Below are 57671 nucleotides of genomic sequence, written 5' to 3'. Positions count from 1 at the left end.
CGCGCCCAGGACCTCAACCGCTGGGGCGTGGTCGCCAATTTCCTGATTTCCGCAGCGGTCGTGCTGACCTTTTCCACCCGCCTGGCACTGGCGCTGCGCCAGCGCGAACTGGAACTGTCGGCCCTGCGCGAACGCTTCGCCCGCAACGAGGGCATCGTCGCCCTGGCCACCCATGCCGCCTCGGTGGCGCATGAACTGAACACGCCGCTGGCGACCATGACGCTGCTCGCCGATGACGTCGCCGAGCGCAGCGAAGAGCCCGAAGTACGCGAAGACATGGAAACCCTGCGCGAGCTGCTGGTGCAGTGCCGCGAGCGCGTGCTGGCGCTGGCCGCACCGGCCTCGGCCGATGCACCGGGTCGCAGCCACTCCAGCGCCCAGCAGGTACTGGAACAGTGGCGCCTGGTGCGGCCGACCATCGACCTGCATCGCAATGACGATGCGCCGCTGCGGCTGCCACTCGACCCGGGCGTGGGCCATCTGCTGATGGTCCTGCTCAACAATGCCGCCGATGCCGGCGAACAGGCCGGCCGGCCGCGCGTGGACCTGGACCTGCGCATCGAAGGCGACGACTTGATCGGCGAAGTCCGCGACTACGGCCACGGCTTCGACGCCCGTGCCGCGGTGCTGCCGGGCAAGCTGTTCGGCAGCAGCAAAAGCGAGGGCATGGGCGTCGGCCTGGCCCTGTCCCATGCCACCATCGAACGCCTCGACGGCGAGATGTGGATGCGCCCGGCCCAGGGGGCCGGCAGCCGCGTCGGCTTCCGCCTGCCGCTGACCCCACGTGAGGACACCCCATGAGCCTTCATCACTCCACCCTGGGCCTGCTGGTCGACGACGACGAGCTGTACCTGCGCACCCTGCAGCGCAGCCTGGCCCGCAAGGGGCTTGAAACGCAGACCGCACAGGATGCCGCCAGTGCGCTGGCGCTGGCCCGCCAGCATCCGCCGGCGTTCGCGCTGATCGACCTGAAGCTGGGCAGCGATTCCGGCCTGGCACTGATCCAGCCGCTGCGTGCCCTGCGCGCGGACATGCGCATCCTGCTGGTGACCGGCTACGCGAGCATCGCCACCGCCGTGGAGGCGATCAAGCTCGGTGCCGACGACTACCTGCCGAAGCCGGCCACGGTGCCGATGATCCTGCGCGCGCTCGGCGAGGAAGACGACGGCCCGGCCGACGATGGTGAAATGGAAGTGCCTGATGCGATGACGCCGATCAGCCGCCTGCAGTGGGAACACATCCAGCAGGCGATGCACGAGACCGGCGGCAACGTGTCCGCAGCCGCCCGCCTGCTCGGCATGCACCGGCGTTCGCTGCAGCGCAAGCTGGCCAAGCGGCCGAGCCCGGAACGCGATCCCAGCCGTTGATCGCCGGACCCGTCCGGCTCAGACCTCGGCCAGCACTGCTCGGTCCTGCGCGGCGCTGGAGCGCGACGCCGACGCATCGACCCGCGCCGCTACCGTCTCCTGCAGCAGCGGCGACGGCAGCGTGCAGGCCGGATGCATGCGCAGGAAGCCATAGATCGTACCTGCCAGACCGATCATCAGGCCCGGAGTAAAGGCCGCGCGGGTCAGCCCGCCGACCATGCCCCGGTGCTCCTCAATCGAAGAAACGATCTCGATGGCGGCCTCGTCCTGCGGATAGGGACACCCCTCCGGATCCAACGCAGCCGCCAGCACCAGCAACTCCCGGGTGGACACATCGCCATGGCACAGGGTGTGGCTGAACCCCCATTTGCCGCGCGCGTCGGCCACAGCCCGCCGCATGTCACGCAACTGCGCGGGATCGCCGGTGCGGGCGTACAGATCCGCCGCCGCCAGACCGATGCCAACACTGCCATGGCACCAGGTCGGGAAATTCTTCTGCCCGTCCTCCAGGTGGATATCGCGCCAGCGCCCGGTATGCGACTCGAACAGCGCCGCCTGGAACGCAAAGGCTCCTTCGGCCAGCTGCCGCCAGGCGGCCCGCTCAGGCACGCTGCCGGCATCCGAACGCGCCAGCCGTGCCAGCGCCCAGCCCATGCCCATCGCGCCGTGGCCAAAGCCACCGATCGGCTCGCGGAACTGTGGCGTCGGCCAGCGTGCGCCGTCGGCATCGACGATCGCTGCTTCCTGCATGCGGCGCCCGGCTGCAGCCGCCAACTCCAGCCAGCGCGATCTGCCGGTGGCCTCGGCCAGCGCCAGCAACGGCAGGATCATGCCGGACACGCCATCAATCAGTTCGAATTTCACCGGCCCCTGGAAACCACGACGTTCCACTCCTTCCGCACAGCGCTCGGCCAGCGCGAGCAGTGCGGGGCGCTGCAGCAGATCATGCAATGCCAGCAGGGTCCAGATCTGCGAGCCCGAGCCGACGAAACCACCATCGATCCCGGCGGGATGGCGCTCGCACATGGTCTGGAACACCGCAATGGCGCCTTCGATGGCCGGATCCAACCCAGCCACCGGATCGGCACGTCCCTGCTCCACTTCCCGGCGGTAGGCCGCCAGCGCGAACGCAATGCCTCCCAGCCCGAAATACAGGTCGGGCTGCACCGGCTGGACGGTCCATCCTGTGCGGGTCACCTCGGGCGTGATCCAGGTCATCGAACCGTCTTCACCGTGCACGGCAAGCCGCAGAAGATTCTTCACCGCGTGTGCCGCAAGCGTTCGTCGGCGCAGGTCCAGATCGTCCGCGCGAGGCTGCTGCGCGGCGTAGCTATAGCCGGCCCGAGCCTCGGCGCGGGCCAGCGCGTGCTGGTTCAGGTCGGTGGCCACCAACGTGCTGCGGATGGTCACGTCTTCGAGGTCGATGCGCATCGCACGCCAGTTGTCGGCGATGGAGCGGATGCGGGTCGCGTCAAGCTGTGAAGTGAAGATCGGAATGTCACCGTGGCGCAGGTCGTCCACTTCTCCACGTACGGTTTCCAGGTCCGATGGCGCAGCCGGTGACACCGCTGCATTGCGCACCAGCAGATCGATCGCGCGTTCAACCGCCTGGGCTTCCTTGTGCAGCGATGCCGGATGCCAGAGCATCCGCCCGAGCTCGGCGTAGGCCATGGTCGGCCGCCGCACATCGCGCACCTGGCAGCCTTCGAAACCGGCCAGCAACGGCATCAGTTCGCCCCTGGCATCCAGCGCACGCAGGCGCCCGCTGGCATCGACGAAACCCTCGCTGATGTGATCCCAGTACAACGACACATCGGGCTGCGGGCTCGGATGGTTCTGTGCGATGGCGACCTCTGCCTCGACCAGGCCCAGCCGCGCCGGCGCCGTCCCGTCTTCGATGATCACCGGCACCTGCACACGCGGCTGCTCGCCCGGCAGTGCGCCGGCGGCGGACAGGTCCACGCCTTCCATGCCGAGGCCGGTGGTGCGGAACGGCACGATACCGGTGCGCAGCACCGAATTGCGCATCAGCTTGACTGCCGTGTCATAGGCATCGCCCAGACCGGATGGTTCGACGTCGATGACCTGCGAGAACACGCTTTCGGCGTCGACCACCACCGGCACCGGCCCGACCGCGATCAGGTTCTCCAGATGGATGTCGGTCCCGCCCACCAGGCGCAGGATGGCCAGCCAGTGACCGAGACCGCGGTAGTAGGCGCGCAGCTCTTCGTCACCGGAACAATAACGGTGCTCGGCAAATGCAGCCCAGCCGTGGCTGCCACGATCCACCACGCGCGGCACGCGTACCCGGCCAGGGCCCTCGCCGAAGACGGCTTCAAGCAGGCCATCAAGCGTGGCATCGATGCGCAGCGAGCGCGGCTTGTACATCAGCGTACCGCCGTCGAACTGCAACCGCGCCACGGTCCGGCCGCCACCGTGCAGGTCACCGCGCCCCAGCGACACCGCACGCAGCGATCCTGCCGGACTGCCGAGCAGGTCCGTCAGCAGCGCACGATCACGGCCGATGCGCGCGGCCAGCTCCACCACAGCCGCACATTGTCCTTCGAGCATGCGCGACAGTCGCGGCAGCAGCACCGGGTAGCGTCGCTGCAGATGCTCATGGAAGCCCTCGCCGGTGGCGAGGGCCACGAATTCGTCCAGCGCACCGGCGCCCTCAAGCGGGCCGATGTCACCACCGCGCGCGGCCGCATGCAGTTCCAGCAGCAGTACGCGGTTGAGCTTGAGCTGGGCATGTTCACGAAGCGCCGCATCGCCCTGCTCATGCAGGAGTGCGCGCTCGTCTGGCCGCAGATCGATGGCGGGGTCATGCAGGCCAGCCGCCAACACTGTGCGCGCGTCGACAAGAAAATGTTCGGTGATGCGCGCAAACGCGGCCGCAGCCGGAGAAGCGGTCATTACGCCCCCTGCAAAGTGTCCAGAGTCTGTTCCAGTCGCCGGCACGCAGCGCAAGCCGCTGCGTGCCGGCTCGGGCTACATCAACAGCACAGGCAGTGATTGACCACCGACATCGTGGTGGTGCACTCGGTACCGCCACCGGTGATCAGGGTGTCGGAGGCCGACGTGAGCGCGGACTCGGTGGCCCCAGCGCCATAGATGAACAGCGAACCCGCAGGGTTGGCACACCCATCCACATCGTCCGAGCCATTGAGCCAGCCGGACACAACATCGTCGTTCAGATCCATTCGCAATCTCCTGTCATTCACAACATGAGGCGTTGAGGACATGGATCGATTCCACGTCCCTTCGGATACGGCCAGTCCCTGGCATCAACATCATGCTGCGAGCGATACTGGATGACAGGTACAGCCGCCCGTGCACACTGCATCCGCGTGCGAAGTGCGTCAAGCTGCGCTGCGGCAGGGCGCACGAATACGCTGCACGTGCGGTACGGAAGTGACGTGGAATGAGTGGCCGCGCCGCCATTCCTGCGCGACCGGATCGAAGGCAACCCCAGAGGCATCGGATGGCCGGCCGGCGCCGGCACATCCGCAGGCCGGGTCAGCCCTTCAGCTGCGCCAGGATCTCGCGGGTCATCGGATCGGCAATCGCCACATCCTCACCCTGCAGCGCCGGCAACAGGCCACTGGCCAACTGCTTGCCAAGCTCGACACCGAACTGGTCGAAGGCATTGATGTTCCAGATCACCGACTGCACGTACACGGCGTGTTCGTACATGGCGATCAGCGCACCCAGCGCCTGCGGGGTCAGCGCGTCGAGCAGGATCAGCGTGCTCGGGCGACCGCCCGGGTAATCACGGTGCGGATCATCGCTGCTCTGGCCATTGGCCAGTGCCTCGGTCTGTGCGAGCAGGTTGGCCAGCAGGGCCTGGTGATTGATCGTGTAGGGATCATCGTTGTGCACGCAGCCGATGAAATCTGCCGGAACGATGCTGGTGCCCTGATGCAGTGCCTGGAAGAAGCTGTGCTGCACATCGGTGCCCGCGCCGCCCCACCACACCGGCACGGTGTCGGTGGTGACCGGCTGGCCGTCACGCTGCACGCGCTTGCCCAGGCTTTCCATCACCAGCTGCTGCAGGTAGGCCGGCAGCAGCGCCAGGCGCTGGTCGTAAGTCATTACCGCATGCGTGGCATGGCCCAGCACGTTGCGGTTCCAGATGTCGGTCAGGCCGTGCAGCACCGGCAGGTTGCGCTCCAGCGGTGCATCCAGCGCGTGCGCATCCATCTGCGCGGCGCCGTCCAGCAGCTGCTCGAAGCGCTCGAAGCCGATCGCAAGCGCGATCGGGAAACCAACGGCCGACCACAGCGAATAACGGCCACCGACCCAGTCCCACATCGGCAGTACGCGATCGGCAGCGATCGCGAAGGCCTTGGCGGCACGTTCCGGATTGGCACTGACCGCGTACAGGCGCTCGCTGCCACCCAGCCAGTCGTGCAGGATCTGGCCGTTGAGCAGGGTTTCCTGGGTACCGAAGGTCTTGGAGATGAGGATGCCGGCGGTCTTCGCCGGATCCAGCGTGGCCAGTGTGCGCTGCATGGCGGCGCCGTCCACGTTCGATACGAAATGCACGCGCAGGCGCGCGCCGGTGACCGGGCGCAACGCATCGGCGACCAGGCGCGGACCGAGATCGGAACCACCGATGCCGACGCTGACCACGTCAGTGACGCCGCTGTCTTCCAGCGCACGCACCAGCACGCCCATGCGCTGGCGGATGTCGCGCGCGGTGGCATAGGCCTCGGCCGCCACCGGCGCATCGACCACGTCGCCGCGCAGCGCGGTATGCAGCGCGGCGCGACCTTCGGTCAGGTTGACCTGCTCGCCACGGAACAAGCGGGTGATGGCACCACCGACATCACGGTCGGCGGCCAACGTGAGCAGGGCCTGCAACGCCGCGGCATCGTATTTCTGCCGCGCGAAGTTGACGTACAACGGACCGACCCGCAGCGCCAGGTCCTGCACGCGGCCGGGTTCGGCGGCGAGCAGGCTGGGAATGCTTGCGCCCTTCAGGCGCTGGGCGTGGGAATGCAGCGAGTCGAATCCGTTGTTCGTTGTCATGCGGCCTGGGTCGGGATCGTGTCGTTGGTGTGGGAGATCTGGTTCTTGCCATCAACGTACACCAGCTTCGGCTTGAAGCTGTCAGCTTCCTGCTCGGTCATGCTGGCGAACGCGGCGATGATGATGATGTCACCGACCTGCACGTGGCGCGCAGCACCACCGTTGAGCGAGACAACGCCGCTGCCGGCTTCGGCGCGGATGGCGTAGGTCGAGAAGCGCGCACCGTTGGTCACGTCCCAGATGTGCACCTGCTCGAACTCGCGGATGCCGGTGGCAGCCAGCAGGTTGTCATCGATGGCGATCGAGCCTTCGTAGTTCAGCTCGGAATGGGTGACGGTGGCGCGGTGGATCTTGGTCTTGAGCAGGGACAGGTGCATGGGGGCGCTGCAACGGCAAAGGAAAGAGCGGATTCTAGCACCCGCTTGGCCATCGTCAGGGGGCCGCAGCAGGACGCTGAAGGCTGTTCAGGCGCCCTCCCCCGGCGGCGGCGGCGCGGCATGCCCGGAACGGCCCTCCAGAGACAGCCGGAACACCGTATGGAAGGCCAGCCCGGCGACCAGGCCGAAGCCACCTGCGGCCAGCACCTGCAAGGCATAGCTGATCACGTCGAAGGTGTCGACATAGCGCAGGCGCTGCAGCAGCGGACCATTGTCCGCGCCCGGCCAGGTGCAGGTGGCCATGGCCAGCGCGCCCAGTCCGAAACCGACCAGCACGAATCCAGTCCGGCGCAGCCGCTGTTGAGACTGCAGGATCAGCGCCATCGGCAGCAACACCGCGATCGCATTGCACACGGCCAACACGAACATCAGCCCACCGCCGGTGAGCGCAGGCATCGGCGTGCGCCTGAATTCAAGCGCGAACAACAGGCCGCCAAACAACTGGGCCGGCAGCATGCCGGCGGCCAGCACCGCCAGGATCGAGGCCTGGGCAAGACGGCCGGTATCAGTGCTGGGGGTCTTCATTTCCGGTCTCCCGTCCGTGGGAAGTCGAGAGGCGCCCGTTGCGGGCGCCCCGGAGCCGCATGCGGCTCAGAACTCCAGGTTGTCGATCAAGCGCGTGCTGCCCAGGCGTGCGGCGATCAGCGCCACGCGGCCACCGCCGTCGAAGGTCGGCTCGGCCAGTTCCGGCGTGCGCAACACGGCGTAGTCGACCTGGAAACCATCCGCCTGCAGCGCGGCCGTTGCGTCGGCCTCGATCTGCGGCGCGACTGGCCAGCCACGTAACCCTCGCGCATGCCCAGCAGGGTGCGGTGGATGCTGGTCGCGACCGGGCGCTGTTCGGCGCTCAGGTACTGGTTGCGCGAACTCTTGGCCAGGCCATCCTCGTCGCGCACGATGTCCGCACCGACGATCTGGATCGGGAACGACAGCTCGGCCACCATCTGGCGGATGACCGCCAGCTGCTGGTAATCCTTGCGGCCGAACACGGCCACATCCGGCTGCACCTGCAGGAACAGGCGCGCCACCACCGTGCACACGCCATCGAAGTGCCCCGGACGGCTGGCGCCTTCCAGCACTTCACTCACGCCCGGCGCGTGCATGCGCGTGGTCTTGTCCACCCCCAGCGGGTACATCACCTCGACGCTGGGCAGCCACACCGCATCGCAGCCGGCCTGCTCCAGCCCGGCCACATCGGCCTCGGGCGTGCGCGGGTAGCGGCTGAAATCCTCGTTCGGCCCGAACTGGGTCGGGTTGACGAAGATGCTCGCCACCACCTTGTCGGCGTACTGACGGGCCAGGGTCACCAGCGAATGGTGACCTCCATGCAGGTTGCCCATGGTCGGCACCAGCGCCACCCGCAGGCCCTCGCGCTTCCACTGGGCGATCTGCCCGCGCAGTGCGCCGAGCTCGTTGAAGGTCTGGATCATTGGGCGTAGGCGTGCTGTTCGTCGGGGAAGCTGCCGTCGCGCACGGCGTCGGCATAGGCGCGGGTGGCACCGGCCACCGAACCGCCTTCTGCAAGGAAATCCTTGACGAACTTGGGACGGCGATGACCACTGTCCAGGCCGAGGAAATCATGCAGCACCAGCACCTGGCCATCGCACTGCGGGCCTGCGCCAATGCCGATGGTCGGCACATCCACCGCAGCGGTCACTTCGGCGGCGACCGGAGTCGGCACGCATTCGAGCACCATGATGCTGGCGCCGGCAGCGGCCACAGCCTTGGCATCTTCCACCAGCTGGCGCGCGGCATCGCCACGACCCTGGATCTTGAAGCCGCCCAGTCGCAGCACCGACTGCGGGGTCAGGCCCAGATGCGCGCAGACCGGAATCTCGCGCTCCACCAGGTAGCGGATGATGTCGACCTTGAAGCCGGCACCTTCGATCTTGACCATCTCGGCGCCGGCCTGCAGCAGCTGCAACGAGGCATCCAGCGCTCCGGGGTGGCATCGGCGCCAAACGGCAGGTCGGCCACCAGCAACGCACGCTGCAGCACGCGGGCCACGGCGCGGGTGTGGTAGACCATGTCGGCCACGGTCACCGGCAAGGTCGAATCATGGCCCTGCACGACCATGCCCAGCGAATCGCCGATCAGGATCAGGTCGACGCCGTTGGCATCGAAAGTGCGGGCGAAGCCGGCGTCGTAGGCGGTCAACATGACCAGCTTCTGGCCATTGCGCTTGGCCTCGGCCAGGGCGGGAACGGTCCAGGGCTTGCTGTCTGCGTGGGTGCTCATGTGCTGATAACCGGGGGAGATAACCCGGGCATTATCACCCTATCGGCGCAATCCCGCAGGCATCCACCCGCATCACTGCATCCCGCACGCGGCCATGGCCGGGAATGGCCAGATCCGGCGCGATTTCGGCCAGCGGCACCAACACGAAGGCACGCTCGTGCAGGTAAGGATGCGGCACTTGCAGACCAGGCTGGTCGAGCACCTGCGCGCCATACAGCAGCAGGTCCAGGTCCAGCGCGCGCGGGCCCCAGTGCACCGCCGGATCGCGTACGCGACCAAAACGCTGCTCCAGCGCCAGCATCGCCTGCAGCAGCGTATCGGCGGGCAGCGTGGTCTCGACCGCAGCCACCGCGTTGACGAACGGCGGCTGGTCTTCATTGCCCCAGGCCGGCGTGGCGTACAGCCTTGAGGCTTGGCGCAGGCGTGTAGCAGGCAGGCCGTCGAGCGCGGCAATCGCCGCGCCGACGGTGACGGCCGCGTCGCCAAGGTTGGCGCCGAGGCCGATCCAGGCAAGGGTCATCGTTTACTCGCCAGCCGCACCGGCCGGGGCACCCGGACGACGGCGGCGACGGCGGCGCTTGCGCGGTGCCCCGCTCTCGTCATCCCCCTCTTCGCTGTGCATCACGTCCAGCGACGATTCCAGCTCGCGACCGGACTGCGCCTGCGCCTCACGCCAGAACTCGACATCGGCGGCGTGCTCGGCCGAGGCCACCTGGCGCAGGCTGAGGAAGTCGAACGCAGCGCGGAAGCGCGGATGGGTCAGGGTACGGAACACGCGCTTGCGCTGGCGCGAGCTGAAGCGCGACTGCAGCAGCCAGATTTCCTGCATCGGCAGCGAGAAGCGGCGCGGCAGCGCGATGGTGCTCAGCTGCTGCACCGTGACGCGGTCGGCCGCACGGCGCTGCGCCTCTTCCGGTGCCACGCCCTGCTTGAGCAGGGTTGCCTGGGCGCGGCAGAACGCCGGCCACAGCAGCAGCGCAAACAGGAACGCGGGCGAGACTGGTTCATCGTTGGCCACGCGTGCATCGGTGTTGGCCAGGCCCTCCACCAGCATGCGGCGCAGCGCCGGTGCGGTTGGACTTCAGCGCCTTGGCGCTCTCCGGGAACAGCACGTCCAGCAGGCCGTAACGTTCGAGGCCTTCGAAGCTGGCCACGCCGTGCCCGGACAGGAACAGCTTGAGCACTTCTTCGAACAGGCGCGCCGGTGCGGCTTCGTTGAGCAGGCCCGCCAGGTGCGGGATCGGCGCGGCGGTGCCCTCCTCGATCTGGAAGCCGAGTTTGGCCGCCAGGCGCACCGCACGCAGCATGCGCACCGGATCTTCGCGATAACGCTGCTCGGGGTCGCCGATCAGCTTCATCAGGCGCGCCTGGACATCCTCGAAGCCGCCGGTGTAATCACGCACCGAGAAGTCCTCGATGGCGTAGTACAGGGCGTTGCAGGTGAAGTCGCGGCGGATGGCGTCGTCTTCGATGGTGCCGTACACGTTGTCGCGCACGAGCATGCCGTTTTCCATCTCGCGGTCGCCGCTGCCGTCATCGCTGTTGGCACGGAAGGTGGCGACTTCGATGATCTCGCGGCCGAACACGACGTGGGCGAGGCGGAACCGGCGACCGATCAGGCGGCAGTTGCGGAACAGCTGCTTGACCTGTTCGGGCGTGGCGTCGGTGGCCACGTCGAAATCCTTGGGTTGGCCATTGACCAGCAGATCGCGCACCGCGCCGCCGACAAGGTAGGCGCCGAAGCCGGCATCGCGCAGGCGATAAAGCACGCGCAGGGCGTTCGGGCTGATGTCCTTGCGGGAGATCGTGTGCTGGTCGCGCGGGATGACGCGCAGGCTGAACGGTGATGTAGCAGAGGAAATGATGTTGGCGCTTCCGGTTGAAGTTTCGGGATTGCCCAATGGCATCGAGGTGCATATACTAGCGCTCCTGCCTCGGCAGCGACACAGTTACGCTCCCTTCGTCTAGTGGTTAGGACGTGGCCCTCTCAAGGCTAAAACAGGGGTTCGAGTCCCCTAGGGAGCGCCAGTCGCCGCAGCAGGAACCGAAAAAGCCCGCCTTTGTGCGGGCTTTTCTGTTTTCCGGGGTTGTGATGGCGTCGGTCGACTTGGTCGCATTGGCGTCTCCCTGCAATCGGCTTGAGCCGGTGGGGTCACCCAGGGCAGGACACGCCGTGAACCCATCCATGGGGGCTCGATGGCGCCTTGCTCGCGTGCGCTGTCCTGCGCACACGGCAAGACCGGGGTTGGGCTCCTGCCCAACCCGTCGGGTGCATGCGCCCAACCCATGGCGCCAACGGTCCGGCCCTGGGTGACCCCACCGGCTCTGGACGGTTTCCCGCGACCCCCGGCAACAACCGACCAGCGCTTCACCGCGTCCGCACGCACCATGAAACTGTCAGGAGGGGGCAGGCCGCCCTCTCCAGGACCGTTGGCGCCATGGATGGCGCCATCGAGCACCATGGATGGGCTTTTGCGTGTCCTGGAGAGGGCGGCCTGCCCCCTCAAACTCGGGACAACCAGGCGCCAACAGGATGCAACCGAAGCCGGGTAGCGTCAGCCTTCCATCTGCTCCAGCTCCTTGCCCTTGGTCTCGCGTACGTAGCGGACCACGAAAACGATCGAGAGGATCGCGGCGACCGCGTAGATGCCATAGGCGCCGGCCAGGCCGATGCCGGCCAGCAGCATCGGGAAGGTCACGGTGATCGCGAAATTCGACGTCCACTGCGCCGCACCGGCAACGGCCAACGCCGGGCCGCGGATCTGGTTGGGGAACATCTCGCCCAGCATCACCCACATCACCGGGCCCCAGGACATGTTGAAGAACACCACATAGACGTTGGCCGCAACCAGCGCCAGCCGGCCCATGCCATCGGACAGCTGCAGGCGACCATCGACCAGGCTGCCGCTGGCAAATGCCACCACCATCAGCACCAGCGCCACCGACATGCCAACCGAGCCGATCCACAGCAGCGGCTTGCGCCCGATGCGGTCGATCAACAGCACCGTCAGCAGGCAGGCGCCGATGCTCAGCGCGCCGGACAGCACGTTGATCAGCAGCGCGTCGCTTTCCGAGAAGCCCACCGCCTGCCACAGCACCGCGCCGTAATAGAACACCACGTTGATGCCGACCAGCTGCTGGAACATGGCCAGGCCAATGCCTACCCAGAGGATCGGGCGCAGCTTGCCGGTGACCGTATCGCGCAGGTCGCTGAAGCGCGGCTTGTGCTGATCCTGGGCCAGGCTGGCTTCGATCTCGGCCTGCTTGGTCGCCGCGGCCGCCTCGCCGTACAGCCGCGACAGTACCGCCCTCGCCTGCTGCTGACGCCCCTTCAGGACCAGAAAGCGCGGGCTTTCCGGGATCACCAGCAACAACAGCAGGAACAGCCCCGACGGCAGTGCCTGCATCCAGAACATCCAGCGCCAGGCCTCCTGGCCCAGCCATAGCGGCTCGGTGGACGCACCGGCGGCACGTGCCAGCAGGTAGTTGCTGAGGAAGGCAGCGAACAGGCCACAGATGATGGCCATCTGCTGCACCGTGGCCAGCCGTCCCCGATAGCGTGACGAGGCGACTTCGGCAATGTAGGCCGGCGACATCACGCTGGCCGCACCCACCGCAAAGCCACCCAGCACGCGCGCGACGATGAACAACCAGGAGGCATGGGCGGCGCCGGCACCCAGCGCCGACACCAGGAACAGCAGTGCCGACACGATCAGCACGCCACGGCGGCCCAGCCGGTCACCCAGCCAACCGGCCAGGAACGCGCCGATCGCACAGCCCAGCAGCATCGAGGCGACTTCGAAACCGAGCGCCGCTTCGCTGGAATTGAAGGCCTGGCGCAGGCCGTCGACCGTACCGTTGATGACACCACTATCGAAACCGAACAGGAATCCACCGAGGGTGGCCACACAGCTGATGAGGACGATGAACGCAGTGTTCTCGCCGCCCTGGGAGGCGGTGCCGGGCTGGGCTTGGGTCATGGACGATCCTGCTGGGAAGGGAAAGCGGCCACCTGCGGCGACCGGGCGCCCGCAGCGTCGCACAGGCCCCGCCCTGTCGCCAACGGGGGCGCAGCCGAGCCTGCCAGACGCCCGTTTTCCGCCCCGCGCCGACACCGGGGCCCAACCTGTTCTAGAATTGGCGGGTTCAGGAATCGATCCACCCCCAGCCCATGCCCTTTGTCGTCACCGAAAACTGCATCAAGTGCAAACACACCGATTGCGTGGAAGTATGCCCCGTGGATTGCTTCCACGAAGGCCCGAACTTCCTGGTGATCGACCCGGATGAGTGCATCGACTGCACCCTCTGCGAACCGGAATGCCCGGTCAACGCGATCTTCCCGGAAGACGATGTTCCTGCCGGCCAGGAAAGCTTCGTCGCCCTCAACGCCGAGCTGGCGAAGGAGTGGCCGGTGCTGACCGTGCGCAAGGACCCGCCCGCCGACGCCGGCGAATGGGACGGCAAGCCGGACAAGCTGAAGCTGCTGGAGCGCTGAGAAGCGCCCCTTGCGGCAACGAAAAGGGCGCCTATGGCGCCCTTTTTCGTTGCTCGTCGGCAGATAGCATCCGCGCGATCCGATAGGTGCCAACCGCAAGATCCGGTAGCTGCCAACCGCAGGATCCGGTAGGTGCCAACCTTGGTTGGCACAGAAGCGCCGACCAAGGTCGGCCTCTACCCGGGCACGTGCGGACCTGGGCCCGCACCCACCCGACCGGCCCTTACTGGGCCAGCTTTGCCTTGAGCGCGGCGATCAGCTTCACCGGCGCTTCTGCAGTGGCCGGCAGGCCACGCGGGTCGACCGCGGAGATGTAGGCGCCGGCATCGACGGCGACCACGCGGACGAGGAAGTTGCTCCCTTCGTAGGCCACGTCATACGAGCCCAGCAGCTGCGCGCGGCTGGCGATGGTCACGCCTTCCACGCCTTCCAGCGCGGTGCCGACCTTGGCGAAAGCCTCGTCCTTGCCACCGGCGATGGTGAAACCGGTGTTGCCCACGGCCGGGGCCGCAGCCACCGGGGCCGCCGGCTTGGTCGCCGATGCCAGCGTCGGCACCTTGTTGTCACCGGTGGTGGTCGGCAGGTTCAGGTCCGGCGGCACTTCCAGCGGACGCATTTCCGGGGCCAGGGCGTAGTCGCCCTTGACGCCACGCTTGAAGCAGCCGGTGGTGCCGGCGGCAACGGCCACCGCAAGCAGGGCGTAGGACAGAACGCGGACGGTGGATACGGATTGACGCATGTGAATCTCCTGGGTCAGACCAAGACGGAAGGTCAGTGGCTGGAAAGGGCTTCGAGGGCGGCGATGTCGCCGGCAAGATGATCGGCCGCCGGATGGTGCGCCACCGACAGCGGCAGCAGCGGCAGGCGCAGGTCGTGACCGATGCCGATACGGCGCAGCAGCGCCTTGACCGGAATCGGGTTCGGCTCAACGCCGCAGAAATCATGGAACGGCTGCAGGCGCGCATCCCAGGACCCGGTGGCTTCGTGGTCGTGGGCGGCAGCCAGCTCGCACATCCGGCGGTAGGCGCCGGGCAGCACGTTGGAGCCGACCGAGATCAGGCCATCGATACCGGCCTGGATCGAGCGCGCGGCCGTACCGTCGTCGCCACTGAACACGGCAAACTGCGGGCTGCGCAGGGCGAGCAGCGCCTGCACCCGGCCGGTGTCACCCACCGCCTCCTTGATGCCGACGATGTTGGGATGGCTGGCCAGTTCGGCCACGGTCTCCGGCTGCATGTCGCACCCGGTACGGCCGGGCACGTTGTACAACACGACCGGTAGCCCGCCCTGGTCGGCAACCGCGCGGTAGTGGGCGATCAGGCCAGCCTGGGTCGGCCGCACGTACGGCGGGGTGACCACCAGCGCGTGGCTGGCGCCAAGCGCGGCGGCACGGCGGGTCTGTTCGATGGTCTTGGCGGTGCCCGACAGGCCGGTACCGGCCATGACCGGGATGCGGCCGCCGATGCGTTCGACCGCGCTGGCCAGCAGCAGGTCGTACTCGGCATCGGTGAGGGTCGCTGCTTCACCGGTCGAGCCGGCTACGACAACGCCATGGACGCCACCTTCCAGTTGCAGGTGCAGCAGGCGCTGCCAACCGTCGGGATCGAGGGCGCCGTCGGCCCGGAACGGGGTCGCCAGCGCGGTGATGAGGCCGGAAAGGGACAATGACGTGCTGCTCTTGGCTGGAAAGGGAAAACGCCCGCCACGAAAGGCCGGGGGCGACCTGAATGTTACTTGCGGCGCGAAAGCACGGGCAAGTATGCTGGACACCGGTGGATCCCCGCCTCTGGCGGGCATTCAGACTAACGCATGCATTACCCGGAATCGCCTTGACCGACACCACCCCGCGCCCCGCGCCGAGCGAAAACCACCTCCTGATCAACGCCTACACGACGCATCCGGAGTCCCCCCTGCTGTCCGTCACCCGCCGCATTGCCGACAGCGGCTGCAATCTGGTGGACGCACGCCTGGCCACGGTCGGCCGCGATGTCTCGGTCACCGCCCTGGCCACCGGCTCCTGGGACTCGGTGGCCAAGCTGGAAGCGATGCTGACCCGGCTGGAGCGCGAAGAGGGCCTGAAGCTGGTCTGGTACCGCACTGCCGCCAAGCAGGCGCAGTCCAACCTGCTGCCGTACATCGTCGAAGTGATCGCCGCCGACAAGCCGGGCATCCTGTTCCAGCTGGCCGATTTCTTCGACCGCCAGGGCATCACCATCGAGAACCTGCAGAGCACGCGCTACCGCGCCATGCAGACCGGTGCGGAGATGTTCAGCGCGCAGGTCACCATCGGCGTGCCGGCCAACATGCACATCGCCGCGCTGCGCGACGATTTCCTTGAATTCTGCGACCACCTGAACCTGGACGCGATCATGGACCCGATGAAATTCTGATTCTTCGCGCGCCTCTCACGGGCGCGTGGCGTTTCATGCAATTGTCGTAGAAAGAACCCAGGCTCGACAGAAGGACCTCATGAACAACGGCGATACCCTGGACAGCACCACCCTCTCCCTACCGCTGGCGCTGTCCGGTGGCGAACAGGCCACTCTCGGCGACTACGCCGGCCACTGGCTGGTGCTGTACTTCTATCCCAAGGACAGCACCCCCGGCTGCACCACCGAAGGCATCGACTTCAACGCACTGCTGCCGAAATTCAAGAAGGCAGGCGCGGAGGTACTCGGTGTCTCGCGCGACTCGGTGAAGTCGCACGACAACTTCTGTGCCAAGCAGGGCTTCAACTTCCCGTTGGTCAGCGATGGCGACGAAGCGCTGTGCAGCGCCTTCGACGTGATCAAGATGAAGAACATGTACGGCAAGCAGGTACGTGGCATCGAACGCAGCACCTTCCTGATTTCCCCCGACAGCCGCATCGTGCAGTCCTGGCGCAAGGTCAAGGTTGCCGGCCATGCCGATGCCGTTCTCGCCGAACTGAAGGCCTCCCAGTCCAAGTGAGTCCCACTGCCTACTGTGTCTGCCATCACCCTGCCCCGCAGCAGGCCGTGGTGGTTTTTCCCTGTCCGTAACCAGGAATCGACGATGACCCGAGGCAAGCGCATCTACGTGCTGGATACCAACGTGCTGATGCACGATCCGACCGCGCTGTTCAAATTCGAGGAGCACGACGTCTACCTGCCCATGCAGGTGATCGAGGAGCTGGACAACGGCAAGAAGGGCACCTCCGAAGCGAGCCGCAACGCCCGCCAGGTGAGCCGCTTCCTCAACGAGCTGGTGCAGGAATCCGGCCTGGACAACCTGGCCGACGGCATTCCACTGCAGCGTCCCAATGGCCTGCAGCTGCGCGGCAAGCAGAGCGCCGGCAAGCTGCGCTTCCAGACCAGCCATTTCGACGCCGGCAAGAGCTTCGGCAAGGTCATCCCGGACAACGCCATCCTCGGCGCGATCCTGGCACTGAAGGAAGAAACCCCGGACCTGCCGGTGGTGTTCGTCTCCAAGGACATCAACCTGCGGATCAAGGCCGCGATCGCCGGCATCGTGTCCGAGGACTACGAGAACGACCGCGCGCTGGACGATTTCAGCCTGCTCTACACCGGCGCCACCGAGCTGCCGGAAGACTTCTGGAAGCGCCACGGGGATGACCTGCGCAGCTGGAGCGACAAGGGCCGCACGCATTACGAAATCCTGGCGCAGGATGGCGAGGAGTGGTACCCGAACCAGTACGTCTACCTGCCTGGCGAAGATGAAGTCGAGCTGCGCGTCAGCCGCGTGGTCGGCGACGGCAAGGTGGTGCTGTCACTGGTCGATGATTTCCGCCACGGCAGCCACGCCGTGTGGGGCATCAGCGCACGCAACCGCGAGCAGAACTTCGCGCTCAACGCACTGATGGATCCGGAGATCGACTTCGTCACGCTGCTGGGTACCGCCGGCACCGGCAAGACCCTGCTGGCGCTGGCCGCCGGCCTGGCGCAGACGATGGACCAGCAGCGCTACCGCGAGATCATCATGACCCGCGCCACGGTCAGCGTCGGCGAGGACATCGGCTTCCTGCCCGGCACCGAGGAAGAGAAGATGACGCCGTGGATGGGTGCACTGACCGACAACCTGGAAGTGCTCACGCACAACCAGGAAGGCGGCACCTGGGGACGCCAGGCGACCAACGACCTGCTCGCCAGCCGCATCAAGATCCGCTCGATGAACTTCATGCGCGGCCGCACCTTCCTGTCGCGCTACCTGATCCTGGACGAGGCGCAGAACCTCACCCCCAAGCAGATGAAGACGCTGATCACCCGCGCCGGCCCCGGTACCAAGATCGTCTGCCTGGGCAACGTCGAGCAGATCGACACCCCGTACCTGACCGAGACCACCTCGGGCCTGACCTACGCGGTGGATCGCTTCAAAAACTGGCCGCATAGTGCGCACATCACCCTGCGCCGAGGCGAACGCTCACGCCTGGCCGATTACGCTTCGGAGGTGTTGTGAACCGCTGCACCCGCCTGCTGCTGCCCACGGCTGCGATCGCCCTCGCAGCCGTCCTGGGTGCCTGCACCACCACGCGCGGCCCGGCCAGCGTGCCGACCGCCGAGCGTACCGGCCAATCCTGGGTGGTCACCCGCCCGATCATCGCCGCGCAGGTGCTCGATACCTGCTCGCGCCCCAGTCCCGGCCGCGAGGCCGAGCGGGTCAGTGGTTACTGGGCGCCCAGCCGGCAGCAGATCGACCAGCTGGAAGCGCAGCTGTCGTCGCTGGAATCACAGGTACCGAAGGTGCTGGACTTCGACCGCCAGTACGTCGGCATCGAAAGCGCCGGCAAGCGTCTGATCTACATCAACGCCTTCCATCTGCCCGACGACAGCGGCATCAACCCGGCACGGGAAGCGATCCGCGTCTGTGACGGCGGCACGCAGTTCTGGGGCGCGGTATTCGACCCGGCCAGTAACACCTTCAGCGAGCTGCAGTTCAACGGCGGCTTCGGCGGGCCCTGAGGGGCCCCGCCGATGGGAATACGCCTGCCCACCTGGGTCTGGATCGGCGCGGTCGCGCTCTCGTGCGTGGCCGGGATGGTCAACGTGGTCGGCTTCCTCGGTTTCGAGCACCAGGCGGTCAGCCACATGACCGGCAGCACCAGCCAGCTCGGCATGGCGCTGGCCCAGGGCGACTGGCGCGCAGTCGGCCATCTATGGGGACTGTTGATCGCGTTCTCGCTGGGCGCGATGCTCAGCGGCCTGCTGATCCAGGACAGCGCATTGCAGCTGGGCCGCCGCTACGGTGTCGCGCTGGCGCTGGAATCGGCACTGCTGCTGGTGGCCATTCCGCTGTTCGAACAGCATCAGATCTGGGGTGCACTGGCCGCCGCCATGGCCTGCGGCCTGCAGAACGCGATGGCCACCACCTTCAGTGGCGCGGTGGTGCGCACCACCCACCTCAGCGGCATGTTCACCGACCTCGGCATCGGCCTGGGCCACCTGCTGCGTGGACTGCCGCTGCAGGTTCGACGGCTGACCCTCAGCGGCCTGATCATCAGCGGCTTCCTCGGCGGCGGCATCATCGGCGCCTGGTTGTTCATGCGCTGGCAATACGACGCCCTGCTCGCCCCCGCCCTGCTGACCGGCCTGACCGGGCTGGGTTATGTGGTGTACCAGCAGTGGGCGAGTTGGCGGCATTGAATCAAGGACATCCACGCATGGCGTGGATCTACCTTCCCCAGCTGGACCACGGCACAATCAACTGATGAGCCCGACCACTCCCGTTTCCGCCCTCACCATCGCCGGCTCCGACTCCGGCGGTGGCGCCGGTGTCCCTGCCGATCTCAAGGCCTTCGCCGCGCACCGCGTGCATGGCCTGGCCGTGTTCGCCGCGCTGACTGCACAGAACACCCGTGGCGTCACCGCCGTGCATGTGCCACCGATCGCATTCCTGCAGGCGCAGATCGAGGCCTGCTTCGATGACTTCGACATCCATGCCGTGAAACTCGGCATGCTGGCCAACGCCGAGGTGATCCATGCCGTCGCCGACGCACTGGAAAAGCATCACCCGCCGCACGTGGTGCTGGACCCGGTGATGGTCGCCACCAGCGGCGCGCCTGCTGGAGGAAAGTGCGCTCAAGGCCATGCGCGAACGCCTGCTGCCGTTGGCGACGCTGGTTACGCCCAATACCCCGGAAGCAGAACTCCTGATCGGCCGGAAGATCGGCAACGGCGATGACGCCGAACAGGCTGCCTCTGCCCTGCTCGAGCTCGGTGCCGGTGCGGTGCTGCTGAAAGGCGGCCACCTGCAGGAAGGCAACCGCGTGATCGATCGCTACTTCGACGGCGTCAGCAGCGAAGAATTCATCCACGCCCGCCTGCCGCTGGACGCACATGGCACAGGCTGCACGCTGGCCTCGGCCATCGCCGCGCAGCTGTGCAATGGCCTGAGCCTGGCCAATGCCTGCGAAGCCGGCATCGACTACGTTGCGCGCGGCCTGCAGCAGGGCTACGCGCCTGGTCGCAGCGAGGTGCTGGTACTCGATCACTTCGGCGCGGCACCGCACGCATGAGCCTGACGTCGAGCGTCCTCGCCGTGCAGTGCGACGACGGCCATCGCTACGAAGTGATCGCCTGCGTGCCTGCACAGCCCATCGCGCGCCTGCTGTGGCTGCCAGCGCTGGGCGTGGCCGCGCGTCACTACCTGCCACTGGCATTGGCGCTGGCGGCGAAGGGCGTGGCGGTCTACCTGCATGAGTGGCGCGGCAACGGCAGCAGCTCACTCCGCCCGTCGCGCACGCAGGACTGGGGCTATCGCGAGGTACTCGAACAGGATCTGCCGGCCAGCCAGGCCGTCCTGGCCGCAGCCGATGACGCCGCCGACGCCCTGCCCTGGATCATCGGTGGACACAGTCTGGGCGGGCAGCTGGCCTGCGTGCATGCCGGCCGCAACCCGCAGCACTTCAACCGGCTGTGGCTGGCCGCCAGCGGCTCACCGTTCTGGCGCGGCTTCCCACCACCGCGTGGCTGGCTGCTGCCACTGGTCTATCGTTTCCTGCCGTGGATCGCGCAACGCCAGGGCGTGCTGCATGGTCGGCGCCTCGGCTTCGGTGGCACCGAAGCGCGCGGGCTGATCGCCGACTGGGCGCGCGTTGGCCTGAACAACCACTACGCCGCGGCCGGCATGAACGAAGACCTCGATGCGCAGATGGCGCGCGTGCATGGCAGCGCACAGGCCGTATTGATGGAGCACGACTGGTTGGCACCGACCGGATCGATGCAGACGCTGCTGGCGAAGCTGCCGAATGTGGACGCGCAGCTGCGCGTGCTGTCCGCGCAGGAATTGGGCACGCGCGCCGATCATTTCGCGTGGCTGAGGGCGCCGGAGGCCGTAGCTGACAGCTTTTTCATTCAGTTGGATGAAAATTTTCACAAAACTGTTGACGGTACGCGCCGACATCCGCATAATTCCGCTCCTGTCGCAGGGCGCCCGTAGCTCAGTTGGATAGAGTACCTGGCTACGAACCAGGCGGTCGGGAGTTCGAATCTCTCCGGGCGCACCACTCGACAGGTTTTCAGCATCCGCCGCTGGAAATGCAGTAAAATTAAGCAGTAAGTTGATTGTGTACCGCGCGCCCGTAGCTCAGTTGGATAGAGTACCTGGCTACGAACCAGGCGGTCGGGAGTTCGAATCTCTCCGGGCGCACCATACACAGTCAGCACAACAAGTTTATGTAATTGGCGCCCGTAGCTCAGTTGGATAGAGTACCTGGCTACGAACCAGGCGGTCGGGAGTTCGAATCTCTCCGGGCGCACCATTACACCGAAACAGCAGGCCTCGGCCTGCTGTTTTTTTATGTGTGTTTTTCGGCAGGGCTGCGCCCTGCACCCCTGGTAGTGCCGGCCGCTGGCCGGCAACCTCAACAGCAAAAGCAAAAGCAAAAGCTGGCATTCCGTGGGTTGGCGGGGCGGTGTCGGAGTGCGGGGACGCCGCAAGTACGTCCCTGTAGGCTTGGCAGCCGCATCCATGCGGCTGACACCCCACACTCCGACACCGCCCCACCTTCGACAGGTTCACGCGGCTGTTGGTAGGTGTCGACCTTGGTCGACACATCTGTCAGATATCGAATGAATTCATCCAGGCATGGCGTGGATCTACCGTGTCGACCAAGGTCGACACCTACCAGAGCAGTACGCCGTTCCGACAGATCGCGGAAAACTGTCGAAGGCGGGGTGGGTCCGGTTGCGGGGGCGTGAGCCGCATGGGCCCGAGGCATGCCTCGGGCGGGTTGGGCAGGACGCCCAACCCCGGTCTTGCCGTGTGCGCAGGACTGCGCACACGAGCAAGCGGCGACCGAGCTTACATGGGTGAGGGCGCTTTGCTTGCGAAGCATTGCTTCGCAAGCGCCCGAACGCACAGCCGCCAGCGGCTGGGCCGGGCCCCGGAGGGGGACTTGCAGCGTCCCCCGCAACCGGACCCACCCCGCCTCCCCACAGGAAACCAGCTTCTGCTGTTGCTGTTGCTGTTGCTGTTGCTGTTGCTCCAGCTCGTAGCGGGTGCAGGGCGCAGCCCTGCCGTACCCCTATACCCCTGGCCATTGACTGCCACCACTGTGACAGCAGCTCCGGCCTGCGCAGGCGCTCTCGCCACCAGCGCAGTGCGGCACCATCCTCGCCGGTGCGCCAGGCCAGCCAGAAGGTCTCTTCCGGCTTGTGTTCCTCCACCTCGCGGATCACCAGCTGGCCACGCGCCACCGCCGCACGCGCGCAGGGCTCGGGCAGGAAACCGAAGCCCACGCCTTCGCACTGCAGCTTCAGCTTGCTGGCCATGTCCGGCACCGTCAGCATCTCCTGCCCCATCAACAGGCCGACCGTGCGCGGCAGCAGCCGTCGCGCCGAATCGGAGACCGCGATCGCGCAGTGCTCGACCAGCTGTTCGCGTCCGAGCACACCCGGCACGGCGGCCAACGGATGACCGGGGGCGACCGCGAACACGAACTCCACCGTACCCAGCGGCTCGACCACGTAACCGCCGCCGCTGGGACCCTCGCCCGGCGCACCAACCAGCACGTCGGCACGGCGGTCCAGCAAGGCCTCCCAGGTACCGGACAGGGCCTCGCCGATCAATCGCAGCCGGGTCGGTGCCTCGGCCTCACGAAATGCGGCGATGTCCGGGCCGAGCAGCCAGGTCGGGAACACCGAGTCCACCGCCAGGGTCAGTTCGGTCTCCCAGCCCGACGCAACCCGGCGCACCCGCAGTTCCAGCTCCCGGGCTGCGCGCAGCAGGTGGCGGCCTTCGTCCAGCAGCGCGCGGCCAGCCTCGGTCGGCTCGGCGCGCGGGCCGACCCGGTCGAACAGCTGTACGCCCAGGTCCTCCTCCAGCTTGGCCACGGTGTAGGAGATGGTCGAAGGCACTTTGTGCAGAGCCTTGCCGGCGCCGGCGAACGAGCCGCGGCGGTCGATGGCGTCCAGGATCTGCAGGGCATCGAGACTGAGTTTGAGCATTCGAATTTTTCGATGATGACTGTCAAAACTATCCGTTTTTCAAACCCCGGGCGCAAGCGGATACTTCTCTCCAACGGGGAAACATAGCGGCTATCGGCCCACCCCGCCCCATCGAAACCATCGAACAAGGAGATTCCATCATGCTGCAGATCCGCAAGAGCGCTACCCGTGGCCTGGCCGAGCATGGCTGGCTGTCCTCGCGCCATACCTTCTCCTTCGCCAACTACTACGACCCCCGCTACGTCAGCTTCGGCCCGCTGCGGGTGATCAACGAAGACAAGGTGATCGGCGGCCAGGGCTTCGGCACCCACAGCCACAGCAACATGGAGATCGTTTCCTATGTGCTGGGCGGCGCGCTGGAGCACAAGGACTCGATGGGCACCGGTTCGGTGCTGCGTTACGGCGACGTGCAGCGCATGAGTGCCGGCAGCGGTGTCAGCCACAGCGAGTTCAATCACTCCGCCGACGAGACCGTGCACTTCCTGCAGATCTGGATCTTCCCGGACGCAGAGAACATCACCCCGTCCTACGAGGAGACCCACTTCGCCCCGGAAACCAAGCGCGGCCAGCTGCGCCTGATCGCCTCGCCGGACGGTGCCGACGGTTCGCTGCGCATCCACCAGGATGCCCGCATCTTCGCCACCATCCTCGATGGCGGCCAGAAGCTGCACCACGCCCTCGGCAACGGTCGTGGCGCCTATGTGCAGGTGGCCCGAGGCCAGCTGCAGGTCAATGGCATCACCCTGGAAGCCGGTGATGCGCTGCAGGTCAGCGACGAAGCGCAGCTGACCCTGGAGAACGGCAACGACGCCGAAGTGCTGGTGTTCGACCTGCCGCTGTAACGACAACGCCCGCGATGCCGAAAAGCATCGCGGGCGTATTTGTAGAGCCGAGCCATGCTCGGCTGCGGTTTGACAGCCAGCCGAGCGCGGGCTCGGCTCTACAGCACCACCGGCGTCAGAACTTGTACGTCATCGCCAGGCGCACGTTGCGCGGCTCACCCCAGGTATAGGTGCTGTACCAGCTGAAGATCGTGTAGTACCGCTTGTCCAGCAGGTTGTTGACGTTGAGCGTGGCCGACAGGCGATCGTTGAATTCATAGCGCGCCATTGCATCGAGCAGCCAGTAGGGTTGGGTGCGATGCACCACCTTGGCCTGCGTGGCCGGGTTGGTGATCTCGCCGAAAGTGGAATCCTGCCAGCGCGCCACCGCCCAGCGTCAGCCCCTTCCAGTCGCCGCGCAGGCGGTAGCTGGTGTGCAGGCTGAACTGGTTTTCCGGCTCCAGTGTGGTCACCTTGGCACCGGCCTGGCGGGCGATCTTGTGCGAGAACCCACCCTGCACCTGCCAGCCCTCGGCCAGCTGGCCCGACATTTCCAGCTCGTAGCCCTTGGTACGCACGCCCATCAGGGCGCGATACGCATCCTGCCCGTCCGGCGTCTTGCCGCCGGTGGGCTGGGCGAAGTTGTCCTGGTCGAGCTGGAACAGCGCCGCACTGGCGTTGAAGCGCCCATCGAGGAACTCGGCCTTCAGGCCCATCTCGTAGCTGCGGCCTTCCAGCGGATCCAGTGCCTTGCCCTGCTCGTCGCGTTCGCTATGCGGTTTGAAGATGGTGCTGTAGCTGGCATACACCGAATAGTGCTCGCCAAGGTCGTAGACCACGCCGGCATACGGTACGAACACGCCGGTTTCGCGCGTGTCCGGCGAGCGGTAGCTGGCCAGGCGGCTGCCCACGATCACCTTCAGTGGATCGGCCACGTCGAAACGGCCGACCACATACAGGCCGTTCTCACGCGTCACTTCGTTGTTGCTGTAGCTGCGCTGCCACTCCGGCTCGGGAATGTCGCCATTCCAGGTTCTGTAGTCCGGCACGGTATCCGGGAACCCCGCCTGCGGGCCGTAGCCGGTATTGGTCCAGCGCTTGCGCGAGGCGCTGCCACCGACCACCAGCTCATGCTCCCGCCCGAACAGGCCGAAATGACCGCTCACATAGAAGTCGGCAGCATTGCTGACGGTCTTGCCAACGTACTTGCCGAGCCACAGGCTGACGCCCTCGCCGGTCAACGGATCGGGATTGCCGGCGGCGGCGCCGGCCAGTGCGGCGTCATAGCCGTTGACCTGGTGGTTGAGTTGCAGCTTGGCCACCCAATCGTTGGCGAACGTATGCTCGAGCGTGGCAAAACCGGTGCGCACATACTGGCGCCAGCCACTCCAGCGGGTGCCGTTGTTGAACGAACGCGGCATGTCATTGAAGTTGCCGGCACTGTCCAGCAGCGGGATGCCACCCCAGGTCGAGCCCTTCGGGTCGCTGTCCATCGCATCGCCCCCCACGGTCAGCAGGGTGCGCTCGCCCAGATCGGCTTCCAGCACCGCGTAGCCCACCTTGCTGGTGCGCTGGTAGAAGTCGAGATTGGAATGCTTGTCCTGCCAGGCGCCCACCGCACGACCGCGCACGCGTCCATCGGCGGTCAACGGGCCGCCAACATCGATCTCGGCACGATAGTCATCCCAGCGGCCGACACCCAGCGTGGCATTGCCGGCGAACTCCTTGCCCGGCTTCTTGCGCACCAGGTTGATGGTCGCGCCCGGATCGCCCATGCCGGTCAGCAGGCCGGTCGCGCCCTTGAGCACTTCGATGCGGTCATAGATCGCGGTATCGCTGAGCGTGTTGCCCGCCGAATAGGCCGAGTCACGCGACATCGGGATGCCGTCGTACTGGAAGTTCTGCACGGCAAATCCACGTGCGTAGTACTCGGTGCGCTCGCTGTCGTAGGTGACGATGCTGATGCCCGGGGTCACCCGCATCACGTCATCGATGCCGTTCAGGCCAAAGTCGTCCATCTGAGCGCGGGTAATGACGCTGATGGTCTGCGGGGTCTGCCGTGGCGTCAGCACCAGGCGGGTGGCGGTGGCGATGGTGCCCGGCGTGTACGCGCCGCTGCCCTCGGTGATGGTGCCGAGCAGGTTGGCGGTGACCTGCACGGTCTGCAGGGTCTGCGACGCCGGGGCCTCGGCGGCCTTGTCCGGCTCGGCGGCGGACTGCGCGGCTGCGATGCCGCTGCTGGCCAGTGCAGTGATCAGCAGGCCCTGGGCAAGCGCCTGCGGCAACGCACGGCGACGCGGCAAGGGGGACGGAATACGGGCATCAGGCACAGACAGCACGACGGGACCTCCACGATCGGGTGGGATCCTCTGGCGGCGGCTGGAGGGAAGACGGGGACGCGGCCGGATGGCCGCAGGCGCAGGAGTGTACTCCCCTGCGCCCCGGCTGTCGTGCGATGTGCTGTGGTGCGGCGCGCTGCCGCAGGCTCAGCCGCCGATGGCGGCGCAGGCCTCCAGGATCAGCGCGGTCACCTCCTTCGGCTGCGAGGCCAGCGAGGCATGGCTGGCATCCAGCTCCAGCAGTCGTTTGGGCTGCATGCGCGTGGCCATGGCCCTCTGGTTCTCCGGCGCGATCATGCGGTCGTGGCGGGACAGCTGGTACCAGCTCGGCCTGTGCTTCCACGCCGGGTCGCTCACCGCATCACCGAAGGTGCTGGCCAGCGGCGCCTTCTGGGTCACCGCCATCACCCGGCCTTCGTCGTCGCTCAGGTCCTGGCAGAAGCTTTCATGGAACTTGTCGGCGCGCAGCCACAGGTAACCATCACTGTCCGGCGCCAGGTTCGGTGCCGCTTCCGGCAGATGCTGCTGGGTGATGCCACCGGGGCTCTCGCCGGCATCAGGCGCGAAAGCGGCGATGTAGACCAGGCCCTTCACGTTGTCCTCGTTGCCGGCCTGGCTGATCACCGCGCCGCCATAGGAGTGGCCGACCAGCAGCACCGGTCCGTCGATCTGCCGGATCATTTTCCGGGTGCGTCCTGCGTCGTCGGCCAGCGAGGTAAGCGGCAGCTCCACCGCCTGCACACGGTCATGGCCGTTGCGATGCAGTTCCAGGATCACCTTGGCCCAGTGCGCGGCCCCGCCCCAGAATCCATGGACGAGGAGGATGGTGGGTGTCGTGCTCATGTACGGATCTCCGGCATCGGCCGGCGGGATGCCGACCGTGTCGCCACTGTCCGTCTTTGGCGTTAATCAGCGGTGACGCATTCGGGCCACTGCAATCGTATGCGTCGCTCGATGTCATGCATGGCACTTGCCGATCCCGCTTGCAAACGTTTTCATGGAGGATCCTTGGAGCTTCGTATCGCGCATGACGCCTTCATCCCCACGTGCCCAACAGCACGCCACCCGTGCCGCCTTCTTCATCCCTGGATTCGCCACCGCCGCATGGGCGCCGATGGTGCCCTACGCCAAGGCCAAGGCCGGGCTGTCCGACGCCAGCCTCGGCGCCGTGCTGCTGTGCCTCGGGCTCGGCTCACTGCTGGCGATGCCACTGGCAGGTGCGCTGACCGGGCGGCTGGGATGCCGCCGGGTGATGGTGATCACCTGCGCGATGATGCTGTGCGCCCTGCCCTTGCTGGTGCTGACGCCCTCTCCGGTAGCGCTGGGCGCGGCCCTGTTCGTGTTCGGCGCCGGCGTCGGTGCACTGGATTGTGCGATGAACATGCAGGCGGTCGCGGTCGAGCGCGACGCCGGGCGCGCGATGATGTCCGGATTCCATGCCTTCTACAGCATCGGCGGCTTCGTCGGCGCCGGCTGCATGACCGGCATGCTGATCCTGGGTACGCCGCTGTGGCTGGCCGCGTTGGTTTCGGTGGCCGCACTGCTGCTGGTAGCAGTGCTGTCGGCACCGCACTGGCGCCCGCAACGGATCCTGCATGAAGGCCCCCTGCTGGCACTGCCGCATGGCGTGGTGCTGTTCATCGGCGTGCTGGCCTTCGTGGTGTTCCTCGCCGAGGGCTCGATGCTGGACTGGAGCGCGGTGTTCCTCGCCGAAGTGCGGCAGGTGCCACGCGACCAGGCTGGCGCCGGCTTCGCGCTGTTCACCCTGTCGATGACCGCGATGCGCCTGTTCGGCGACGGTATCGTCGAACGCCTCGGCCGCACCCGCACGATGGTCTTCGGCGGCATCACCGCTGCTGCGGGTTTCACCCTGGCCACGCTGGTGCCATCGTTTCCGGTGGCGCTGGCCGGTTACATACTGGTCGGGCTGGGCTGCGCCAACATCGTGCCGGCGCTGTTCTCGATGGCCGGCCAACAGCGGGTGATGCCGGAGAGCATCGCCATCACTGCGGTCACCACGCTGGGCTACGCCGGCATCCTGGCAGGTCCGGCAGCGATCGGCGCACTCGCACACGCTACCAGCCTCGGCTTCGCCTTCCTGTGCGTGGCGGCGCTGCTGCTGGGCGTCGCGGCGTCTGCGCGCTCGCTGGCAAGACGGGTGGCCTGACAGAAAAAGGGGACGGAGGGGATTAAGTCGTTTATGGCCCAGCTGTGCGGGAAACGACTTAATCCCCTCCGTCCCCTTTTCTCAGCTGCGTGTCAGCCACTCGGCCTGGGCCGGCAGCTGGGGCGCCGGGCAGGCACTCTGCGGATGGTGCTCGTCGCGTGCCATCCAGTCATCGACCACGCCCGCCAGCAGGTCCAGTCGCAACGGCAGGGTGATGTGGTCCTCGCCGCGCATCTCGATGTAGTGCGCGCGCGGATTGGCCTGCGCCAGTTCGCGGCCCTGGCTGACCGGAATGTGCTGGTCGCCCTGCCCGTGCAGCAGCAGCACGCAGGCGCGGGTATCGGCAAGCGCGCGCTACATCCACGCGGTCCAGATCGACGTCGATGCGGCGGCTGGCGGCGGCGATCACCTGGTTGATGTCCTGGCCGCCGTAGCGCCAGCGCGTGTACGACGCCACCGCCTGCGCCTTCAGGCCTTCCGGCTGCAGTCCCATCAGGTGCGGAATCATCGTGCGGATCGCCACACCGGCATTGGCGAACGATTCCATCGCCACCACGCCTTCCACCTGGTCACCGAGCTTGTCGGCGGTGAATACCGCTGTGGCGGCGCCATAGGACACGCCGAACAGGTACAGCGGGCCGGTTACTTCACCACGCGCGCGCAGCTCACCGATTACATCGACCACATCGTCGGATTCATAGGTGCCGTATCCGGACGGGCCTGCACCGGACTGCCCATGGTTGCGCAGGTCCAGCGTGATCACGCGGTAGCCGGATTCGGCCAGCTGCAACGACCACGGCAGCATCGAATCGCCGTTCATCATCCAACCGTGCAGCAGCACCACGGTGCCGCGCGGGGCCTGCGCGCGGAACGGCTGCGGTACTGCCAGGCTCAGGCCGGTATCCAGCGGCAGGCCGTTCTCGTGGCGCTGCGGCAGGTAGTGGTAACGCGCGCCGTAGTCGCCGGGATCGAACACACGCCAGAAGATCGGCACGCCATCGCGGCCCGGCGCGAAGCCATGGCGGTTGGGCAGTTCGGCGATGGCCGCTGCGATGCGCGGGCGATCGAGCAGGGTCGATACACCACCTGGCGCGATCAGCCTGTCGGCGAGCGAGGTGGACGAGGCATTGATCGAGGAGGAGCATGCAGCCAGCCACAGGCCGGCGCACGCCAGCAACAGCAGCAGCAGGCGCTTCATATCACGTCATTGGGGTGAATCAGACAGGCTGGGACGTTAACGCCCCGGTAGACCGGTCATCTATCGCGCGCGGATGACGGCTTGATGACAACGCAGGAACGATTCAGCTTGGTGTACAAGCTGTATCCGTTCAGTCATTGATCCGGATCAATGAACGCGCGCGGGATTGCCCACAGTGCCGCCATGCGCACCTCGCTCAAGCTCGCCATTGCCCTGGCCGCCACGTTGGCCGCCGCCTACGGCATCGCCCGCACCACGCCCTACTGGTTCGCACCGCGACAGACGGCGCAGGTCGACATCCACGATCCGACGCTGATCGCGCAGGGACAGTACCTGTCGCGCGCCGCCGACTGCGCCGCCTGCCACACTGCGCCGGGCGGCAAGCCGTTCGCCGGTGGCCTCGGCATGCAGACGCCGATGGGCACGATCTACTCGACCAACATCACGCCCGATCCGGACACCGGCATTGGCGCTTACGACTACGCCGACTTCGAGCGCGCGGTCCGTCGCGGCATCCGTCACGATGGGCAGCCGTTGTATCCGGCAATGCCGTATGCCTCATACGTGATCGCCAGCGATGCCGAGATCAAGGCGCTGTACGCCTACTTCATGGGCTCGGTGCAGCCGGTGAAGCAGGGCAACGCCGACAGCACGATCCCGTGGCCGGCCAACATGCGCTGGCCACTGGCCTGGTGGCAGCTGGTGTTCGCACGCCCGCGCACGTTCAACCCGGATCCGTCGCTGGATGCCGGCCAGCAGCGCGGCGCCGAACTGGTGGAAGGCCTGGCCCACTGCGGTGCCTGCCACACGCCACGTGGCCTGGCGTTCCAGGAAAAGGCGATGGCCGATGATGGCAGCCGCCAGTTCCTGTCCGGCTCGGTGCTGGAAGGCTGGTATGCGAAGAACCTGCGCAATGAATCAACCGGTCTGGCCAGCTGGAACGAGGGCGAGATCGTCGACTTCCTGCGCACCGGACGCACCGATCGCTCCGCGGCCTTCGGCGGCATGGCCGACGTGGTCGAGCACAGCACGCAGTACCTGTCCGACGCCGACCTGCTGGCGATGGCCCGCTACCTGAAACAGCTGCCGGCACGCGAGGGCCGCAGTGCACAGTGGTCACCGGGTACCGACACCACCACCGCCGCACTGCGCAGCGGCGACTACCGTGTTGCCGGTTCGCTGGCCTATGCCGAGCACTGCCAGGCCTGCCATCGCGCCGACGGCCGCGGCATGCCACGGGTCTACCCGGCCCTGGCCGGCAACTCGATCGTGTTCGCCGATGATCCCAGCTCGCTGGTACAGGTAACCCTGATCGGCGGCCGCACGCCGCATACCCCGCACGACCGCATGGCCTTCACCATGCCCGGTTTCGAGCAGCTGCCGAATGCACAGCTGGCACAGATCCTGACCTTCATCCGCAGCAGCTGGGGCAACCAGGCCAGCGCGGTGAGCGAGGTCGACGTGGCGCGCATGCGCCGGGTGGTGCGTGACAAGCCGGTGCACTACGTTCCGCAGGAGGCCGCACGATGAAACGTTCGCGCAAACGCTCCCGCCTGCTGGTCGGCAGCGTGGTCACCCTCGTGCTGCTGGCCGGTGCCGGCGCCCTCGCCTATCGCCATCTGTACCCGGACCTGGATGCCGCCGTAGCCAGCACGATCGATATCCTCGATGCGCAGGGCAAGGTGGTCGGCCACTACCATGCACCCAGCGCCGAGGAGATCGCCGGGCTCGGCAATGCCGAATCGGTGATGCTTGGTCGCCGCCTCCTCAACGAGACCGCACGGCTGCTGCCGGACAACGTCGGCAACGATCTGAACTGCAATTCGTGCCACATGGCCGAGGGCAAGCGACCGTTCGGCAACCACTACTTCAATACGGGCGGCGGCGCCTATCCGCGTTACATGCCGCGCCCGGGCAAGGTGATCGGGCTGACTGAGCGCATCAATGGCTGCCTGCAGCGCTCAATGAACGGCAAGCCGCTGCCGAAAGACTCACCGCAGATGCGCGCCATGCTCGATTACATGGCGTGGCTGAGCAGTCCAGTGCCAGACGGTGCAAAGGTGGCCGCCCCCAGCGAGGGCCCCATCGACAGCACGCTGACCCCGGACCCGATCCGTGGCCAGGCGCTGTACGCCGTGCAGTGTGCCGCCTGCCATGGCGACAACGGCGAAGGCCGGCGCGACGCCAGCGGTGATATCGCCTTCCCGCCGCTGTGGGGCGACCACAGCTTCAACATCGGCGCCGGCATGGCGCGCCTGTACAAGGCGGCCGGTTTCGTCAAGCACAACATGCCGCCGGCGGTGACCCGCGAGCCGCCACTGGGGCAGCAGGTGATGCCCGACCAGGATGCGGTGGACATCGCCAGCTACTTCATCAACCAGCCGCGGCCGGACTTCGCCAACAAGAGCAAGGACTGGCCGCGCGACCCGAAACCCAAGGACGCGCGGTACTGAGGAGGGCGTGGTTCAGCGCTTGACCAGCTCGACCCGGCGATTGCGCGCCTTGCCATCCTCGCTGCCATTGTCGGCTACCGGCCTGTCGGCACCGAAGCCGGCCGCCTGCAGGCGGTCGGCGGCGATGCCCTTGGCGGTCAACGCCGCCACCACCGACCGCGCACGATCCTCGGACAAGCTGCGGTTGCGCACGGCCGCGCCGCTGTTGTCGGTGTGGCCTTCAATCGACAGTTTCAGCGACGGGTCGGCACGCAGCAGGTCCAGCACCTGCGCCAGTTGCGGTTCGGACGTCGGCAGGATCTGCGCCTTGTCGGTGGCGAAGTTGACCTGGATCGCCACGCGGCCGTCGCTGTCCAGCTTCTTCTTCAACGCATCGGCCGGCAGCAGCGCCGCGGTCTGGGTGAAACCCTTGCGCTCGACCACGACCCAGCCAGCGCTGAGGTATTCGAGGCGCGCATGTACCCACACCTGGCGGCCGTCAGCCAGATCGACGCGATAGACAACGGTGTCGTAGTTGTCCCAGCTGTAGCTGGCCGCGTTGCCGTAGGACGACTGCACCTGCTTCGATACACCCTCGGCCGCCTCGTGCGGGATGCGCCCCTCGAACATCTTGGTGCCGTTGACCTGGGCCATCATCGCCTCAAGGTTGCGACGGACTTCATGCATCGAGTATTCGCGCTCGCCCTTGTCGAAATCGGCAGCGAAGGTGCGGCCCTCGACCGGTTCGAAGTGATCTCCGGTCCAGAACGGGAAGGCATCGAAATCACGCTGCTCGGGCGTGTTGCGCTCGCGATAGCCGGCCGGCAGGGACAGGTGCGGGAAACGGTCCGACCACTGCGCGGTGGCCTTGAACGGCACGTCATCCACGACCACCAGACCGGCGCCGTTGCTGTCCACTGCCAGCTGCACCCACACGGTGCGGTTGACCTGGCGCAGCACGTAGACGGTGGTGGGTGCGTCCTGTTCACCGTTCACCGCATCGATGAAGCCACCCCCGATCTCGCCTTCCAGTTGCGGGCCGTAGTAGATGTCGCGCAGCAGCTTGCCTTCAAAGACCTTGCGGCCGCCGGCGGCGGTGATCACACCGTCGAAGTTGCGCTGCACTTCCAGCGCGGAGAACGCCTTGTCGGGGGCCACCTCACTGTCGGTCACGATGCGTGCCGACCAGCTCGGACCTTCCACCCAATGCACACCCTCGCCCATCCGGAACGGGAAGCGCGCCCAGGCGCGCGGGTGCGGGGCGTTCTGCGGCGCGTAGCCCTGCGGCAGGCTGAAGAACGGCAGTCCGCCCAGCGCGGTGTCGCTCAGCGGCACGCTGCTGGTGTCGAAAGGCACCAGCGGCACCGGCTTGCTATCGCGGTCGGTGAGTGCGGTGCCGTCGGCGGCGGCCGTTGAACCCGCTGGGGCGGCGGCCGGTGCTGCGACCTCGTCCGCCGTGGCTGGCGCAGGCGGTGCCACCTCTCCATCCGAGGGCGTCCGGTTGCACCCTGCCAGCAGCACCAGGGCTGCACCTCCCAGCCAGATCTTCGATCGCTTCTGCATCGCCACCACCTCAGGTCCATTGAAGCGCCGAGCATACCCGAAGGCCGTGACCGCCCCCACAGTGCCATCGTTCCTGCGCTGCCACGTCATGCCGATGTCATTGGCGCTGCCGACACTCCGGGGTTTCCTCCCTCTGAAGGTCCAGTTTCGATGCGAACGATTGCGCGTTTTCCCCGTGTCTCGCTGCTGGCCCTGCTGATCGCCCCCGCCCTGGACGCCCTCGCAGAAGCACCGCAGGGCGATACGGGCGAAGCGCGCAGCAGCGATGCACGTACCCTCGACCAGGTACAGGTGATTGGTCAGGCCACCAGCTACGCGAAGACTTCGGTGCGCGCGGAAACACTGAACCGGCAGACCGTGATGAGCAGCGTCAACGACGCGCTCAACGAAGTGCCCGGCGTGGTGGTCAGCGAGGCCGATGCCACCGGTTCGTCGGTGTGGGGCACGCAGATCAGCATGCGCGGCTTCGTGACCAACCGTGACACCCAGCAGATCGGCACCACCATCGACGGCCTGCCCAATGGCGGCTCGGGCTACGGTGGCGGTTCGCTGGCCAACCGCTACATCGATACCCTGGACCTGGAAACAGTGGAAGTCAGCCAGGGCACCGCCGATATCTCCTCGCGCTCGAACGAAGCCCTCGGCGGCACCCTAAACTTCCTTACCAGCGATCCACTGCAGGACAGCCGCCTGCGCTTCGTGGTCGGTGCCGGTGACAACGAGGCGCGCAAGTACTACGTGCGCTACGACACCGGCCTGCTCGGCGGCCATACCCGCGCCTGGGTCAGCGCTTCTTCCGCACGTGTGCACGACTGGATCGATGGCAGCGGCAAGACCAGCAATGACCACATCGCCGGCAAGTTCATCACCGAGCTGGATAGCTGGACGCTGACCGGCTACCTGTCCTACAACGATGCCGACGAGCCGGAGTACACCAGCGTCTCGCCGAAGGGCTTCGCCACCAATCCGGACCGCGACAACCTGGTCGGCACCCTCACCGGCATTCCGTACCTGGACCAGAACTACCGTTCCGGCTCGCGTGCGCTGCGCGAGAACACCTTCGGCTACCTGCGCGCGGCCTTCGACGGCGGCAACGGCTTCAAGGCCTCGGTGGCGGCTTACGGGCACCGCATGGAAGGTCGTGGCGACTGGCTGCCCCCCTACCTGGCGCAGGTCAGCGATGATGGTGCCGGTCGCCCGGAGTCGGAGTACATCGGTGGAAAGACCGTGTACGGCGGCAGTAACCGCGGCCAGATATTCTTCGTCAATCCCGATGGCAGCGCCGCGCAGCGTCTGGCCAGCTGCAGCCCACGGCTGGGCTTCACCGCCGAGTACGATCCGAACTGCTACGCGGGCAACGTGCTGGGCGCGCAGTCCTACCGCCACACCCACTACGACAACGACCGCATGGGCGTGACCGCCGACGTCGAGTGGCGGCAGACCTTCGGTGCGGTCGACAACACGATCCGCGGCGGCCTGTGGGTGGAGAAGCTGGACCGCTCGGCGCGCCGCGACTGGCACCGCCTGCTCAACGTCGGCCAGGACATCGCCTTCGACCACCAGCCTTACTGGGTGCAGTTCGAGGACAAGTACAAGGTTGACGAGCAGATGTACTACGTCGAGGACGTGGCCCGCTTCGGGCCGTTCAGCGCACGCCTGGGCGTGAAGCAGTTCTTCGTCGACCAGTCGCGCCGCCGCGTGATCGGTGCCAGCGAGCACGTCAAATCCGATTCCAGGTCCGATCCGCTGCTGTCCACCGGCTTCACCTGGGCGCCCGGTGTGGAAGGCATGGAGCTGTTCGCTGGCTTCTCGCAGAACTTCGCCGCCATTCCCTCCGGCGTGCTCGGCGAGACCGACCCGCAGCGCTTCCGCAACGTCGAGCCGGAGACCGCCGACAACATCGAAGTCGGCATGCGCATCAGCCGCTGGCCGCTGACCGCCTCGGTCACCCTGTACAACATCAAGTTCGACAACCGCATCGTCTATCTGCCGGCCGGTTTCGTCAGCGGCATCGACTACCTGGGCGAGACCGACGGTGTCTACGAGAACTTCGGTGGCGTGGAAAGCAACGGCCTGGAGGCGGCGTTCGGCTATGGCTGGGACAACGGCTGGCGTCTCAACGCCGCCTATACCTACAACCGCTCCAAGTACCTAGGCAGTGGCGATGCCGCACGTGATACCCAGCTGGGCATCGTCGACGGTGCCAAGGTGATCGGCCAGCCCGAGCAGACCCTGGTGCTGTCGGCCGACTGGCAGGGCGAAAACTGGAACTTCGGCCTGTCCGGTCGCTACCTCGGCACACGCTACCTCGATGCCGCCAACGTCAACAAGCTGCCTTCGGCCACCGTGTTCAACGCCAATATCGGCTTCGACCTGCAGGGCCTGTCGCCGCGCCTGAAGGGCATGGGTGCCAACCTGGTGGTGAGCAACCTCACCGACAAGCGGTATCTTGCAGGGGTGGACGGCCGCGACAACGCCTTCATCGGCGCCCCGCGCACTGTCGGCATCTCCTTCCGTGTGGACCTGTGAGTGAGCCCGTGACTGATATCGGCCGACGCCGGTTGTTGCAGGCCGGCGTTGCCGCCGGCCTTTCCCCGCTGCTGCCCAGCATCGCCCGGGCCGCAGCGATCGCCCCCGCCGCGCAGACGCGCAGCCTCGAAGACCTGCAGCACATTGTGGTGTTCATGCAGGAGAATCGCTCGTTCGACCACTACTTCGGCACGTTGCCGGGCGTGCGTGGTTTCGGCGATCGCTTCGTGGCTCCCGCGCCGGCGCTGCAGGCCGGCGGCCGCACGCGCAGCCTCTGGCTGCAACCCGATGCCAGCGGCACGCTCGCGATCGCACCGTTCCCGCTGGATACCGCCGCGCACTTCGGCTACATGCGGGTGGAGGGCACACCACACACCTGGCCGGACGCACAGCGCGCCTGGGACCACGGCCGCATGGGGCAATGGCCGAAGGCCAAGCAGAACCACTCGATGGGCTACTTCCAGCGCAGCGACCTGCCGTTCCAGTTCGCCCTGGCCGATGCCTTCACCATCTGCGACGCCTACCACTGCGCGATGCAGGCCGGAACCAACCCGAACCGGGTGTTCCTGTGGACCGGTCACAATGATGCACACGCGCGTGCTGGCGGCCCGGTGATCGCCAACTCGCACGACAACTTCCCCGAGCACGGCGGGCATCCGGCGTCGTATCGCTGGACCAGCTATGTCGAACGCCTGCAGAAGGCGGGCGTGTCCTGGCAGATCTATCAGGACATGGCCGACAACTTCACCGACAACCCGCTGGCCGGTTTCGAGGCGTTCCGCCAGGCCTATCGCGCTGCGCCGGGGCATGACCCGCAGCTGCGCGCACGCGGCGTCAGTACCCGTGGCCTGGCGCAGCTGCGCCAGGACGTGGTCGATGGACGCCTGCCGCAGGTCAGCTTCATCATCGCCGACGCGGCCGGCAGCGAGCATCCCGGCCCCTCCAGCCCGGCCCAGGGCGCGGCCTATACCGCACGCGTGCTGGATGCACTGACCGCCGATCCGGAGGTGTGGAGCCGCACCGCCCTGCTGCTGATGTTCGACGAGAACGACGGCTTCTTCGACCACATGCCGCCACCGGCACCGCCTTCACCGATAAACGGTGGCTGGGCGGGTATGTCTTCGGTCAGTACCGAAGGCGAGTACCACCGCCATCCGGCACCGGGCGACGAGAAGTACGACGCCGCCGAGCTGCGCGGCCGCCCCTATGGGCTGGGTCCGCGCGTGCCGCTGTACGTGATCTCGCCCTGGAGCCGCGGTGGCTGGGTCGATTCGCAGGTGTACGACCACACCTCGGTCATACGGCTGATCGAACGCCGCTTCGGCGTGGCCGCACCGGATATCTCACCCTGGCGCCGTGCGGTCTGCGGAGACCTGAGCAACGCCTTCGACTTCGCCCAGCGCGATACCCGTCCGTTCGTACGCGGCCTGCCCGACGTGAGCGCGGCGGCCGCACGTGCCGCCGCCCTGCCGGGGCGCACCGTGCCGGCGTTGCCGGAGGGACTGAAGCCGGCGAAACAGGAAAGCGGCGTACGCCCGGCACGCGCCCTGCCCTACCGGCCGCAGGCATCGATTGCTGCGATCGACGCATCGGGCCTGGATCTGACGTTGTCCTGCGAAGGTGCAGCGGCGGTGCTGCATGTGTACGACCGACTGCGGCTGGGTGCGGTGCCACGCCGCTATACGCTGGTACCGGGCACGCCGCTGCGCGAACGCTGGGCGCTGGATGCACAGGGGCGCTACGACCTTTGGCTGCTGGGCCCGAACGGCTTCCACCGTCACTTCCAGGGCGCTGCCAAAGGACCCGCTGTGCATGCGTCGGTCGAGCGCGCCGACGGCCAGCTGCGGCTGCACCTGCGCAATCTGGGTGAAAGTGCACAGCAAGTGCGCGTGCATGCCGGTGCCTATGCCGGGCACATGCCCGAGCAGACGCTGGCACTGCCCGCGCATGCAGAGACTTCGTTGGCGTGGGATGCAACGCCTACCGCCGGCTGGTATGACCTGCAGGTCAGCGCAGGTGAGAGTGTGCTGCGCCTCGCTGGTCGTGCCGAGGATGGGCGTCCTGGCACCAGTGACCCGGCGATGGGCAGCGAACCACTGCGCTTCGAGCACGATTGAGCCGCTCCGCCATTGTAGAGTCGAGCCATGCTCGACTGCTTTTCGATCGCTGTTCGATCATTGCCTGGAAAAGCAGTCGAGCATGGCTCGACTCTACAAGCCGTTGGCCCGATCAGGCCTCCTGCAGCCCCGGGCGGCCGTGCTCGACCGCGTAGCGCTTCCAGCTCCGCAGCGCGCCATTCGGCTGCATCACGGTATCCAGCGTCTTCATGTCGCCGATCCACGCATCACGGGTGACATCGCACAGCACATAGCCACGCTTGTCGGTGGTCGCCCTCAGATAAGGGCTGTGCCGCAGCTGGTTCTCGGCATATGCATCCACACCCTGGCCATCAGCGCCGGAAGTAATCGAAGTGGCAAGGAACTCACTGGAGACCACGCCTGAATCACGATGGTCCTGCACCAGGTCGCTGGCGTAATGCCGGTGCGCGTCGCCACACGCCGTCACCACGTTGCCGAATCCGACCTTCTGGATGTGATCGAGCAGGCGCCGGCGGCTGTCCAGATAGCCCGACCATTGGTCGTCGGACGACTGCACCATCCCGTCCTTCTCGCGCATGTAGTTGCCCAGTGCCACCTGGTGGGCAATGGTGTGCCAGCGCGGCGCGGCATCGGCCAGGCCGTCGAACAGCCAGCGCTCCTGCTTCGCACCCACAATGCTGCGCGCCGGTGATTCCACTTCCTCGCGCAGCGCCATGTTTACCTGCTTGCTGCGGTACTGGCGTGTGTCGAGCAGGTGCAGGTCCATCAGCGTGCCATAGCGTGCGCGCCGGTACATCTGCATATGGCCATCGCGCGGGAATGCCGAACGGCGCAGTGGCATGTTCTCGTAGTAGGCCTGGAACGCCTGTGCGCGGCGCAGCAGGAACACTTCGCTGGGCGTATCGTCCTGGTCTTCGGCGCCGGCCCAGTTGTTGTCCACTTCATGGTCATCGAAGGTGACGAACCACGGCGCCGACGCATGCGCGGCCTGCAGGTCGGCATCGCTCTTGTACTGGGCGTAGCGGCGACGGTAGTCGTCCAGCGTGTAGGTCTGCGGCCCGACATGATTGCGCAGGTTGGTGAACGGCTGGCCGTTCATTCTCCGCAGGCCCGGCTGGCTTTCGCCTTCGTAGATGTAATCACCGTAGTGGAAGACGAAATCCAGCGGTTCCTCGGCAATGCGCCGCCACGCGGTGTAGTGGCCTTCCTCGTAGTGCTGGCAACCGGCCACCGCAAAACGCACGCGATCCACTGCGGCTGTGGCTGCGGGCAGCGTGCGGGTGCAACCGACCGCACTGGCGTGGCCGCCTACGGTGAAGCGGTACCAGTAAGGCCGTGCGGGCGCCAACCCACCCAGCTCCACGTGCACAGCGTGGCCGAGTTCGGGATGCGCCATCGCCGAACCCTGGCGTACCACCCTGCGCATGCCCTCGTCCGCCGCCAGCTGCCATTCGACCACCATCGGCCGGGTCGGCATGCCACCGCCGAACACCAGCGGCTCGGTCGCCAGCCGTGTCCACAGCACCATGCCATCGGCCGAAGGATCACCCGAGGCCACGCCCAGGGTGAACGGCGTGCTGGCGAACCGCGGCGATGCCAGCAGGTTGCGCGGGTTCAGCGCGGTGGCATCGGTCTGCGCGGCCAGCGCCCATGCCGTGCCCATCCAGGCGCCGGCGGCGGACAGACCGGCCAGGGCCAGGAATCGCCTGCGATTGATCGTATCCACGGATGCGCCCTCAGTTGTAGATGATGTGGAAGTAGAAGAAGCGGCCGTAGTCGTCGATCTCGGTGCGGAAGCGCCCGTTCGGGCCGGTGCTGTAGGTCGGCTGGGTGTTGAACAGGTTCTTGGCCTCGTACTTCAGCGTCACGTGCTTGCTGACCTTGTGGCTGAAGCCCATGTTGAAGGTCATGTACGGGTCGTAGTACGAATCCAGCCACTGGGTATCGCCAAAGTCGACCAGCATCCGGCTGCGGTAGGTACCGGACAGGCGCAGCTGTGCGCTCTTCCACGGCATGCGCCAGATCACCGACCCATTGAGCGACCAGTCCGGCTGGTACAGCAGGCGGTCCAGGCGGCGTTCGGTGCCATCACTGATGCGGTAGTTGGTCTGGCCTTCCAGCCGCGTGGCGTTGAAGTACATGTCGAAGCGCTGGCGGCCCCACTGCAGGTTGCGATTGGCGACCGCGAACTCGACGCCGCGCAGCTTGGACTCATCGGTGTTCATCGGCTGGGTGACCCGGTAGCGCGTGTCACCCACGTTCTCGAAGGTGGTCAGGGTGTAGATGTCGTCCTTGATCACCTTGTCGAACAGCGCAATCGAGACCAGGCCGTTATTGCCATTGAAGTACAGGTCCCACGCCAGGTCGATGTTGGTGGAACGGCGCGGCTGCAGGTTGGCGTTGCCCTGCTTGATGGTGCAGAAGCCCCTGCCCTCCTCGTCATCACCACAGCTGGTGCTGGTGGCCTGGGCGATGTTGCTGGGTGTCGGCCGGCCCAGCGTTCGGCTGGCGGAGAAGCGCAGGCGCTGGTCCTCGCTCAACTTGAACGTCGCATTCAATGAAGGCAGCAGGTTGTTGTAGCCACCGCTCGTATTGCGGAAGGCAGAGGTATACGTAGTGCCGCCATCATCGCTGAATGGGCTGTAGGCATCGAAGCGGGTGTGGTCGTAGCGCAGGCCGCCGATCAGCAGCAGTCGGTCCCAGGCGTAGTGTGCGGACACGTAGGCATTGGTGATGTCCTCCACGTACTTGTAGTCGCTGGTGAAGTTGGCATTTGGATACGCCGCATTGTTGTTGCCCAGTTTCGGCAGCAGTTCCTCGTTCCACTTGCGGTTGTCGATCAGCGGGAAGCCCGGCACGCTGCCCAGCAGCGTCGAACCCGGATACAGGTAATCGTTGAGCGTGGCACTGCTCTTGAAGTAGTCGAAGTCGATGTCCTGCCAGATCTTCAGATGGCGATATTCGGCACCGGCGGCCAGGCCAAAGCCACGCGCATCGGCGTCGATGTTGTAGCTGAAGTCGGCACGCAGGTTGTCGATGCTCTCCTTGGCGTCGCGCGGCGAGACATAGGCCTGTGCCGGGTTGAGCTTGAACGCCGAGCTGGTCAGCAGGCTGGAATCGGAAACCGCCACCGCATTGGGAAAGCCGTGGCTGTCGTTCTCGTAATCGACGAACAGGTTGCTCGGGTAGGCGCGTACCCCCCAGTAGACCTGGTTGTTGTGGAAGGTCTCTTCGGTATGGCCGCCACGCAGGGTCAGCCGCGAGCGATCACCGATATCCCAGTTGAAGCTGGCGATGGCGCCACGGTTGCTGCGGTCCCAGCGGTCGTGGCGGTTCTTGATGTAGATGCTGTTGATCTGGGTGGTGCCACTGTCTTCGGTCTGGTTGCGGATCGGAAACTTGGCGTTGCCGTACAGATCGGTCTTGTTCATCGTCGAGTTCTCGTAGAACCGGTACGAGTACAGCAGCAACGATGCGTAGAAAGGATCGTCCGATGGCTTCCATTCCAGCTTGGCCGAGCCACCGAAGTTGGTGATGAAGTTGGTGTAGGTGCCGGTGCTGAAGTTGCCCGGCGCACGCAGCCCGTTCCAGCCCTTGGCCTCGTCCGGCCCGGTGGTGCCGTCGGTGAGGTACTTGCCGGCGTCGTTGTAGTAGTAGTTCGACTCCACCCAGCGCTTGACGCTGTTGCGCGAACGCTGCTCATAGCGCGCTACCGCAACAAGGCCGAATTCCTGGTCGGCACCGAACTGGTTGGAGAACACCATCTTGGCGCTCTTGCCGAAATGCCCCAGGGTCTCGTGGTTGCCACCGGCACTGCGCTCGACATTGGTCTCGGCCGTGGAGTAGATACCAGCCACATCGGCGAACACGTACTTGCCGGACCGGTCGAAGGCACTGCGGCTGATGATGTCGATCACGCCGCCGATCGCATCCGGCGCCCGCTCCGCGCTGAAGCTCTTGTAGATGTCGGTGCGGGTGCCGATGTCGCTGGGAATCAGCTGCAGGTTGTTCATGCGCTCACCCGAGCCACTGCCCCCCACGCTGGCAATCGCGATGCCATCGATGGTGGTGTAGTTGAGGTTGGCCTGCACGCCCCGCACCGTCACGTAACGGGGCTCACCGGCATCCTCCACGGCACTCAGGCCCGGCGCGGCCATCAGGCTCTCGGCCAGGGTCTCGTCGCCGTAGCTGTCCATCTCGTCGTAGACCACCGAATCCTTGATCACCGGCGAGGTCTTCTTCTGGTCGATCACCTCATGCGCAGCAATCACCTTCACCGTGCCCAGGGTCGGCGCCACCACCGCTTCGGCCTCGCGCGGCTTCGGCGCGGCCGGCTTCGGTTCGTTGTGTGCCGGCGTAGGATCAATGGCGATGACGTTGCCATCCACCACGGTGTAGCCCAGGCCGGTCCCTGCCAGCAGCGCGTCCAGCGCCTGCTTGACGGTGGCACCGCGCGGCACCGCACCGGCCATGTGCACGTCACCGCTGCCCGAATACAGGAACTGCACGCCGGAACTGCGCGACAACTGCTCCAGCGCCGCGCCAGCGGCTGCGCCGCGATCGGCGCCGAAACGCGGGCCTCGAGGCCATCGGCAGTGGCCGCAGCCGCCAGCGGCACACTGCAGGGAGACAGCGCGAGGATGATCGACAGGTAAAGCGTGTTGCGCATCACGGGTCCTTGGAAGAGAGAAAGCAGCAGGTGCCGCTGCGTGACTCGGCAGCGGCTTCTCCCAAGTAAGAGCCCGCATCCACCGAAGTGGAGAACGCGGATTTGATGAATTTTTTCTGACAACCCACGGCCATGTCGACCTCAGCGACTGCCAACCCGCACGGTGTCGCCTTCTCGCCGCACCACGAAGCGCGGGTCGCGCTCGAGGAAGGCCTGCAGCGCACCGATGCGATGCGCGTCCAGGCTGCCGGACAACCGCGCCGACGCCGCACCTTCATCCAGCACCCGCACCTGCACCTGGTTGTGGCGGTTGAAGGCGGCGGCCACCTCATCCAGCCGCTCGTCCAGGAAAGAGACCTTGCGTTGCTGCCAGTCCAGCAGCATCGACAGCGGCACATCCAACGACTCCACGGCATGGCTGCGCGCGTCGACCTGCACCACCTGGCCTTTGCCCAGCTGTGCAAGACGCCGCGCATCCGCACCCTGGCTCCACACTTCCACCTCGCCGGAAACCACACCGATGCGGGTGCCCTGCAGCCGTCGCGACACATCGAACACCGTGCCGATATCGCGGATCTGCAACCCGTTCACCTGCACTTCGAACGGGCGCCGATCGCGTGCGATGTCGAACGTCGCCTCGCCCTGCAGCAGTTCCGCCTTGCGGCTGAACCCGCCCATGCGCACCCGCAGGCGGCTGTCCGCGTTCAGCCGCACCCGGGTCTGGTCGGGCAGCACCAGGTCACGCAGTTCACCATGGTCGGCGCTGTACAGCTGCTCGATGGGCATCAGCTGCGGTACCAGGCCCACGCCGAGCAGGGCGATACAGGCTGCGGCAGCCGCCCCCCACCAACGCGTGCGACGGCTGTGCGGCGCACTGCGCAGCGGGGCCTGTGCGTGTCCGAACAGCGGCACGACCTTGGCAGCGGCCTCCTGTGGCGGCACCGAGGCCTCTTCAGCCAATGCCGATTGCAGCGCCTCACCAATCTGCCGGTGCAGTGCGAGCGCGTGCATATAGGCGCGCACATGCTCCGGCGAGCGCTTCATCCAGTCCAGCAACGCAACCCGCTCCGCCTCGCCCAGCACGCCCTCGCGATTGCGCTGGAACCAGTCCATGGCCTCGCTGGCGATCACGTCGTCGGCCGCACCCGATGGATTCCGTTTCATGTGAGCTCCCTGGCGCCCAGCGCCTTCCTGCAGGCGTCCAGCCCCTTGCCGATATGCTTGCGCACCATATGCACCGAGACCTGCAGCTGCTGGCTGATTGCCGGGCAGTCCAGCCCGTCGCGATAATGCAGCTCCATCACCCGCCGCGTGGTCGCCGGCAGCCGTGCGATGGTGCTGCGGATATCGCTCCACCGCTGCGCGCTCGAATTCGCCTTCGATGTCTTCTTCGCTCTTCAACACTTCGGCCAGGAGGTCGACGTCCTCCAGCGGCGGCAGCGACAGACGCGCGCGTGCTCCCGTGCAAGATTGGCGGCCACGGTGAACAGGTAGGCTTCCGGGTTCTCGACCGCGTCGGCATGCTCACCGGTGCTGCGCAGCAGCCGCAGGTAAACCTCCTGCGCCAGATCCTCGGCATCTTCGCTGGCAGAACCCCGGCGCAGGAAGAAGCCGCGCAGCAGCCGCCGCCGCAGCGCATAGCTCTTCTCCCAGATCCTCACGCTGTTCACGGCCGGCCAACCACCCCAAGGCTGGAAAGCCCCGCAGGGTGACGGCCATCGATGACAGTGGCGTTTCAACTGCCGGCAGGCAGCCGCTAGAATGCCGCCTCTGCAGTTTCCGGCAGCCGGCACAAGGAGTGCCCCGCAATGAACGCCCGCACCGCCATCAACACCCTCAGCAGCCTGCTGTTCCTGCTGCTGGTCGCCCACACCACCGCCTACCAGCAGCAGATGTGGCCGCCCAGCCGTGTCGTCCACGTGCATCCGGTGGTCGTCGCCCTCGCCTACGCGCTGGGCCTGCTCACCCTGCTGCTGTGGATCGGAGGACGCCGCTTGCCGGAACGCTGCCAGCAGCTCTCGGGCTGGCTGCCGATCGTGGCCTGGTGCCTGCTGGGCATTGGTGTGGCGGTCATCCCGATGTTCTTCCCGGGCCTGTCACCGGCCTGATCAGCGGCCGCACCCAGCACGCCCGCCCATGATACGGCGCGCCGTGCCAACCCTTGCTTGCCAGAGACCCAAGCCGGGCCCGCCTATCGAAGCCGGGTGGCCGGGCCTACGCTTGTCTTCTCGGCGGCCGCCACGGTCGCCCTTCGCGTCACGGCCCCGCCGTTGCGACCCCGCTCCAGTGCTGTGCGCCCTGCCGGTGTTGTCGCCCAGGCAGACGTCCGACCGGCGCCCTCTGGAGACAGTCATGAACCAAGCGCTCATTCCCTTCGATACCGATCCGCTGGAAACCCGCGAGTGGCGTGAATCACTGGAAGCGGTGATGCAGGCCGGTGGCCGGCCGCGCGCGCACTACCTGATCGACCAGCTCAGCGAGCTGGACGCCCAGCAGCATGGCGACCTGCATACCCGTGCCTGGACCGCCTACGTCAACACCATCCCGCCCGAGCGCCAGCCGGCCTATCCGGGTGACCTGGCCATCGAGCGCCGCCTGAACGCGATGATCCGCTGGAACGCGATGGTGATGGTGCTGCGTGCCGGCAAACATTCCAACGTCGGTGGCCACATCGCCACCTACCAGTCGGCGGCAGTACTGTACGACGTGGGCTTCGATCATTTCTTCCGAGGCCGCACCGACACCTTCGACGGCGACATGATCTACATCCAGGGCCACTCCGCGCCGGGCATCTATGGCCGCGCGTACGTGGAAGGCCGCATCGATCCGGCGCGCATGGACAACTTCCGCCGTGAAGCCGGGCGCGAAGGCCTGTCCTCGTATCCACACCCGCGATTGATGCCGGAGTTCTGGCAGTTCCCCACCGTGTCGATGGGGCTGGGCCCGCTGACCGCCGCCTACCAGGCGCGCTACATGCGTTACCTGGAATACCGCGGCCTGAAAGAACACCAGGGCCGCAAGGTCTGGGCCTTCCTCGGCGACGGCGAGATGGACCAGCCCGAGTCGCTGGCGGCGATCTCGCTGGCCGGCCGCGAGCGGCTGGACAACATCGTGTTCGTGGTGAACTGCAACCTGCAGCGCTTGGACGGTCCGGTGCGTGGCAACGCCAAGGTCATCCAGGAACTGGAAGGCACCTTCCGCGCCGCTGGCTGGAACGTGATCAAGCTGATCTGGGGCAGCGGCTGGGACGACCTGCTGGCCCGCGACCACAGCGGCCTGCTGCGCCAGCGCATGATGGAATGCGTGGACGGCGACTACCAGACCTTCAAGTCGCAGAACGGTGCCTACGTGCGCGAGCACTTCTTCGGTCGTTACCCCGAACTGCTGGAGCTGGTCGCGCACATGAGCGACGACGACATCTGGGCGCTGGCACGTGGTGGCCATGATCCGCAGAAGGTGTTCGCTGCCTATCAGCAGGCAGTGAACACCAGCGGCCGGCCCACCGTGATCCTGGCCAAGACGGTCAAGGGTTTCGGCATGGGTGAAGCCGGTGAAGGCCAGAACATCAACCACCAGCTGAAGAAGATGAGCGCCGACGCGGTGCGCGCCTTCCGTGACCGCTTCAACCTGCCGGTCAGCGACGACCAGCTGGAGGACATGCCGTACCTGCGCCCGGAACCGGGCAGCGCCGAGGCGGCCTACTTCGCCGAGCGCCGCTGCATCCAGGGCGGGCAGCTGCCGGCGCGCCTGGCCAAGGTCGATCCGCTGCCGCTGCCGCCGCTGTCGATCTTCAATACCCAGCTGCAGGGCAGCGGCGATCGCGGACAGTCCACCACCATGGGCTTCGTGCGCATTCTCACCAGCCTGCTGAAGGACCCGGAGCTGGGCAAGCTGGTCATACCGATCGTGCCCGATGAATCGCGCACCTTCGGCATGGAAGGCCTGTTCCGCCAGATCGGCATCCACTCCTACCTGGGCCAGCTGTATACCCCGCAGGATGCCGGCCAGCTGAGCTACTACAAGGAAGCCAAGGACGGCCAGATCCTGCAGGAAGGCATCAACGAATCCGGCGCGATCTGCTCGTGGATTGCCGCCGGCACCGCCTACAGCAACCACGGCCTGGCGACGATCCCGTTTTACATCTTCTACTCGATGTTCGGCCTGCAGCGCGTCGGTGACCTGGCCTGGGCCGCCGCCGATGCGCGCACCCGTGGATTCCTGCTGGGTGCCACCTCCGGCCGCACAACGCTGATGGGCGAAGGCCTGCAGCATGACGACGGCCACAGCCACGTGCTGTCGTCGGTCATCCCGAGCTGCGTATCCTACGACCCGACCTACAACTACGAGCTGGCGGTGATCATCCACGACGGCCTGCGCCGCATGTACGTCGAGCAGGAAGACATCTACTACTACATCACCGTGCTCAACGAAAACTACCCGCAGCCGGCACTGCCGGAGGGCGTGGAAGCGGGGATCCTGAAAGGTCTGTATCTGCTGCATCCAGCAGCCGCCGATGCCGCCTCGCAGCCACGCGTGCAGCTGATGGGCAGCGGCTCGATCCTGCGCGAAGTGGAAGCCGCGGCGGAACTGCTGCAGCAGGACTTCGGCATCGCCAGCGATGTGTGGAGCGCGACCAGCCTGACCGAACTGCGCCGCGATGGCCTGGCCGCCGAGCGCTGGAACCTGCTGCATCCTGCCGAGGAGCCCCGCGTGCCCTACCTGCAGCAGTGCCTGCAGGGCCATGAAGGCCCGGTGGTGGTGGCCACCGACTACATGAAGATCGTCGGCGACCAGATCCGTCCCTTCATCAACGACCGCCGCTTCACCGCGCTCGGCACCGATGGCTTCGGGCGCTCCGACACGCGTGAGTCGCTGCGCACGTTCTTCGAGGTGGATCGCCACTTCATCGTGCTGGCCGCCTTGAAGTCGCTGGCCGACGAAGGCCGCATCGAGCGCGCGGATGCAGGACGCCATCGACAGGTACGGCATCGACACCGGCAAGCGCGACCCGGCTGCGGTGTAAGGCTGCTGCATTCACCACGCCCGTTCTACGGGCGTGGTGCCGGCGGCAACGCTAGGGCATTCGCTTGAACAGATTGGTCTGCAGGATCGGCGTACCGTCGTGGCCGTAGAACGCCTTGGTCTCGGTCATCGTCGAGCGGTCGGCCGCGACGGTATAGATACGGGTGGAGGCCGGCGTGCCGTGGTCCACCAGCTGCATCACCAGGGTGTTCGGCGCTGGCAGTTTCAGGTTGGCCTTGTCTGCGCCATAGGTGCCGGACAAGGGCCCCGGCGTGCCGTCCAGCGCCAGCGTGCCGTCGGACTTCATGGTCTTGCCATCGTGCAGGACGATGTCCACATGTGAACTCCAACGCCCCGCACCGGCGTCCTTGAACTCCAGCACCACCTGCTTCGGGCGCTGCGCCTCGGGCAGCGCCGAGGTGGCGATATCCAGCGACCAGCGCCCCAACAGCGGTGAAGGAGACGCCTCCACTGCCAGCGCCGGAACGGCAGGAAGTGAAAGCGCAGACAACAACACAGCGGACAACAGCTTCATACGTTGCTCCATTCGGCGAAGAAGGCTCTGCGTGAGGCGTTGTGGGGCGCAGCATCCGGATGCTGCACAGCATCGGCGCCCCGCACAAGGCAGGGCGCTGAACGGAGGGCAACGCCGTGCCTTAATAGCCAACCTTCACAGTGAACATCACGTTTCGCGGTGCACCGTACCAGCCCTGGTTGTAGAAGCCGATCTGCGAGTAATAGTGGCGGTCGAACAGATTGTTGATGTTGACCGCCGCCGACACGTTGGAACTGAACTGGTAGCGCGCCATCAGGTTGACCAGTGCGTAGCTGGGCTGCTCCACGGGCACCCGGCCATTTCCGGGCGCGGTGGCGGTCTGGTACATGCGGTTCTGCCAGTCCACGCCACCGCCGATCGTCAGCTGGTCCCAGGCACCTGGCAGGCGCCAGGTGGTGAACAGCTTGAACAGGCTGCGCGGCTTGGCGGTGTTGATCGCCCGTCCCTGTGCATCCTGCGCGATGAAGGTGGTGAAGCTGGTGCCCAGGCTCCAGCCCGGCAGCGGCTCGCCGGCCAGTTCCAGTTCCAGGCCGTCCACGGTTGCGCCCTTCACCGCGCGATAGGCCGCCTGCGTGCTGCCATCGACCAGCCCGCCGGTGGCTTCGGCCAGGTTGTCCTGCTGGGTGCGGAACAGCGCCGCCGAAGCATTCAAACGCTCCTGCAGCCAGCTGCCCTTGAGGCCCAGCTCATAGCTGCGGCCACTGACCGGATCGAGGATCTGCCCGGATTCGTTGCGGTTGTTCTGCGGCTTGAAGATGCCGGTGTAGCTGGCGTACACGCTGCTGTAGCCGTTGAGGTCCCAGACCACGCCTGCATACGGTACGAACTCGTTGCGGTAGCGATACTTCCGCTTGGCACCGAAGTAGACCTGGTCGGTTTCCCAGTTGCTCAGGCGGCCACCGACGATCACGTGCAGCGGATCGGCCAACGACAGCCGCGCGACGGCATAGGCACCGCTCTGCTGGTTGTCCAGGTCATCGGCCTGGGTCTTGCTGCTGGCCCACATCGGCTCAGGCGTGCCCGGCCCATGCCAATCCAGATAGCTGGCCAACGGCGGCAGCGGCGCCAGTGCGCGGTACTGCCCCAGCGCGATTTCATCGCGTGAGCGCGACCAGCCGATGGACGCAGTGTGCTGGCGGCCGAACAGCTGGAACGGACCGGACAGGCTGGCACTGATCGCTTCGCGGCGCACCGGACCGTCGTAGCGGGTGAAGCTGTTGCCATTGGGCATGGCGCCGGTAACCGGATCGGGGTAGCCACCGCGATAGAGATGCTTCATTTCCATGTCGGTATGCGAGCGGCTGTAGGACACGCGCGCCTGCCAGTCGTTGCCGAAACGATGGTTGAAGTCGAAGAAGCCATTGCGGGTGTCGGTGGTCATCCGTGCCCACGGCGCGGTGGCTGATACCGAGCGGTCGAAACGGGTGCGCGTGCCATCGGCGTTGAACAGCGCGAAGCCGCTGCCGAAGCCACGGTTGTCGTTGCCCTGGTAGGAGATGCCGGCGATCAACCCGGTGTCCTCGCCCAGGTCCACGCTGACCACGCCGTAGAGCGTCTTCGCCGTACTGTCCAGGCCAGCGGTGTAGCTGTCGCCCTCTGCCTGCGCGGCCACCAGGCGACCACGCACACGCCCTTCCCGGCTCAGCGGGCTGGACACATCCGCCCACGCGCGCCGTGCGTCCCAGCTGCCGAGGCTGATGCCACCACTGGCAGCGAACTCGCGCAGCGGGCGCTTGCGCACGTAGTTCACTGCCGCCGAGGGATTGCCGGCGCCGGTCATCAGACCGTTGGCGCCGCGCACGATCTCGATGCGGTCATACACCACCATGTCCAGGTTGTTCTCGCCGAAATTCCACGGCGACAGCACCGGCATCACCACGCCATCGAACTGGTAGTTGTCGATGTCGAAGCCGCGTGCGGAGAACGAGTAGCGGTTGGCGTCGCTGCGCGTGACCGAGATGCCAGGTGCGGTCGCCAAGGCATCGGCGGTGCTGAGCAAGCCACGGTCCTCGATCTGCTGGCGGGTGACCACGCTGACTGATTGCGGGGTCTGCCGCGAGGTCAGCGACAGTCCGGTCGCCGTGCCCATCGAGTCGGTGGTGTAGGAACGCGACGTTTCGGTGCTGCCATCGAGGTCGGCCGTGACCTGCACGGTTGGAAGCTGGGAAGGTGTTACGGACGGAGTGCGTTCGGCGGCGTGGGCAGCGTTGAACAGCGCCAGGGTCGTGCCGATGGCGCTAGCCAGGGCACACGGGCGGAAACAGGCAGGCATGGGAGATCCAGCGGGAAGGAAAGGCTGGATGAGAATTATTGTCATTTGAGCGTGACCGTACGTATGCGCGGACGCAGCAGGCGTATGCGCACTGCCGACGGTGGTCCGGACTCAGCGAAGCTCGCTGGGCGCGATGCCGTAGCGCGCGGAATGCGGTCGCGAAATTGGTGGCGTGCCGGTAGCCGACGAAATGTGCGGCCTGCTGCACGCTGCAGCCCTGCCGCAGCTGCTCGCAGGCCAGCTGCAGGCGCCGCTCGCGCAGCCAGGCGAACACCGAACACCGGTGCACCTGCTGGAACTTCAGCCGCAGGCTGCTCGGGCTCATGCAGGCCAGACGCGCCAGATCCTCCAGGCTGTGGTCAGCCGCAGGTGATGCCTGCAGGCAGTCGATCACCCGTTGCAGCATGCGGCGATCACGTGCTGAAACACGCTGGTCCGGCGATGCCTCCTGGGCAGGCGCACCCAACGCCATCGCCAGCATCTGCAGGCCCACACCCTCGCACAGCAGCGCATGCATTGCGCCCTGCCAGGTCCCCGACAGCAACTGTTCGGCGGCATGTTCAAGATGCGCGGGTACCTGCCAGCTGTGCAGCCGCCGGCGACCATGGCGATGAGCCTGCAACAGCAGTTCGCTGATCACCGGATCATCCATCTCGGCCGGTGCATCCAGCGAGACATTCAGACTGCGCATCCGTTGACCGGCCGGATGAATCGCAGTCATCGGCGTGGCATCGGCCAACACCATCGCGCCGGCGCCGCGGTTCATGCCGATCACAGCCTGCCCTTCCAGGCGTGCTCCGGCACGACCTTCCAGCATCACGATCGCAGCGAACGGCGGGGGTGCCTCCGAAGTCGCCTCGAACGGCTGATGCGCGACCACGTCCGACAGCGCCAGGCTGATGCCAGGGCGCAAGCAGCGCTGTTCCACCCTGCCCTCGACCACGCACAGCGCGCCCGAATCCGCGGCGGACGCAAGTGCAGGCAGCCGATAGCGGAAGCCGCTGCTGCGGCCCAGGCGGTCCAGGTCGGCGAGGGTGAGGCTGTGCATGGTGCGCCCGTGAAGAATCACCCGCCATTCTCATATGAGAACCGTTCTCATATCCAGCCCTGGTGGCAAGGCCCAATCCGCCCTTGTCGATACAAATAGTTACGTTATAACATTTCACATCAACTTCACGGATCGTGTCATGCGCCGCCATCTCCTTGCTGCAGCCATTCTGTTCGCCGTCCACACCGCCCAGGCCGCGAACGAACCCACCCTCCCCACCCTCCAGGTCCAGGCCACCCAGCCTTCGCGCATCGACAGCCGGGTCACCGTCGACAATCCGCAGGCGCAGAACCGCACCCTCGGCGGCCTGCTCGAACACGTCTCCGGTGTGCAGAGCAGCGCCTTCGGGCCGAATGCGGGCGCTCCGGTCATCCGCAGCCTCAGCGGCAACCGCGTGCAGATCCTGCAGGACGGCCAGTCGATTCTGGGCATGAACGCGATCAGCGGCGACATCAACATCCCGTTCGATCCGCTGTTCGTACGCAGTGTCACCGTCAACAAGTCTTCCGACACCGTGCGCTACGGCGGCAATGCGATCGGCGGCAGTGTTGAGATCGATTCGGGCCTGATCTCGCGCAGCATGGAAGACAAGGACCAGTCGATGGAACTGGTCCTGCGCAAGGGCTTCAACGCGGCCGACGCGCAGGGCTTCCGCATGAACTTCAACAACCAGCGCAACGTCTCCACCAACCTGCAGGTATCCCGACAGCGGATCTCGCACTACGACATCCCCGGCAACAGCAAGGCCAGCGTCTGCAACACCGGACTGTTCCCGGCCGGCGGGGGCGTCAACTCGGCACTGGCCGACGCCTGCCAGAAAGAGGCGCGCGTCCAGCAGATCTACAACAAAGCCTCGCAGCCATACATCGACCAGTTCATGACCGAGAACCCGGACTGGGCCGACGGCGATTTCTCGTTCTACACCAACGCTCCGACCTCGGTCTGGCAGCGCCGCACCTACATCAATCCGGTCAACCCGGCCTACGTGCCCGGCACGCCGTCGTACGTGCAGAAGCAGATCAACAACGATGTCACACCCGACTACCATCACCGGCTGGGCAACAGCTATGCGCGCAACAGTCAGGTGGCCTTCGGCTCGACCTTGTTCTTCGACCGTGGCTACGTGGGTGTCAGCATCGATGCCAAGGACAGCGAGTACGGCGTACCGGGCTTCTCGATGCAGAACCTGTCGTTCGGTTCCAACTATGCCGATGGCCTGCCGGTGGGCGTGGTGATCAAGCAACAGCGCTACGCGCTGGAAGCCCTGCTGCGTGATCCACTGCCGTGGTTCGAGCGCGCGGAACTCCGTGTTTCCAAGCTGGACAACACCTCAGGCGAGCGGCTGGGCGCCACCAAGGCCAACGACTACGATTTCGAGAGCACCCAGGCCGAGCTGCTGCTCAGCCATCAACGCATCGGCCCTCTCAGCGGCCTGCTCGGTTTCAGCCATCAGTCGCGTGATGTCACCGGCAGCGGCTCGCAGCGCTACCTGCCGGACGTGGACACGCGCAGCAATGCGGTGTTCCTGAAGGAGACGCTGGACTTCGGCTGGGCCACCTTCGATGCCGGCGTGCGCCACGAGCGTGTGGATCACGAATTGCAGCCCAGCCGCTTCAAGACCGCGCGCAATGCCGCCAACACCAAACTGCAGGATCGCGACTACCGGCTCAACAGCTACAGCCTGGGTTCGTATGTCGAGCTCGGCCCCTTGTTCTCAGCCAAGATCCGTTACTCATCCTCACAGCGCGCCCCGGAGATCAACGAGCTGTATGCCAGCAACGCGCACTATTCGGTGATGACACAGGAAGAAGGCAACCAGAACCTGGAACCGGAGCGCGCGAAGAACCTGGAACTGACCGGCCTGTTCCACCTCGGTGGTTTCGAGCTGTCCGCCACCGCGTACCGGATGAAGTACGAGAATTATCTCTACCTCGGCTACTCCGGCCTGCAGACCGCCAACCGCCTGCCACTGAAGTACTGGAAGCAGACCGACACCACGGTGAAGGGCTTCGAGATCGACGTGTCGCAGGCCGTGGACCTGGGCCGCTATGGTTCGTTGAATGTCTCCGCCTTCGCCGACCTGGTGAAGAACAAGGCCGATCACCCCGATTCGCTGCGCGCCCACAATGACGGCGAGTACCTGCCGAACATGCCGACCAACCGCTACGGCGCCAATCTGCAGTGGCAGCGCGAGGGCTGGAAGGCGCAGCTGTCCAGCACCTACTACGACAGGCAGAAGTACCTCGGCCGCAACGTCAGCGAGGAGGTGCCACTGGATGCGTTCAACCTGGTCGACCTGCAGGTCAGCCGCGAACTGCCGGTGCGCAATGCCTACATTGCCAGCATGGAAGTGTTCGTCAATGGCAGCAATCTGCTCAATGAGGAAGCACGACCGCACAACTCGCCGTTGAAGTACATCGCACCGTTGCCCGGGCGTGGCTTCCAGGTGGGTGTGACGGTGAAGCTCTGACAACCGGATGCATCGGTACACGCCTGCAGGCAGACGGCCTGCAGGCGTCGTCCATCGCACCCCCTGCGTGGTTGCACCACGCTCCCCGGTTGATTCACCATCGGCAGAGAAGGAGAGCGTGATGAACTGGAAGCATGCGGTTTCACTGGCACTGTTGTTGTCCGTTTCATCAGGCGCAAGTGCTGCGTCTGCGATCACCTACGACAAGGATGGCCGCTACGGCTATTCGATGAACCAATCTTCCCTCACCACTGCGATGCAGCAGTCGCTGCACTACTGCGCAGCGCGATCGCGCAATTGCGGTCACTCCGCCAGCACCAGCAGCGAAGGCTATTCGGCCATAGCGACCGGCACGATTGCGTTGGGCTTTGCACTGGGTGAGAAGACCGCGGACGCCGCGCAGCGGAAGGCCGAAAGAATGTGCAGGGAACGTGCCAACGACTGCACGCTTGCCTTGCTGTGGCGGGAAACCCCACCTCGCTATCTTGAACCGCCACAGCTGCCCGGTGCGCCCGCTCCGGCACCAGCGGCGACGCCCGCGCCCATGCCAACGCCTGCCATCCGCACCGATCAGCCAGAATAGCCAGCTCCACGCCGGCTGTACTTTCGAGTGTCGGATAAAGAAAAACGCCTGCAGATCGAGGATCTGCAGGCGCTTCTTTGTATCTGGCGGAGTGAGAGGGATTCGAACCCTCGATAGAGCTTTTGACCCTATACTCCCTTAGCAGGGGAGCCCCTTCGGCCACTCGGGCATCACTCCGGGGTTTTCTCCGCGTCTGGTGCGTTGCACCTCAGCGGGGCGTGAATCATAACGTTAATCGAGTGCGAAGGTAAAGCGTTATTCGGCAGAATTTTCGCTACCGGCGCCACCGGCTTCATCACCACGCTGGATGCGCTGGTAGATCTCTTCGCGATGCACAGCGACGTCCTTCGGCGCAGTGATGCCGATACGCACCTGGTTACCCTTGACGCCAAGCACGGTGACGCTCACCGAGTCACCGATCATCAGGGTTTCGCCGACGCGGCGAGTCAGGATCAACATTTTTGTAAGTCTCCATGGAACCGTGTGGAAGGGTATCCCCCACCGGCTTGACGCTCCGTCAAGAAGCGCTACCACGACAAAGGGAAAAGATTCGCAATGGTACCGTCAGCCGTCCCGCTCCTACAAGGAGGGGGACGGCCAGGTTCATCACAGGCGGGGGCTGACCCATTCGACGACTGCAGCCAGCGCAGTGGCAAGGGCGGGCCCGTCCTCGCCACCACCCTGGGCGAGGTCCGGGCGTCCGCCGCCCTTGCCCCCGATCTGACCGGCGATATGGGACAACAGTTCCCCGGCCTTGACCTTGCCCATTGCGCTGCCGTTCACACCTGCGACCAGGGCGGCCTTGCCGTCCTGGGCGCCAGCCAGCACGATCACCGCATCGCCCAGCTGCTGCTTCAGGCGGTCCATGGCGTCACGCAGGGCCTTGGCATCGAAGCCCTCCAGACGGGCGGCCAGCACCTTCACACCGGCAACCTCGACAGCCTGGCCGGACAGGTCGGCGGTAGCACCGGCGGCAACCTTGGCCTTCACGGCTTCCAGTTCGCGCTCCAGCTGCTTCTGGCGCTGGCCGAGGGCACGGATCTTCTCGACCACGTCGGCAGCGCTGCCACCGAGCAGGTCGGCGGCTTCGGCCAGGCGGGCCTCTTCGGCGTCCACGTAGTCCAGGGCGCCCTGACCGGTGACCGCTTCGATACGGCGCACGCCAGCGGAGACACCGCCCTCGGAGGTGATCTTGAACAGGCCGATGTCGCCGGTGCGGTTGACGTGGGTACCGCCGCACAGCTCGGTGGAGTAGTCACCCATCTTCAGCACGCGCACGTGCTCACCGTACTTCTCGCCGAACAGGGCCATCGCGCCGAAGTCCAGCGCTTCCTGCATGGCCATGGTGTGCACTTCGGCTGCATTGTTGGCACGCACCTGCTGATTGACCTTGCGCTCGATCACGGCCAGCTCTTCCGCGCTGATCGGCTGGAAGTGCGAGAAGTCGAAGCGCAGGCGGTCCGGCGCCACCAGCGAGCCCTTCTGCTGCACGTGGGTGCCCAGCACTTCGCGCAGGGCGGCATGCAGCAGGTGGGTGGCGGAGTGGTTGAGGATGGTGGCGCCACGGCGCTCTCCATCGACCTGGCCGGACAGCACGTCACCAACCTTCAGGCCGCCTTCGGACAGGATGCCGACGTGGCCATGGAACTGGCCGGCGAACTTCTGGGTGTCTTCCACCACCAGGCGCACGCCGTTGCCGGTGAGCACGCCGGTGTCGCCGACCTGGCCGCCGGACTCGGCGTAGAACGGGGTCTGGTTGGTGATCACGATGACCGCATCACCGGCATCGGCCGACTGCACCGGACGACCGTCCTTGAGCAGGGCCAGCACGCTCAGGCCGTCGGCCTGCAGGCGGTCATACCCCAGGAACACGGTCGGGCTGAGGGTCGCCACCAGCTCGGCAGGCAGGGTCACGCCACCGCCGAACTTGCCAGCCGCGCGCGCAGTCTCGCGCTGCTGCTCCATCGCGGCGTCGAAGCCGGCAATGTCGACGGTCAGGTCGCGCTCGCGGGCGATATCCTGGGTCAGGTCGAGCGGGAAGCCATAGGTGTCGTAGAGGCGGAACGCGTCAACACCCGGGATCACACCATTGCTGGCCTTGCCGGCCACGTCCTCGAAGATCTTCATGCCGGCATCGAGGGTTTCAGCGAAACGCTCTTCCTCGGCCTGCAGCGCACGGGTGACGGTATCCACCGCCGCCGGCAGTTCCGGATAGGCCTCGCCCATCTGCTCGACCAGGGTCGGCACCAGCTTGCTGAAGAACGGCTGGCGCACGCCCAGCATCCAGCCATGGCGCAGGGCGCGGCGGATGATACGGCGCAGCACGTAGCCGCGGCCTTCGTTGGACGGCAGCACGCCGTCGACGATCAGGAACGAGCAGGCACGGATGTGGTCGGCGATCACGCGCAGTGACTTGTTTTCCAGATCGGCGGTGCCGGTCAGCTCGGACGCCTTGCGGATCAGGGCCTGGAACAGGTCGATCTCATAGTTGGTGTGCACGTGCTGCAGGATCGCCGCCAGGCGCTCCAGACCCATGCCGGTATCCACGCACGGCGCCGGCAGCGGCACAAGGGTGCCATCCGGCTGGCGGTCGAACTGCATGAACACCAGGTTCCAGATTTCGATGAAGCGGTCGCCGTCCTCATCCGGGGAGCCCGGGGGGCCGCCGGCGATATGGTCACCGTGGTCGTAGAAAATCTCGGTGCAAGGGCCGCACGGACCGGTGTCGGCCATCTGCCAGAAGTTGTCCGAGGCGAACGGTGCGCCCTTGTTGTCGCCGATGCGCACGATGCGCTCTTCCGGCACGCCGACCATGTCGCGCCACAGCGCGTAGGCCTCGTCGTCGGTCTGGTAGACGGTGACCAGCAGGCGCTCGGCCGGCAGCTTCCAGACCTGGGTCAGCAGCTCCCA

The 57671-nt window shown here is 66.2% G+C and carries 36 protein-coding genes, 5 tRNA genes and 10 pseudogenes (2 of these 51 only partly in view); 24 read left to right on the top strand and 27 right to left on the bottom strand.

Annotation, left to right across the window (positions count from 1 at the left end; genetic code table 11):
* Both ACZK2V_RS08365 and ACZK2V_RS08360 read left to right on the top strand, forming a co-directional pair.
* Window positions 1–801 carry the 3' portion of an ATP-binding protein gene (locus tag ACZK2V_RS08365; RefSeq protein WP_032128856.1) on the top strand. 426 nt of this gene lie to the left of the window's left edge, so 801 of the gene's 1227 nt are visible here — the last part of the coding sequence; the start codon falls outside the window, past its left edge; it ends in the stop codon at window positions 799–801.
* Window positions 798–1367: a response regulator transcription factor gene (locus tag ACZK2V_RS08360; RefSeq protein WP_012510702.1), complete on the top strand. Its 570-nt coding sequence runs from the start codon at window positions 798–800 to the stop codon at window positions 1365–1367. The genes ACZK2V_RS08365 and ACZK2V_RS08360 overlap by 4 nt, the downstream gene beginning before the upstream one ends.
* Before the next feature lie 18 nt (window positions 1368–1385).
* Here the strand turns inward: ACZK2V_RS08360 and ACZK2V_RS08355 are convergent, their stop codons facing one another.
* From ACZK2V_RS08355 to pcnB, 9 genes and pseudogenes are all read right to left on the bottom strand, one after another.
* A complete protein-coding gene (locus ACZK2V_RS08355; protein ID WP_201118742.1) occupies window positions 1386–4283 on the bottom strand; it encodes a type 2 lanthipeptide synthetase LanM family protein in 2898 nt (965 codons plus the stop codon).
* 80 nt (window positions 4284–4363) lie between these two features.
* Window positions 4364–4570 (bottom strand): DUF6229 family protein, encoded by a 207-nt coding sequence (locus tag ACZK2V_RS08350; RefSeq protein WP_049400943.1) that lies wholly within the window; start codon window positions 4568–4570, stop codon window positions 4364–4366.
* 316 nt (window positions 4571–4886) lie between these two features.
* The gene (gene pgi, locus ACZK2V_RS08345) at window positions 4887–6401 is read right to left on the bottom strand and encodes a glucose-6-phosphate isomerase (protein WP_279912868.1); all 1515 of its coding nucleotides are present in this window, start codon (window positions 6399–6401) and stop codon (window positions 4887–4889) included.
* On the bottom strand, window positions 6398–6778 hold the full coding sequence (gene panD / locus ACZK2V_RS08340; RefSeq protein ID WP_032128853.1) for an aspartate 1-decarboxylase: 381 nt from the start codon (window positions 6776–6778) through the stop codon (window positions 6398–6400). Before panD ends, pgi begins: the two co-directional genes overlap by 4 nt.
* Before the next feature lie 87 nt (window positions 6779–6865).
* The gene (locus ACZK2V_RS08335; RefSeq protein WP_049400941.1) at window positions 6866–7363 is read right to left on the bottom strand and encodes a hypothetical protein; all 498 of its coding nucleotides are present in this window, start codon (window positions 7361–7363) and stop codon (window positions 6866–6868) included.
* 66 nt (window positions 7364–7429) lie between these two features.
* Window positions 7430–8268, bottom strand: a pseudogene (panC, locus tag ACZK2V_RS08330) (pantoate--beta-alanine ligase).
* Window positions 8265–9076 (bottom strand): annotated as a pseudogene (panB, locus tag ACZK2V_RS08325) (3-methyl-2-oxobutanoate hydroxymethyltransferase). Before panB ends, panC begins: the two co-directional pseudogenes overlap by 4 nt.
* 34 nt (window positions 9077–9110) lie before the next feature.
* Window positions 9111–9596: a 2-amino-4-hydroxy-6-hydroxymethyldihydropteridine diphosphokinase gene (gene folK, locus ACZK2V_RS08320; RefSeq protein WP_201118735.1), complete on the bottom strand. Its 486-nt coding sequence runs from the start codon at window positions 9594–9596 to the stop codon at window positions 9111–9113.
* A 3-nt stretch (window positions 9597–9599) separates the two neighbouring features.
* Window positions 9600–10977: pseudogene (pcnB, locus tag ACZK2V_RS08315) on the bottom strand (polynucleotide adenylyltransferase PcnB).
* A 52-nt stretch (window positions 10978–11029) separates the two neighbouring features.
* Here pcnB and ACZK2V_RS08310 point away from each other — a divergent pair.
* Window positions 11030–11104 (top strand) — tRNA-Glu (locus ACZK2V_RS08310).
* Between the two features lie 527 nt (window positions 11105–11631).
* On the opposite strand, the gene ACZK2V_RS08305 is transcribed toward ACZK2V_RS08310, so the two are convergent.
* A complete protein-coding gene (locus ACZK2V_RS08305; protein ID WP_049423506.1) occupies window positions 11632–13056 on the bottom strand; it encodes a sugar porter family MFS transporter in 1425 nt (474 codons plus the stop codon).
* A 191-nt stretch (window positions 13057–13247) separates the two neighbouring features.
* Here ACZK2V_RS08305 and fdxA point away from each other — a divergent pair, with 191 nt between their 5' ends.
* Window positions 13248–13571, top strand: coding sequence for a ferredoxin FdxA (gene fdxA / locus ACZK2V_RS08300; RefSeq protein ID WP_004153066.1), 324 nt, complete (start codon window positions 13248–13250; stop codon window positions 13569–13571).
* A 223-nt stretch (window positions 13572–13794) separates the two neighbouring features.
* On the opposite strand, the gene ACZK2V_RS08295 is transcribed toward fdxA, so the two are convergent.
* Window positions 13795–14310 (bottom strand): hypothetical protein, encoded by a 516-nt coding sequence (locus ACZK2V_RS08295; RefSeq protein WP_049410369.1) that lies wholly within the window; start codon window positions 14308–14310, stop codon window positions 13795–13797.
* A 32-nt stretch (window positions 14311–14342) separates the two neighbouring features.
* Window positions 14343–15236 carry a 4-hydroxy-tetrahydrodipicolinate synthase gene (gene dapA, locus ACZK2V_RS08290; RefSeq protein ID WP_049423505.1) on the bottom strand — a complete coding sequence of 298 codons (894 nt, stop codon included), beginning with the start codon at window positions 15234–15236 and terminating at the stop codon, window positions 14343–14345.
* A gap of 164 nt (window positions 15237–15400) precedes the next feature.
* On the opposite strand from dapA, the gene ACZK2V_RS08285 reads away from it, so the two are divergent.
* The 10 genes and pseudogenes from ACZK2V_RS08285 to ACZK2V_RS08240 all read left to right on the top strand — a co-directional run bounded on the left by ACZK2V_RS08285 (window position 15401) and on the right by ACZK2V_RS08240 (window position 21306).
* Window positions 15401–15961: a glycine cleavage system transcriptional repressor gene (locus ACZK2V_RS08285; protein WP_005409051.1), complete on the top strand. Its 561-nt coding sequence runs from the start codon at window positions 15401–15403 to the stop codon at window positions 15959–15961.
* A gap of 79 nt (window positions 15962–16040) precedes the next feature.
* The gene (locus tag ACZK2V_RS08280) at window positions 16041–16520 is read left to right on the top strand and encodes a peroxiredoxin (protein WP_049423504.1); all 480 of its coding nucleotides are present in this window, start codon (window positions 16041–16043) and stop codon (window positions 16518–16520) included.
* Between the two features lie 84 nt (window positions 16521–16604).
* Window positions 16605–18005 carry a PhoH family protein gene (locus ACZK2V_RS08275; protein ID WP_010484287.1) on the top strand — a complete coding sequence of 467 codons (1401 nt, stop codon included), beginning with the start codon at window positions 16605–16607 and terminating at the stop codon, window positions 18003–18005.
* The gene (locus ACZK2V_RS08270) at window positions 18002–18508 is read left to right on the top strand and encodes a hypothetical protein (RefSeq protein WP_486323107.1); all 507 of its coding nucleotides are present in this window, start codon (window positions 18002–18004) and stop codon (window positions 18506–18508) included. The genes ACZK2V_RS08275 and ACZK2V_RS08270 overlap by 4 nt, the downstream gene beginning before the upstream one ends.
* A gap of 12 nt (window positions 18509–18520) precedes the next feature.
* The gene (locus ACZK2V_RS08265; protein WP_049423501.1) at window positions 18521–19189 is read left to right on the top strand and encodes a YoaK family protein; all 669 of its coding nucleotides are present in this window, start codon (window positions 18521–18523) and stop codon (window positions 19187–19189) included.
* 64 nt (window positions 19190–19253) lie between these two features.
* Window positions 19254–20061 (top strand): annotated as a pseudogene (gene thiD, locus ACZK2V_RS08260) (bifunctional hydroxymethylpyrimidine kinase/phosphomethylpyrimidine kinase).
* Window positions 20058–20984: an alpha/beta hydrolase family protein gene (locus ACZK2V_RS08255; protein ID WP_329810790.1), complete on the top strand. Its 927-nt coding sequence runs from the start codon at window positions 20058–20060 to the stop codon at window positions 20982–20984. Before thiD ends, ACZK2V_RS08255 begins: the two are co-directional and overlap by 4 nt.
* A tRNA-Arg gene (locus ACZK2V_RS08250) sits at window positions 20975–21051 on the top strand. The genes ACZK2V_RS08255 and ACZK2V_RS08250 overlap by 10 nt, the downstream gene beginning before the upstream one ends.
* 69 nt (window positions 21052–21120) lie before the next feature.
* A tRNA-Arg gene (locus ACZK2V_RS08245) sits at window positions 21121–21197 on the top strand.
* Between the two features lie 32 nt (window positions 21198–21229).
* A tRNA-Arg gene (locus ACZK2V_RS08240) sits at window positions 21230–21306 on the top strand.
* A gap of 769 nt (window positions 21307–22075) precedes the next feature.
* Here ACZK2V_RS08240 and ACZK2V_RS08235 read toward each other — a convergent pair.
* Window positions 22076–22993, bottom strand: a pseudogene (locus ACZK2V_RS08235) (LysR family transcriptional regulator); the annotation flags it as partial.
* 140 nt (window positions 22994–23133) lie between these two features.
* Between ACZK2V_RS08235 and ACZK2V_RS08230 the strand changes: the two are divergent.
* Window positions 23134–23835, top strand: coding sequence for a pirin family protein (locus tag ACZK2V_RS08230; protein WP_012510689.1), 702 nt, complete (start codon window positions 23134–23136; stop codon window positions 23833–23835).
* A gap of 115 nt (window positions 23836–23950) precedes the next feature.
* Here ACZK2V_RS08230 and ACZK2V_RS08225 read toward each other — a convergent pair.
* Both ACZK2V_RS08225 and ACZK2V_RS08220 read right to left on the bottom strand, forming a co-directional pair.
* Window positions 23951–26153 (bottom strand): annotated as a pseudogene (locus ACZK2V_RS08225) (TonB-dependent siderophore receptor).
* A gap of 147 nt (window positions 26154–26300) precedes the next feature.
* Entirely contained in the window at window positions 26301–26996 is a 696-nt protein-coding gene (locus tag ACZK2V_RS08220) for an alpha/beta hydrolase (protein ID WP_154352289.1), read from the bottom strand.
* 184 nt (window positions 26997–27180) lie between these two features.
* Between ACZK2V_RS08220 and ACZK2V_RS08215 the strand changes: the two genes are divergently transcribed.
* On the top strand, window positions 27181–28320 hold the full coding sequence (locus tag ACZK2V_RS08215; RefSeq protein ID WP_154352288.1) for an MFS transporter: 1140 nt from the start codon (window positions 27181–27183) through the stop codon (window positions 28318–28320).
* Window positions 28321–28401: 81 nt separating this feature from the next.
* Here ACZK2V_RS08215 and ACZK2V_RS08210 read toward each other — a convergent pair.
* A pseudogene (locus tag ACZK2V_RS08210) lies at window positions 28402–29518 on the bottom strand (alpha/beta fold hydrolase).
* A 183-nt stretch (window positions 29519–29701) separates the two neighbouring features.
* Between ACZK2V_RS08210 and ACZK2V_RS08205 the strand changes: the two are divergent.
* Both ACZK2V_RS08205 and ACZK2V_RS08200 read left to right on the top strand, forming a co-directional pair.
* Window positions 29702–31048: a c-type cytochrome gene (locus ACZK2V_RS08205; protein WP_049422673.1), complete on the top strand. Its 1347-nt coding sequence runs from the start codon at window positions 29702–29704 to the stop codon at window positions 31046–31048.
* Complete coding sequence (locus tag ACZK2V_RS08200) at window positions 31045–31971, top strand: c-type cytochrome (protein ID WP_049422674.1); 927 nt, start codon at window positions 31045–31047, stop codon at window positions 31969–31971. Before ACZK2V_RS08205 ends, ACZK2V_RS08200 begins: the two co-directional genes overlap by 4 nt.
* Window positions 31972–31983: 12 nt before the next feature.
* Here the strand turns inward: ACZK2V_RS08200 and ACZK2V_RS08195 are convergent, their stop codons facing one another.
* Window positions 31984–33513, bottom strand: a complete 1530-nt coding sequence (locus ACZK2V_RS08195; RefSeq protein WP_486323106.1) for an OmpA family protein — start codon at window positions 33511–33513, stop codon at window positions 31984–31986.
* A gap of 150 nt (window positions 33514–33663) precedes the next feature.
* Between ACZK2V_RS08195 and ACZK2V_RS08190 the strand changes: the two genes are divergently transcribed.
* Both ACZK2V_RS08190 and ACZK2V_RS08185 read left to right on the top strand, forming a co-directional pair.
* Entirely contained in the window at window positions 33664–36042 is a 2379-nt protein-coding gene (locus tag ACZK2V_RS08190) for a TonB-dependent receptor domain-containing protein (RefSeq protein WP_486323105.1), read from the top strand.
* 8 nt (window positions 36043–36050) lie between these two features.
* Window positions 36051–38159 (top strand): phosphocholine-specific phospholipase C, encoded by a 2109-nt coding sequence (locus ACZK2V_RS08185; protein ID WP_486323104.1) that lies wholly within the window; start codon window positions 36051–36053, stop codon window positions 38157–38159.
* Between the two features lie 112 nt (window positions 38160–38271).
* Here ACZK2V_RS08185 and ACZK2V_RS08180 read toward each other — a convergent pair whose 3' ends face one another.
* From ACZK2V_RS08180 to ACZK2V_RS08165, 4 genes and pseudogenes are all read right to left on the bottom strand, one after another.
* Window positions 38272–39867: an alkaline phosphatase D family protein gene (locus ACZK2V_RS08180; protein WP_486323103.1), complete on the bottom strand. Its 1596-nt coding sequence runs from the start codon at window positions 39865–39867 to the stop codon at window positions 38272–38274.
* Window positions 39868–39877: 10 nt separating this feature from the next.
* A pseudogene (locus ACZK2V_RS08175) lies at window positions 39878–42810 on the bottom strand (TonB-dependent receptor).
* Between the two features lie 141 nt (window positions 42811–42951).
* Entirely contained in the window at window positions 42952–43974 is a 1023-nt protein-coding gene (locus tag ACZK2V_RS08170) for a FecR family protein (protein WP_486323102.1), read from the bottom strand.
* Window positions 43971–44480: pseudogene (locus ACZK2V_RS08165) on the bottom strand (RNA polymerase sigma factor). The gene ACZK2V_RS08170 and the pseudogene ACZK2V_RS08165 overlap by 4 nt, the downstream one beginning before the upstream one ends.
* Before the next feature lie 138 nt (window positions 44481–44618).
* Here ACZK2V_RS08165 and ACZK2V_RS08160 point away from each other — a divergent pair.
* Complete coding sequence (locus tag ACZK2V_RS08160) at window positions 44619–44918, top strand: hypothetical protein (RefSeq protein WP_049422680.1); 300 nt, start codon at window positions 44619–44621, stop codon at window positions 44916–44918.
* A 244-nt stretch (window positions 44919–45162) separates the two neighbouring features.
* Window positions 45163–47833: pseudogene (gene aceE / locus ACZK2V_RS08155) on the top strand (pyruvate dehydrogenase (acetyl-transferring), homodimeric type).
* Window positions 47834–47884: 51 nt separating this feature from the next.
* Here the strand turns inward: aceE and ACZK2V_RS08150 are convergent.
* From ACZK2V_RS08150 to ACZK2V_RS08140, 3 genes are all read right to left on the bottom strand, one after another.
* Window positions 47885–48367: a LuxR family transcriptional regulator gene (locus tag ACZK2V_RS08150; protein ID WP_486323101.1), complete on the bottom strand. Its 483-nt coding sequence runs from the start codon at window positions 48365–48367 to the stop codon at window positions 47885–47887.
* Window positions 48368–48488: 121 nt separating this feature from the next.
* Window positions 48489–50660 (bottom strand): TonB-dependent alcaligin siderophore receptor FauA, encoded by a 2172-nt coding sequence (fauA, locus tag ACZK2V_RS08145; RefSeq protein ID WP_486323100.1) that lies wholly within the window; start codon window positions 50658–50660, stop codon window positions 48489–48491.
* Window positions 50626–51708, bottom strand: a complete 1083-nt coding sequence (locus ACZK2V_RS08140) for a helix-turn-helix transcriptional regulator (RefSeq protein ID WP_486323099.1) — start codon at window positions 51706–51708, stop codon at window positions 50626–50628. The genes fauA and ACZK2V_RS08140 overlap by 35 nt, the downstream gene beginning before the upstream one ends.
* Before the next feature lie 139 nt (window positions 51709–51847).
* On the opposite strand from ACZK2V_RS08140, the gene ACZK2V_RS08135 reads away from it, so the two are divergent.
* Together ACZK2V_RS08135 and ACZK2V_RS08130 are read left to right on the top strand one after the other, a co-directional pair.
* Window positions 51848–54178: a TonB-dependent receptor gene (locus tag ACZK2V_RS08135; RefSeq protein WP_486323098.1), complete on the top strand. Its 2331-nt coding sequence runs from the start codon at window positions 51848–51850 to the stop codon at window positions 54176–54178.
* Between the two features lie 121 nt (window positions 54179–54299).
* Window positions 54300–54761 carry a DUF4189 domain-containing protein gene (locus tag ACZK2V_RS08130; protein ID WP_049422690.1) on the top strand — a complete coding sequence of 154 codons (462 nt, stop codon included), beginning with the start codon at window positions 54300–54302 and terminating at the stop codon, window positions 54759–54761.
* 84 nt (window positions 54762–54845) lie between these two features.
* Here ACZK2V_RS08130 and ACZK2V_RS08125 read toward each other — a convergent pair.
* The 3 genes from ACZK2V_RS08125 to alaS form a co-directional block, all read right to left on the bottom strand.
* Window positions 54846–54938, bottom strand: a tRNA-Ser gene (locus ACZK2V_RS08125).
* A 78-nt stretch (window positions 54939–55016) separates the two neighbouring features.
* Window positions 55017–55220 (bottom strand): carbon storage regulator CsrA, encoded by a 204-nt coding sequence (gene csrA / locus ACZK2V_RS08120; RefSeq protein WP_006432031.1) that lies wholly within the window; start codon window positions 55218–55220, stop codon window positions 55017–55019.
* Window positions 55221–55367: 147 nt separating this feature from the next.
* Window positions 55368–57671 carry the 3' portion of an alanine--tRNA ligase gene (gene alaS / locus ACZK2V_RS08115; protein WP_201118714.1) on the bottom strand. The gene runs 345 nt beyond the window's last position, so the window shows 2304 of its 2649 coding nt (coding positions 346–2649); its start codon lies beyond the right edge, outside the window; its stop codon occupies window positions 55368–55370.

The sequence above is a fragment of the Stenotrophomonas sp. 93052_Sma genome, from assembly GCF_056481145.1.
Note: the sequence above shows the minus strand (reverse complement) of the source record. Positions and strands in the feature narration are given on the sequence as shown.

What these genes read in the sequence shown, in the direction of transcription:
- ACZK2V_RS08360 (WP_012510702.1), top strand. Translation starts at nt 798, where the DNA reads ATGAGCCTTCATCACTCCACCCTGGGCCTGCTGGTCGACGACGACGAG.
- ACZK2V_RS08355 (WP_201118742.1), bottom strand. Translation starts at nt 4,283, where the DNA reads ATGACCGCTTCTCCGGCTGCGGCCGCGTTTGCGCGCATCACCGAACAT.
- ACZK2V_RS08350 (WP_049400943.1), bottom strand. Translation starts at nt 4,570, where the DNA reads ATGGATCTGAACGACGATGTTGTGTCCGGCTGGCTCAATGGCTCGGAC.
- pgi (WP_279912868.1), bottom strand. Translation starts at nt 6,401, where the DNA reads ATGACAACGAACAACGGATTCGACTCGCTGCATTCCCACGCCCAGCGC.
- panD (WP_032128853.1), bottom strand. Translation starts at nt 6,778, where the DNA reads ATGCACCTGTCCCTGCTCAAGACCAAGATCCACCGCGCCACCGTCACC.
- ACZK2V_RS08335 (WP_049400941.1), bottom strand. Translation starts at nt 7,363, where the DNA reads ATGAAGACCCCCAGCACTGATACCGGCCGTCTTGCCCAGGCCTCGATC.
- folK (WP_201118735.1), bottom strand. Translation starts at nt 9,596, where the DNA reads ATGACCCTTGCCTGGATCGGCCTCGGCGCCAACCTTGGCGACGCGGCC.
- ACZK2V_RS08305 (WP_049423506.1), bottom strand. Translation starts at nt 13,056, where the DNA reads ATGACCCAAGCCCAGCCCGGCACCGCCTCCCAGGGCGGCGAGAACACT.
- fdxA (WP_004153066.1), top strand. Translation starts at nt 13,248, where the DNA reads ATGCCCTTTGTCGTCACCGAAAACTGCATCAAGTGCAAACACACCGAT.
- ACZK2V_RS08295 (WP_049410369.1), bottom strand. Translation starts at nt 14,310, where the DNA reads ATGCGTCAATCCGTATCCACCGTCCGCGTTCTGTCCTACGCCCTGCTT.
- ACZK2V_RS08280 (WP_049423504.1), top strand. Translation starts at nt 16,041, where the DNA reads ATGAACAACGGCGATACCCTGGACAGCACCACCCTCTCCCTACCGCTG.
- ACZK2V_RS08275 (WP_010484287.1), top strand. Translation starts at nt 16,605, where the DNA reads ATGACCCGAGGCAAGCGCATCTACGTGCTGGATACCAACGTGCTGATG.
- ACZK2V_RS08265 (WP_049423501.1), top strand. Translation starts at nt 18,521, where the DNA reads ATGGGAATACGCCTGCCCACCTGGGTCTGGATCGGCGCGGTCGCGCTC.
- ACZK2V_RS08255 (WP_329810790.1), top strand. Translation starts at nt 20,058, where the DNA reads ATGAGCCTGACGTCGAGCGTCCTCGCCGTGCAGTGCGACGACGGCCAT.
- ACZK2V_RS08230 (WP_012510689.1), top strand. Translation starts at nt 23,134, where the DNA reads ATGCTGCAGATCCGCAAGAGCGCTACCCGTGGCCTGGCCGAGCATGGC.
- ACZK2V_RS08220 (WP_154352289.1), bottom strand. Translation starts at nt 26,996, where the DNA reads ATGAGCACGACACCCACCATCCTCCTCGTCCATGGATTCTGGGGCGGG.
- ACZK2V_RS08215 (WP_154352288.1), top strand. Translation starts at nt 27,181, where the DNA reads ATGACGCCTTCATCCCCACGTGCCCAACAGCACGCCACCCGTGCCGCC.
- ACZK2V_RS08205 (WP_049422673.1), top strand. Translation starts at nt 29,702, where the DNA reads ATGCGCACCTCGCTCAAGCTCGCCATTGCCCTGGCCGCCACGTTGGCC.
- ACZK2V_RS08200 (WP_049422674.1), top strand. Translation starts at nt 31,045, where the DNA reads ATGAAACGTTCGCGCAAACGCTCCCGCCTGCTGGTCGGCAGCGTGGTC.
- ACZK2V_RS08195 (WP_486323106.1), bottom strand. Translation starts at nt 33,513, where the DNA reads ATGCAGAAGCGATCGAAGATCTGGCTGGGAGGTGCAGCCCTGGTGCTG.
- ACZK2V_RS08190 (WP_486323105.1), top strand. Translation starts at nt 33,664, where the DNA reads ATGCGAACGATTGCGCGTTTTCCCCGTGTCTCGCTGCTGGCCCTGCTG.
- ACZK2V_RS08170 (WP_486323102.1), bottom strand. Translation starts at nt 43,974, where the DNA reads ATGAAACGGAATCCATCGGGTGCGGCCGACGACGTGATCGCCAGCGAG.
- ACZK2V_RS08160 (WP_049422680.1), top strand. Translation starts at nt 44,619, where the DNA reads ATGAACGCCCGCACCGCCATCAACACCCTCAGCAGCCTGCTGTTCCTG.
- ACZK2V_RS08150 (WP_486323101.1), bottom strand. Translation starts at nt 48,367, where the DNA reads ATGAAGCTGTTGTCCGCTGTGTTGTTGTCTGCGCTTTCACTTCCTGCC.
- fauA (WP_486323100.1), bottom strand. Translation starts at nt 50,660, where the DNA reads ATGCCTGCCTGTTTCCGCCCGTGTGCCCTGGCTAGCGCCATCGGCACG.
- ACZK2V_RS08140 (WP_486323099.1), bottom strand. Translation starts at nt 51,708, where the DNA reads ATGCACAGCCTCACCCTCGCCGACCTGGACCGCCTGGGCCGCAGCAGC.
- ACZK2V_RS08135 (WP_486323098.1), top strand. Translation starts at nt 51,848, where the DNA reads ATGCGCCGCCATCTCCTTGCTGCAGCCATTCTGTTCGCCGTCCACACC.
- ACZK2V_RS08130 (WP_049422690.1), top strand. Translation starts at nt 54,300, where the DNA reads ATGAACTGGAAGCATGCGGTTTCACTGGCACTGTTGTTGTCCGTTTCA.
- csrA (WP_006432031.1), bottom strand. Translation starts at nt 55,220, where the DNA reads ATGTTGATCCTGACTCGCCGCGTCGGCGAAACCCTGATGATCGGTGAC.